Origin of the sequence: Rickettsiella endosymbiont of Rhagonycha lignosa (assembly GCF_964031165.1) — a bacterium.
In the GTDB taxonomy this organism is placed as follows: Bacteria; Pseudomonadota; Gammaproteobacteria; order Diplorickettsiales; family Diplorickettsiaceae; genus Aquirickettsiella.
In genome coordinates, this window is sequence record NZ_OZ035011.1 from 1,610,627 (window position 1) to 1,668,297 (window position 57,671).

59 protein-coding genes (1 of these 59 cut by a window edge) are annotated in these 57,671 nt (G+C 35.0%); 16 read left to right on the plus strand and 43 right to left on the minus strand.

All coding sequences use genetic code 11. The features are described 5' to 3' along the window. Positions 1 to 75 precede the first annotated feature (75 nt). From AAHI99_RS07235 to AAHI99_RS07625, 6 genes are all read left to right on the plus strand, one after another. A complete protein-coding gene (locus AAHI99_RS07235; protein ID WP_342227588.1) occupies positions 76 to 750 on the plus strand; it encodes a helix-turn-helix transcriptional regulator in 675 nt (224 codons plus the stop codon). Beyond that, complete coding sequence (locus tag AAHI99_RS07240; RefSeq protein ID WP_342227589.1) at positions 719 to 1,402, plus strand: queuosine precursor transporter; 684 nt, start codon at positions 719 to 721, stop codon at positions 1,400 to 1,402. Before AAHI99_RS07235 ends, AAHI99_RS07240 begins: the two co-directional genes overlap by 32 nt. 32 nt (positions 1,403 to 1,434) lie before the next feature. Then, on the plus strand, positions 1,435 to 2,181 hold the full coding sequence (locus AAHI99_RS07245; RefSeq protein ID WP_342227590.1) for a cupin domain-containing protein: 747 nt from the start codon (positions 1,435 to 1,437) through the stop codon (positions 2,179 to 2,181). A gap of 30 nt (positions 2,182 to 2,211) precedes the next feature. Beyond that, entirely contained in the window at positions 2,212 to 2,748 is a 537-nt protein-coding gene (locus AAHI99_RS07250; RefSeq protein ID WP_342227591.1) for a hypothetical protein, read from the plus strand. A gap of 145 nt (positions 2,749 to 2,893) precedes the next feature. Then, positions 2,894 to 4,840 carry a molecular chaperone HtpG gene (gene htpG, locus AAHI99_RS07255; RefSeq protein ID WP_342227592.1) on the plus strand — a complete coding sequence of 649 codons (1,947 nt, stop codon included), beginning with the start codon at positions 2,894 to 2,896 and terminating at the stop codon, positions 4,838 to 4,840. Between the two features lie 234 nt (positions 4,841 to 5,074). Then, positions 5,075 to 5,230: a CBU_0592 family membrane protein gene (locus tag AAHI99_RS07625; RefSeq protein WP_425288738.1), complete on the plus strand. Its 156-nt coding sequence runs from the start codon at positions 5,075 to 5,077 to the stop codon at positions 5,228 to 5,230. Positions 5,231 to 5,385: 155 nt separating this feature from the next. Here AAHI99_RS07625 and manD read toward each other — a convergent pair whose 3' ends face one another. The 6 genes from manD to AAHI99_RS07285 all read right to left on the minus strand — a co-directional run bounded on the left by manD (position 5,386) and on the right by AAHI99_RS07285 (position 11,917). Further along, positions 5,386 to 6,591, minus strand: coding sequence for a D-mannonate dehydratase ManD (manD, locus tag AAHI99_RS07260; protein WP_342227593.1), 1,206 nt, complete (start codon positions 6,589 to 6,591; stop codon positions 5,386 to 5,388). 67 nt (positions 6,592 to 6,658) lie between these two features. Further along, positions 6,659 to 7,444 (minus strand): SDR family NAD(P)-dependent oxidoreductase, encoded by a 786-nt coding sequence (locus AAHI99_RS07265; protein WP_342227594.1) that lies wholly within the window; start codon positions 7,442 to 7,444, stop codon positions 6,659 to 6,661. Between the two features lie 22 nt (positions 7,445 to 7,466). After that, positions 7,467 to 8,897, minus strand: coding sequence for a sugar porter family MFS transporter (locus AAHI99_RS07270; protein ID WP_342227595.1), 1,431 nt, complete (start codon positions 8,895 to 8,897; stop codon positions 7,467 to 7,469). A gap of 146 nt (positions 8,898 to 9,043) precedes the next feature. Then, the gene (locus AAHI99_RS07275; RefSeq protein WP_342227596.1) at positions 9,044 to 9,907 is read right to left on the minus strand and encodes an SMP-30/gluconolactonase/LRE family protein; all 864 of its coding nucleotides are present in this window, start codon (positions 9,905 to 9,907) and stop codon (positions 9,044 to 9,046) included. Positions 9,908 to 9,913: 6 nt separating this feature from the next. Then, on the minus strand, positions 9,914 to 10,966 hold the full coding sequence (locus AAHI99_RS07280; RefSeq protein ID WP_342227597.1) for an aldose epimerase family protein: 1,053 nt from the start codon (positions 10,964 to 10,966) through the stop codon (positions 9,914 to 9,916). Between the two features lie 15 nt (positions 10,967 to 10,981). After that, the gene (locus tag AAHI99_RS07285; protein WP_342227598.1) at positions 10,982 to 11,917 is read right to left on the minus strand and encodes a sugar kinase; all 936 of its coding nucleotides are present in this window, start codon (positions 11,915 to 11,917) and stop codon (positions 10,982 to 10,984) included. 225 nt (positions 11,918 to 12,142) lie between these two features. Between AAHI99_RS07285 and eda the strand changes: the two genes are divergently transcribed. After that, positions 12,143 to 12,778, plus strand: a complete 636-nt coding sequence (gene eda, locus AAHI99_RS07290) for a bifunctional 4-hydroxy-2-oxoglutarate aldolase/2-dehydro-3-deoxy-phosphogluconate aldolase (protein ID WP_342227599.1) — start codon at positions 12,143 to 12,145, stop codon at positions 12,776 to 12,778. Between the two features lie 84 nt (positions 12,779 to 12,862). Then, positions 12,863 to 14,629 (plus strand): ShlB/FhaC/HecB family hemolysin secretion/activation protein, encoded by a 1,767-nt coding sequence (locus AAHI99_RS07295; RefSeq protein ID WP_342227600.1) that lies wholly within the window; start codon positions 12,863 to 12,865, stop codon positions 14,627 to 14,629. Between the two features lie 152 nt (positions 14,630 to 14,781). Here AAHI99_RS07295 and AAHI99_RS07300 read toward each other — a convergent pair whose 3' ends face one another. Then, a complete protein-coding gene (locus AAHI99_RS07300; protein WP_342227601.1) occupies positions 14,782 to 15,255 on the minus strand; it encodes a hypothetical protein in 474 nt (157 codons plus the stop codon). Positions 15,256 to 15,546: 291 nt separating this feature from the next. Here AAHI99_RS07300 and AAHI99_RS07305 point away from each other — a divergent pair, with 291 nt between their 5' ends. Further along, complete coding sequence (locus AAHI99_RS07305; protein WP_342227602.1) at positions 15,547 to 16,278, plus strand: CADD family putative folate metabolism protein; 732 nt, start codon at positions 15,547 to 15,549, stop codon at positions 16,276 to 16,278. A gap of 72 nt (positions 16,279 to 16,350) precedes the next feature. On the opposite strand, the gene murA is transcribed toward AAHI99_RS07305, so the two are convergent. From murA to AAHI99_RS07340, 7 genes are all read right to left on the minus strand, one after another. After that, a complete protein-coding gene (gene murA / locus AAHI99_RS07310) occupies positions 16,351 to 17,625 on the minus strand; it encodes a UDP-N-acetylglucosamine 1-carboxyvinyltransferase (RefSeq protein WP_342228378.1) in 1,275 nt (424 codons plus the stop codon). A 145-nt stretch (positions 17,626 to 17,770) separates the two neighbouring features. Further along, a complete protein-coding gene (locus AAHI99_RS07315; RefSeq protein WP_342227603.1) occupies positions 17,771 to 18,085 on the minus strand; it encodes an STAS domain-containing protein in 315 nt (104 codons plus the stop codon). Between the two features lie 5 nt (positions 18,086 to 18,090). After that, positions 18,091 to 18,690, minus strand: coding sequence for an ABC transporter substrate-binding protein (locus AAHI99_RS07320; RefSeq protein WP_342227604.1), 600 nt, complete (start codon positions 18,688 to 18,690; stop codon positions 18,091 to 18,093). Beyond that, a complete protein-coding gene (gene mlaD, locus AAHI99_RS07325; protein ID WP_342227605.1) occupies positions 18,687 to 19,157 on the minus strand; it encodes an outer membrane lipid asymmetry maintenance protein MlaD in 471 nt (156 codons plus the stop codon). Before mlaD ends, AAHI99_RS07320 begins: the two co-directional genes overlap by 4 nt. Continuing rightward, on the minus strand, positions 19,158 to 19,946 hold the full coding sequence (gene mlaE, locus AAHI99_RS07330) for a lipid asymmetry maintenance ABC transporter permease subunit MlaE (RefSeq protein ID WP_342227606.1): 789 nt from the start codon (positions 19,944 to 19,946) through the stop codon (positions 19,158 to 19,160). A 3-nt stretch (positions 19,947 to 19,949) separates the two neighbouring features. Further along, positions 19,950 to 20,741: an ATP-binding cassette domain-containing protein gene (locus AAHI99_RS07335; protein WP_342227607.1), complete on the minus strand. Its 792-nt coding sequence runs from the start codon at positions 20,739 to 20,741 to the stop codon at positions 19,950 to 19,952. A gap of 1 nt (position 20,742) precedes the next feature. Further along, positions 20,743 to 21,420 (minus strand): thiol:disulfide interchange protein DsbA/DsbL, encoded by a 678-nt coding sequence (locus tag AAHI99_RS07340; RefSeq protein ID WP_342227608.1) that lies wholly within the window; start codon positions 21,418 to 21,420, stop codon positions 20,743 to 20,745. A 579-nt stretch (positions 21,421 to 21,999) separates the two neighbouring features. Between AAHI99_RS07340 and AAHI99_RS07345 the strand changes: the two genes are divergently transcribed. Continuing rightward, a complete protein-coding gene (locus AAHI99_RS07345; protein WP_342227609.1) occupies positions 22,000 to 22,215 on the plus strand; it encodes a hypothetical protein in 216 nt (71 codons plus the stop codon). Between the two features lie 113 nt (positions 22,216 to 22,328). Further along, a complete protein-coding gene (gene rpiA / locus AAHI99_RS07350; RefSeq protein ID WP_342227610.1) occupies positions 22,329 to 22,997 on the plus strand; it encodes a ribose-5-phosphate isomerase RpiA in 669 nt (222 codons plus the stop codon). Positions 22,998 to 23,001: 4 nt separating this feature from the next. Here the strand turns inward: rpiA and ahcY are convergent, their stop codons facing one another. The 6 genes from ahcY to AAHI99_RS07380 form a co-directional block, all read right to left on the minus strand. Beyond that, positions 23,002 to 24,318: an adenosylhomocysteinase gene (gene ahcY, locus AAHI99_RS07355; RefSeq protein WP_342227611.1), complete on the minus strand. Its 1,317-nt coding sequence runs from the start codon at positions 24,316 to 24,318 to the stop codon at positions 23,002 to 23,004. 167 nt (positions 24,319 to 24,485) lie between these two features. Then, on the minus strand, positions 24,486 to 25,673 hold the full coding sequence (gene metK / locus AAHI99_RS07360; RefSeq protein WP_342227612.1) for a methionine adenosyltransferase: 1,188 nt from the start codon (positions 25,671 to 25,673) through the stop codon (positions 24,486 to 24,488). Positions 25,674 to 25,809: 136 nt separating this feature from the next. Beyond that, the gene (locus AAHI99_RS07365) at positions 25,810 to 27,093 is read right to left on the minus strand and encodes an MFS transporter (RefSeq protein ID WP_342227613.1); all 1,284 of its coding nucleotides are present in this window, start codon (positions 27,091 to 27,093) and stop codon (positions 25,810 to 25,812) included. Continuing rightward, complete coding sequence (locus tag AAHI99_RS07370) at positions 27,087 to 28,406, minus strand: MFS transporter (RefSeq protein ID WP_342227614.1); 1,320 nt, start codon at positions 28,404 to 28,406, stop codon at positions 27,087 to 27,089. Before AAHI99_RS07370 ends, AAHI99_RS07365 begins: the two co-directional genes overlap by 7 nt. Positions 28,407 to 28,520: 114 nt before the next feature. Next, the gene (locus tag AAHI99_RS07375; RefSeq protein WP_342227615.1) at positions 28,521 to 30,218 is read right to left on the minus strand and encodes a hypothetical protein; all 1,698 of its coding nucleotides are present in this window, start codon (positions 30,216 to 30,218) and stop codon (positions 28,521 to 28,523) included. A gap of 145 nt (positions 30,219 to 30,363) precedes the next feature. Next, a complete protein-coding gene (locus AAHI99_RS07380; protein ID WP_342227616.1) occupies positions 30,364 to 30,942 on the minus strand; it encodes a thymidine kinase in 579 nt (192 codons plus the stop codon). Between the two features lie 66 nt (positions 30,943 to 31,008). Here AAHI99_RS07380 and AAHI99_RS07385 point away from each other — a divergent pair, with 66 nt between their 5' ends. Beyond that, positions 31,009 to 31,563, plus strand: a complete 555-nt coding sequence (locus AAHI99_RS07385; RefSeq protein ID WP_342227617.1) for a thioredoxin family protein — start codon at positions 31,009 to 31,011, stop codon at positions 31,561 to 31,563. A gap of 13 nt (positions 31,564 to 31,576) precedes the next feature. On the opposite strand, the gene AAHI99_RS07390 is transcribed toward AAHI99_RS07385, so the two are convergent. The 12 genes from AAHI99_RS07390 to AAHI99_RS07445 form a co-directional block, all read right to left on the minus strand. Next, complete coding sequence (locus tag AAHI99_RS07390) at positions 31,577 to 33,718, minus strand: hypothetical protein (protein ID WP_342227618.1); 2,142 nt, start codon at positions 33,716 to 33,718, stop codon at positions 31,577 to 31,579. A gap of 77 nt (positions 33,719 to 33,795) precedes the next feature. Beyond that, the gene (locus AAHI99_RS07395) at positions 33,796 to 35,919 is read right to left on the minus strand and encodes a hypothetical protein (RefSeq protein WP_342227619.1); all 2,124 of its coding nucleotides are present in this window, start codon (positions 35,917 to 35,919) and stop codon (positions 33,796 to 33,798) included. 49 nt (positions 35,920 to 35,968) lie between these two features. Further along, the gene (locus AAHI99_RS07400; RefSeq protein WP_342227620.1) at positions 35,969 to 36,304 is read right to left on the minus strand and encodes a TusE/DsrC/DsvC family sulfur relay protein; all 336 of its coding nucleotides are present in this window, start codon (positions 36,302 to 36,304) and stop codon (positions 35,969 to 35,971) included. Positions 36,305 to 36,559: 255 nt separating this feature from the next. Further along, complete coding sequence (locus tag AAHI99_RS07405) at positions 36,560 to 37,234, minus strand: Bax inhibitor-1/YccA family protein (RefSeq protein ID WP_342227621.1); 675 nt, start codon at positions 37,232 to 37,234, stop codon at positions 36,560 to 36,562. A gap of 92 nt (positions 37,235 to 37,326) precedes the next feature. Continuing rightward, positions 37,327 to 38,142, minus strand: coding sequence for a glutamate racemase (gene murI / locus AAHI99_RS07410; protein ID WP_342227622.1), 816 nt, complete (start codon positions 38,140 to 38,142; stop codon positions 37,327 to 37,329). Positions 38,143 to 38,151: 9 nt separating this feature from the next. Beyond that, positions 38,152 to 38,943 carry a sulfite exporter TauE/SafE family protein gene (locus AAHI99_RS07415; protein WP_342227623.1) on the minus strand — a complete coding sequence of 264 codons (792 nt, stop codon included), beginning with the start codon at positions 38,941 to 38,943 and terminating at the stop codon, positions 38,152 to 38,154. Positions 38,944 to 39,004: 61 nt separating this feature from the next. After that, the gene (locus AAHI99_RS07420; RefSeq protein ID WP_342227624.1) at positions 39,005 to 39,904 is read right to left on the minus strand and encodes a cation diffusion facilitator family transporter; all 900 of its coding nucleotides are present in this window, start codon (positions 39,902 to 39,904) and stop codon (positions 39,005 to 39,007) included. Positions 39,905 to 39,908: 4 nt separating this feature from the next. Next, entirely contained in the window at positions 39,909 to 40,532 is a 624-nt protein-coding gene (gene lolA / locus AAHI99_RS07425; protein WP_342227625.1) for an outer membrane lipoprotein chaperone LolA, read from the minus strand. A gap of 167 nt (positions 40,533 to 40,699) precedes the next feature. Beyond that, positions 40,700 to 41,572 carry a malonyl-ACP O-methyltransferase BioC gene (gene bioC, locus AAHI99_RS07430; protein WP_342227626.1) on the minus strand — a complete coding sequence of 291 codons (873 nt, stop codon included), beginning with the start codon at positions 41,570 to 41,572 and terminating at the stop codon, positions 40,700 to 40,702. Next, complete coding sequence (locus AAHI99_RS07435) at positions 41,529 to 42,728, minus strand: 8-amino-7-oxononanoate synthase (protein ID WP_342227627.1); 1,200 nt, start codon at positions 42,726 to 42,728, stop codon at positions 41,529 to 41,531. The genes bioC and AAHI99_RS07435 overlap by 44 nt, the downstream gene beginning before the upstream one ends. Further along, complete coding sequence (bioB, locus tag AAHI99_RS07440; RefSeq protein ID WP_342227628.1) at positions 42,719 to 43,699, minus strand: biotin synthase BioB; 981 nt, start codon at positions 43,697 to 43,699, stop codon at positions 42,719 to 42,721. The genes AAHI99_RS07435 and bioB overlap by 10 nt, the downstream gene beginning before the upstream one ends. Positions 43,700 to 43,772: 73 nt before the next feature. Continuing rightward, positions 43,773 to 44,696: a UbiA family prenyltransferase gene (locus AAHI99_RS07445; protein ID WP_342227629.1), complete on the minus strand. Its 924-nt coding sequence runs from the start codon at positions 44,694 to 44,696 to the stop codon at positions 43,773 to 43,775. A 112-nt stretch (positions 44,697 to 44,808) separates the two neighbouring features. On the opposite strand from AAHI99_RS07445, the gene bioA reads away from it, so the two are divergent. Continuing rightward, complete coding sequence (bioA, locus tag AAHI99_RS07450; RefSeq protein ID WP_342227630.1) at positions 44,809 to 46,131, plus strand: adenosylmethionine--8-amino-7-oxononanoate transaminase; 1,323 nt, start codon at positions 44,809 to 44,811, stop codon at positions 46,129 to 46,131. A gap of 97 nt (positions 46,132 to 46,228) precedes the next feature. Here the strand turns inward: bioA and AAHI99_RS07455 are convergent, their stop codons facing one another. The 8 genes from AAHI99_RS07455 to AAHI99_RS07490 form a co-directional block, all read right to left on the minus strand. Further along, positions 46,229 to 46,759, minus strand: coding sequence for a hypothetical protein (locus AAHI99_RS07455; protein ID WP_342227631.1), 531 nt, complete (start codon positions 46,757 to 46,759; stop codon positions 46,229 to 46,231). A 33-nt stretch (positions 46,760 to 46,792) separates the two neighbouring features. Then, the gene (gene rpoS / locus AAHI99_RS07460) at positions 46,793 to 47,785 is read right to left on the minus strand and encodes an RNA polymerase sigma factor RpoS (RefSeq protein WP_342227632.1); all 993 of its coding nucleotides are present in this window, start codon (positions 47,783 to 47,785) and stop codon (positions 46,793 to 46,795) included. A gap of 244 nt (positions 47,786 to 48,029) precedes the next feature. After that, on the minus strand, positions 48,030 to 48,614 hold the full coding sequence (locus tag AAHI99_RS07465; RefSeq protein ID WP_342227633.1) for a YqaA family protein: 585 nt from the start codon (positions 48,612 to 48,614) through the stop codon (positions 48,030 to 48,032). Positions 48,615 to 48,788: 174 nt separating this feature from the next. Next, on the minus strand, positions 48,789 to 49,553 hold the full coding sequence (surE, locus tag AAHI99_RS07470; protein WP_342227634.1) for a 5'/3'-nucleotidase SurE: 765 nt from the start codon (positions 49,551 to 49,553) through the stop codon (positions 48,789 to 48,791). 2 nt (positions 49,554 to 49,555) lie between these two features. Then, a complete protein-coding gene (locus tag AAHI99_RS07475) occupies positions 49,556 to 49,876 on the minus strand; it encodes a hypothetical protein (protein WP_339050467.1) in 321 nt (106 codons plus the stop codon). Between the two features lie 144 nt (positions 49,877 to 50,020). Beyond that, positions 50,021 to 50,608: a GspH/FimT family pseudopilin gene (locus AAHI99_RS07480; RefSeq protein WP_342227635.1), complete on the minus strand. Its 588-nt coding sequence runs from the start codon at positions 50,606 to 50,608 to the stop codon at positions 50,021 to 50,023. Then, the gene (locus AAHI99_RS07485; RefSeq protein WP_342227636.1) at positions 50,560 to 51,288 is read right to left on the minus strand and encodes a uracil-DNA glycosylase; all 729 of its coding nucleotides are present in this window, start codon (positions 51,286 to 51,288) and stop codon (positions 50,560 to 50,562) included. Before AAHI99_RS07485 ends, AAHI99_RS07480 begins: the two co-directional genes overlap by 49 nt. A gap of 4 nt (positions 51,289 to 51,292) precedes the next feature. Next, positions 51,293 to 51,592 carry a DUF333 domain-containing protein gene (locus AAHI99_RS07490; RefSeq protein ID WP_342227637.1) on the minus strand — a complete coding sequence of 100 codons (300 nt, stop codon included), beginning with the start codon at positions 51,590 to 51,592 and terminating at the stop codon, positions 51,293 to 51,295. Positions 51,593 to 51,750: 158 nt separating this feature from the next. Here AAHI99_RS07490 and lipB point away from each other — a divergent pair, with 158 nt between their 5' ends. The 3 genes from lipB to AAHI99_RS07505 all read left to right on the plus strand — a co-directional run bounded on the left by lipB (position 51,751) and on the right by AAHI99_RS07505 (position 55,464). Beyond that, entirely contained in the window at positions 51,751 to 52,377 is a 627-nt protein-coding gene (lipB, locus tag AAHI99_RS07495) for a lipoyl(octanoyl) transferase LipB (RefSeq protein WP_342227638.1), read from the plus strand. 142 nt (positions 52,378 to 52,519) lie between these two features. Beyond that, positions 52,520 to 53,470 (plus strand): lipoyl synthase, encoded by a 951-nt coding sequence (gene lipA / locus AAHI99_RS07500; RefSeq protein WP_342227639.1) that lies wholly within the window; start codon positions 52,520 to 52,522, stop codon positions 53,468 to 53,470. Further along, entirely contained in the window at positions 53,470 to 55,464 is a 1,995-nt protein-coding gene (locus AAHI99_RS07505) for a bifunctional DedA family/phosphatase PAP2 family protein (RefSeq protein WP_342227640.1), read from the plus strand. Before lipA ends, AAHI99_RS07505 begins: the two co-directional genes overlap by 1 nt. Positions 55,465 to 55,472: 8 nt before the next feature. On the opposite strand, the gene speB is transcribed toward AAHI99_RS07505, so the two are convergent. The 3 genes in view from speB to AAHI99_RS07520 are tightly spaced (at most 23 nt apart) and all read right to left on the minus strand, a layout consistent with a single transcriptional unit that may run on beyond the window. Next, positions 55,473 to 56,372 carry an agmatinase gene (gene speB / locus AAHI99_RS07510; RefSeq protein WP_342227641.1) on the minus strand — a complete coding sequence of 300 codons (900 nt, stop codon included), beginning with the start codon at positions 56,370 to 56,372 and terminating at the stop codon, positions 55,473 to 55,475. Further along, positions 56,365 to 57,411: a 1,9-bis(guanidino)-5-aza-nonane synthase gene (locus tag AAHI99_RS07515; protein ID WP_342227642.1), complete on the minus strand. Its 1,047-nt coding sequence runs from the start codon at positions 57,409 to 57,411 to the stop codon at positions 56,365 to 56,367. Before AAHI99_RS07515 ends, speB begins: the two co-directional genes overlap by 8 nt. A 23-nt stretch (positions 57,412 to 57,434) precedes the next feature. Next, positions 57,435 to 57,671: the 3' end of a type III PLP-dependent enzyme gene (locus tag AAHI99_RS07520; protein WP_342228379.1), read on the minus strand. 951 nt of this gene lie beyond the right edge of the window; 237 of the gene's 1,188 nt are visible here — the last part of the coding sequence; its start codon lies off the right edge, out of view — the gene reads right to left on this strand; its stop codon occupies positions 57,435 to 57,437.

Consider the following 57,671-nt stretch of genomic DNA (forward strand, 5'->3'; position numbering starts at 1 on the left):
CGGCATTGTTTTTAATAACGATAATGTTTCGAGCATAATAAATTGTGAAAGTGACTTTGCAGAGGTCTATTACAATTGTCTTTTAAACACACACTCAATAATACTTTAGAATATCTAATAAAAAAGTGGGGGATAAATATCAATCAACTCCACAAACACACTGGTATTCCACTCTCAACACTAAAACGCTTAAGATTAAATAAAGAAAATAATCCTACACTAGCATCCTTGGCTCCCATCGCAAACTATTTTTCTATATCACTTGATCAATTAACTGGAAGAGAAGCTCTATCTAAAAAAAATAAACAAATCGATGGTTTGACTATTCCTCTGATACACTGGAAAGATATTCTTAATATTCCTAAAAATAGAAACCATCTAGCTTTTTCGTCATTATTAATAAGAGATATAACATTAAATGAAAACAGTTTTGCCTTAGTGATTAGAGATAATAATACGAATAATTTCTTAGCGGGATCTTTGTTAGTCATTGATCCTAGTTTAAAAGGGCGCAATCGAGATTTTATAATAATATATAAAAAAGGAGAAACGAAACCGCAGCTAATGCAAAAAATTATTTATGAAAATAAAACTTATATTAAAAATTTGACTATTGAATCTGAAATTATTAAATTTTCAGATCTTTACAAAATTATAGGCGTAGTTATACAAATAAGAATGAATTGCAAAAAAAGTAGATCTTATGTTAATTTCGAGGATGAAAAAGGCCACGGCACCCAAAAATATTAATCAATATATCCTTATTTTAGGGATGATAAACATTACGATTAGTTTAGCGGCTGATGTCGTAGCATATAAATTAGTATTTCTTGGTCCTGCATTAGTGCCTGGCGCACCACTCATTTTTCCTTTAACGTATATTATTGGAGATATAGTGGCAGAAGTTTATGGTTATAATGCTGCTAAACAAATTATATGGATTACATTAGCGTGTGAATTATTTTTTTCGATTGCAATTAAATTGATTATTCATTTACCTTCTCCAAATTTTTGGCATGATCAACCATCTTATAATCAAGTAGTCGATCCTATATTAAGATTTGTTTTAGCTGGAATCTTAGCCGTGATAAGTAGCAGTTTTATTAATATATATATAATTTCAAAATGGAAAATATTAATGAAAGGTAGACACTTTTGGCTGCGCAGTTTAGGATCATCTGCTATAGGTGGATTTATTTTGGTTTTAATTACTATATTATTTGGATTTAGTGGCCATATACATTTTTCACAGTTGGGTTATATGATTATATCGGTCTACTCTATTGAAATATTATACTCATTGTTAGGTGTATGGCCTGCTTCGCTGATTACCGGTTTCTTGAAAATGGAAGAACAACTTGATGTGTATGATACCGAAACCGATTTTAATCCATTCAGATAAAATATCTCTACCTATCTATTAATGAGGAAAACATGTTATCTAAAAAAGAATTTATTGAAATACTAAAAAAAATACGCTCTATTGACATCCTGGATCCTAAAGAAAAACGATATTTAAACAATATTCTTTCTTCAGAAAATGACCTACCAGATTCGATTTCATTAGCTAAAATAGTCGAAAAATTAGCTTTAAAGGATCTTCGTGAAGTTACCGATGAAGATGGTTATTTTAAACAAATAACTGAAAATTCAAATTCTGAAAAATCAATAATATATTATGTTCTAAATGAAGAACAAATTTCGTGTTTGCATACGTTACAAGTTGACGAAAAATGGGAATGGTTAGGCGGAAGTACAATCGCTATTTATATTTTTTTAGAATCAGAATATAAAGAAATTATTTTAGGACCAGACAATCCTACTTTTATGGTAAATAAAGATACATTGTTTGGAGCTAGAAATATACTTTCATCGAATGGCTCCCCTTATAGTTTGGTTACATGTACATGCGAACCAAGTTTTCATCATACACTTTATTCAATTCCAACTTCTGATGAATTAAAAAAACTTCAAGGTAAACATGGACCAATTATTGATGAGCTTACTCCTAAAATATTAAAAAACCCTATTAATAAGACTAAATCCTCTGATGAGAATATACATAATAATCCAAAAAATAAATTTATTCGATCTGCTTTTTTATTTTGTGCCCAATGTATTGGTATAAAAAAAAATGAAGAACAAACTCCTTTAATTAATTCACCACAAAATAATAGATAATTTGATTTTAATAATTGGGAGGATATTAGCTTGGACTTTAAATATGTAGAAAATTATTTTTCAACCATTAAAGCAAAATATAAGTTGCTGCAGAAAGCTAATGCCCATCCTTTCGCATTACGTATTGTTGATGAGGAGATTAGTGCCAATGGGGAAACAATATTTACTTTGCAGTTAGTGGGAAAGAATCTTGTTTCTAAATTATATGCTAAGGATATTTCTAATGATAAAGAATTATTAAAATCTTTATCACCCATAGATTTATTAAAAATTTTAAATATTTCGAATAAAAAATTTTTACAAAAAAGTGAAAATATAATTCTTTTCCCATGCCAAGCTTATTACAAACTTATAGCTAAAAACTATAATCATAATCTTCAGCAAACTATTTTTACCTTAGAAATTACTCGTGTTAACAAGTGCATACAAAAAAAATTACCCGCACTAGACATTGTAAATAACCCTTTAATTTTAGAAAAACTTACACCACAAGAAATTTATGATTTAGGTTATACGGTGGGTTCAGAAACTATACTTAGAGAAATACTTTATTTGTCTAACCTTTAAAAAAACTTTTAAAAATATAGTTATATATAAAAACATACCTAACCCAAAAAATGCTGGTTTTTCAAGCAAATTTACTTGAAATTAAAAATTTTGCCCTCATGTTGTCCGTATTGATCTATTTATTATCATAAGAGGTATTGGATTTATGACGACCCTAGTTGAAAAACAGACATTAGGCTTTAAAACAGAAAGCGCTCAGCTATTAGACCTAATGATTGATAAAATTTATAAAAATAAAGAAATTTTTTTACGCGAACTAATCTCTAATGCTCACGATGCCATAGAAAAATTACGTTTTAAAGCTTTATCAAATCCACAAATTTATGAAGAAGACGCTGAACCTAAAATTGCTTTAGTCATTGATAAAGACAACCAGACCGTCATATTAACTGATAATGGAATCGGTATGACTTTCGATGAAGTTATTGCAAATCTCGGCACCATCGCAAAATCAGGCACCAAAGAATTTTTAGATTCGTTAACAGGGGATGCTAACAAAGACACTCAGCTTATTGGGCAATTTGGAGTTGGATTTTATGCTGCATTTATGGTAGCCGATAAAGTGACGGTTAAGACTCGTGCAGCAGGAGAACCTTCAGAAAGAGGTGTTTGCTGGGAATATAACCGAGGCTCTGAATCTAAGGATGGATACACCATTGAAAGCATATTCAAACCTGAACGAGGCACTGAGATCATATTACATTTAAAGAAAGATGAAACTGAATTTTTAGAAGATTGGCGCTTAAGGAGTATTATTACTAAATATTCGGATCATATTACTTTGCCTATTAGTATGAAGAAGAACGTAATCCCAAATGAGACTTCTTCCGATATTGAAGAAAACAAGAGTATTGAAAAAGAAACTGAAACTACTTGGGAAACGGTTAATAACGCTACTGCAATATGGACGCTTTCTAAAGACCAAATTAATGCTGAGGAATATAAAAAATTTTATAATCACCTCACTCATGACCAGAATGACCCTTTTACTTGGATTCATAACAAAATAGAAGGGAAACAGGAATATACTACATTACTCTATATACCTTTACAGGCTGGCCCATTTGAATTTTGGAATCATGAAAAACCTCGAGGCTTAAAACTCTATGTTAAACGCGTCTTTATTATGGATGACGCTGAACAATTCCTGCCTCGTTATCTACGATTCGTAAAAGGAATTATAGACAGCAATGATCTTCCATTAAATATTTCACGAGAAGTTTTACAAAATAATAAACAAATTGATAATATACGCTCGGCTATAACCAAACGAATTCTTGAAACCTTAATCTATCTTTCTAAAGAACAAACTGAAAAATATTTACAATTTTGGAAGGAATTTGGCAATATTTTAAAAGAAGGTTTAGCAGAAGACTTTGTAAATCGCGATTCATTATCTAAACTTTTAAGATTTAGCTCAACTTATTTAAATAATAACGCGCAAACGGTAAGTTTAGAAGATTACGTATCACGTATGAATCCTGAGCAAGATAAGATTTACTATATCACCGCAGAAAATTTTGCCGCAGCAAACAATAGTCCTAATTTAGAAATTTTTCGCGATAAAGGCATAGAAGTATTACTATTACATGATCGTATCGATGAATGGTTGGTTGCGCACTTAACTGAGTTTGATGGAAAAAATTTACAATCTGTTGCTAAAGATTCTGATATCTCAGGGATAGCTGAAGAAAAAAATAAAGAATTGTTACAACAAAATGAAGATGAATTTAGACCTTTATTAAAGCAAATTCAAGAGATACTCAAAGATAAAGTAAAAGAAGTTCGTATTTCGGTGCGCTTAACCAGTTCCCCTGCCTGTGTTGTCACCGAACAAAACGCATTGAGCAGTCAAATGCAGCGTATTTTACAAGCCACGGGTCAAACTGTGCCTACTAGTAAACCAATATTAGAATTAAATACTCAACATAAATTAATTCAAAATTTAAAATACATACAAGATGACTCTCTTCTGGCAGAATGGTCACATTTATTTTTAGAACAATCGATACTGGCTGAAGGTGGACAACTTGAAGACCCTGCTGGATTTGTGAAAAGATTAACTAATTTATTATTAATTAATAAAAATTAATTTGGAAATGCTAAAAGTCTCTCTTTATGAGAGACTTTTCATAACAATGGACTGAAGCAACCTAAACCATAGACACGGTATTCAAAACTATCGTAGAATCTACGTGTTTGTTCGCACATAAAAATAACAACATTTAGGTTTTTTATGACTTCTATTGTCTTGTCTAAGCATTTTTTCTTTATTACTGGATTATCACTTATTCTCGCTGCCTACATTTTTCAACAAGCTAATTGGATGAAAATAAAAGGCTTTCTTTATAATTTTATTAATCTGCTTGGAGCTGGATTGCTTGTTTATGTTACTTTTCAACCTATGCAAATAGATTTTTTCATTTTTACAACGCTATGGACTTTCATAAGCATAATAAGACTTTATAAGAGTTTTAAGTAATGAATATTAATAGAAAAATCCACATCTCTATACTCACAGCAATGGGATTTTTGACAAGGCGCCGTGAAAATGAGCAACCGAAGTGTATATAACATACATAAGGATTGCGAATTAAGCGGCAGCCCAGTCAAAAATTCAAGTGCGAAGAGTATATTTTACCAGTTAAATAAAGTACCATCTAGCTTTCGGTTAATGGGAAGATAGGCGCGTTCGTAAGGATATTTTTCTGCCAACTTCTCATTAAAATCGATGCCTAAACCGGGCTGATCACTAGGATATAAATACCCTTTATCAAAACTGTAATGATGAGGAAATACGTCGTTAGTCTTTTCGGTATGATGCATATATTCCTGTATACCAAAATTATTAATGGAAATATCGAAATGTAACGCAGCCGCCATAGTGATAGGGGATACATCTGTTGGACCATGACATCCTGTTTTCACATGATAAACTTCAGCCATTGCTGCAATTTTTTTCAAATGTGAAATTCCACCACCATGCACTACAGACATACGAATATAATCAATCAGCTGTTCAGTAAATAAAATATGCGTATCCCATATCGTGTTAAAAACCTCGCCTACCGCAAGGGGAGTTGTTGTATGCTGACGTATAATCCGAAAACCTTCTTGTAACTCTGCTGGCACCGTATCCTCTAACCAAAACAAATGATAAGGTTCTAATTCTTTGCCTAAACGAGCCGCTTCTATAGGCGTTAAGCGATGATGGGCATCATGAAGAAAATGAGGGTCGTCACCATAAGTTTTACGTAATTCTTTAAACAATTTAGGAATGTAATTAAGATATTTTTCGGTAGACCACACACATTCTTGAGGTAAACCTTTAGTTGCGGGTTCGTAATACATTTTATCTTTAGAAACGCCGTAACTATTCGGTAAGCCAGGAACACCCGTCTGAGCCCGTACCGCTAAATAACCCATATCGATATATTTTTCAACTTGTTTGATGGTATCCGTAATATCAATTCCATTGGCATGGCCATATACCATCACTCCTTGACGACTCTTCCCACCTAATAAATTATAAACCGGCGTATTTAATACTTTTCCTTTGATGTCCCATAAAGCCAAATCGATTGCTGCAATCGCAGCCATGGTGACGGGTCCGCGTCGCCAATAGGCGCCGCGATAAAAGAACTGCCAAATATCTTCGATTTGGGCGGGATCACGGCCAATCAAACAAGGAATAAGATCTTCTAAATAAGCTTTAACTGCTAATTCTCGTCCATTTAAAGTTGCATCACCGAGGCCATAGGCACCCTCATCGGTAATTATTTTTAGTGTCACAAAATTACGATCTGGGCACGTAACAAACACTTTAGCATCTTGAATTTTCATTAAATAACCTCGACGAGATCTAGCTTTATATTTTCTTATGTTAATCCCAGTAATTCAAATTTTTGGATTATTGAATTACCAAATCATTCAAACGGTTTCGTCCAATAATTGGGTATTGTTCGACTTCATACACAGCACCACTAACCGGCGCGGACTGATCTGCAAGCCAAAATACAATGTGTGATGCAACATTATCTGGTGATAACAAACGGCCACTGGGCGCATATTTTTTGGGAATCCTTTCCTGCCAATCTTCTGGTAAACCCTCTGCCATTTTTAAACAAATTTCATTGTCAGTCGGTGTCCATCCCACATTGAGTTGATTAACTCGAATAAGTTCTGAACCTAAGCTATCAGCTAAGTTACGCGTCATCGTCATTAGGGCCCCTTTTGAGGCAGAATAAATCAAAAGATCTGGCTGGCCAGTATAAGCATTCATAGAACCTATGTTTACAATTGTTCCACCGGATTTCTGTTTGCGGAAGACTTCTACGGCGGCTTTACACAAGAGTAAGGGAGCATAGAAATTAACTCGCATAATCTTTTCACAAAGTTCTAGATTAGCGGAGTCAATGTTATTTCGTGGATAAATACCCGCATTATTGACTAAACCGTCTAGTCGGCCAAATTTTTTTACTGTTTCTGTTATTAAATAAGTATAGGAATTTTCGTCCATCAAATCAGCCAATAGATAGCTACTTGACTCACCCAGATCCTGAACTAATTTTTTAGCACAATCTTCTTTACGACCATGGATCATGACTTTAGCCCCCTCAGCAATACACCGCCGAGCGGTTGCAGCCCCAATGCCATTAGTGGATCCAGTAATCAAAATAACCTTATTTTTTAACATATCTACATTCTCTAACGACATTTTATTTTGTAAGAAAAAAAGCAAAAGGCCTTTTTAAGGCTGTAAATAGTGAAGAGATGCGTAATGCAGCACCTAATTCACGACTTGGTCGACCTAAACGTAAATTATTTTCAATTTGCTCTAGAGAACAATTTTTGGTTTCTGGAACAATAAAGTAAATAAAAATCCAACCTAACACGCATAGAAATGCATATAACCAAAATGTATGACTTGTACCTATAAATTGAATTAAGGTCAAAAATGTCATTGACACCAGCATATTAAAACCCCAGCTTGCCGAAATAGCTAAACTGGCACCTACGCCTCGAATATTTAATGGAAAAATTTCCGAAATAATGAGCCACATTATTGGACCTAAGCTCATTGCAAAACTGGCAATATAAATAACCATACTTGCTACAGCTACCCAACGTAATGACGTTAATGCAGGAAAATAAAAAGCTATTCCCAAAATAAGCAAACTAATAAACATACCCAAAAGGCCATAAAGTAATAAAGGACGGCGCCCCCAACGATCAATGAGAGGTAAGGCTATAATAGTAAATAATACATTTATTATTCCGATACCTAAGGTTGCTAAAATAGCATTGCTGACATATTTAAAACCGGCCATTTGTAAAATGGTTGGTGCATAATAAATAATGGCATTGATTCCTGTGACTTGCTGAAAAAAACTTAAACCTAAACTAATAAAAAGAATAGGGCGTAACCATTTTGCTAATAAAAGACGATGTGTTCCCTTTTCAACTTCTACAGTTTGACGAATTTCGTCGAACTCATTATTGATATTTTCCCCATGACGCAAATGCTTTAAAACTGCACGGGCTTTTTGATCCCATCCCTTCAAAATCATCCATCGAGGACTTTCTGGCAAATAAATAGTTCCTAATAATAAAATAATAGCTGGAACAACGCCTAAGCCTAACATCCAGGACCATTGTCCAGTGACAGAAAAGTAATAATTAATTAAATAAGAGAAAACGATTCCTATGGTAATCGCTAATTGATTCAAGGAAACCAACATACCCCGGATACGTTTTGGAGCAATCTCTGCAAGATAAAGCGGTGCGGTAAATGAACCTATACCTACAGCCACGCCCAATATAATTCGACCTATCACTAAGGTAACTAAATTGGGTGAAAATGCAGTAACTAAAGAACCTACAATAAACGTGAGGGCGGTAAAAACCAGTACTTTACGTCGGCCAAATAAATCACTTATTCGACCGCTTACACCTGAACCTATTAAAGCACCGAATAAAACGGCGCTAACAACCATTTCAATTTGAAAATTAGTTAAGAAAAAATCTTTTTTAATGAATAAAATAGCACCGGAAATAATTCCCGTATCATAACCAAATAACAATCCTGCTAAAGCCGCAAATCCAGAAATGGTATAAATCAACCAATTTGGGTTTGATACTTTTATCATAAAAAATAATCTCTTTTATGGCATTTATTCATCCGTACTTTACCCCTGTCACAACTAAAAGCAAGTCAAACGCTTAAAAAATGTAGTTTGATCGGTCAATTGTCAGTACTTTTATTACAGATTATTTCGACGTTTGGACACATTTTTCAGCCTAAATAACTAGGCTCAGGCAATCCTTTAATATTTGTTTCTACAGCGAAAAGCATCCCTGATTGAGGAGCATCAGTTAGCTGGGCTGCGGTTAAGCCTATAGAAGCAGATGTAATATATAAAGTTGTTAAATCTGCCCCCCCAAAACAACAACTTGTAGGTCTGGGTATTGGCATAGGGATAACACTATCGATCTCACCGGTGGGAGTATAACGGGTAATTTGCCAACCATCCCAATGACAACTCCAAAGATAACCTTGGCTATCGACAGTAAGTCCATCGGGGAATCCTTCTTCTTTGGGAATTTGTGCAAATAAACGCATTTCACCCAAACTTCCATCCTTGGGATCAAATTCATATTGATAAATTTGTCGGGCAGGCGAATCACAGATATACATTAGATTATTCTCTAAATTCCAAGCAATCCCATTACTCACTGTAAACCCATTTAGCATCTGCTTTACATCTCCACGATTTAAACAATACAAAGCAGCAATCGGGTGTTGTTCGGCGATATCTTTGGTACCAGCCCAAAATCTTCCTTGTCTATCACATTTACCATCGTTAAACATGACATTTTTTATTCCTTGTAAGGGGAAAGCAATGTTCTGTGTCGTACCCGTCATTGTATCAATAGTCACAAAACGATCGCTTAAAGCGGCTATTAATCCACCTTTAGAGCACCAAGCGATTGAACCAATTTCACTAGGCATAGCAAATTTATCTAAACTTTTATCTTGATTTAAACGATATAGGGTCGCAGCGACGATATCGACCCAGTACAGGCATTTTTCTAGGGGATGCCAAAGCGGCCCTTCACCTAATACCATAATTTGTTGACATGCTACATTAACCTTCATAAATTCTTACCAAGTTAATCGATAGATGGTTTCGTGTTGATATTTATCGCCTGGTAATAAAAAAGGCGAAGGAAACTCTGGGTATTTAACCGCACCAGGAAGATTTTGTGTTTCCATGCAAAAAGCTCCATAGCGTTGCGTGTGCAAACTTGAACTAATCGGATAATCTTTCAAGCTATTGCTAGTATAGAATTGTAAACCCGGTTGTGTGGTAAACACTTCAAGTATACGTCCACTTTTGGGTTCTTTAATTTTTGCAACATATTGGGGTTGATGATTTATTACAGAAGATACTATATAACAAAGATCGTAACCGCCAATAGCAATCTCTTTAATTCGCTCACCGATTTGATGAGGCTCACGAAAATCGAATGGAGTATCTTTAACTTCTGCTATTTTTCCCGTAGGAAGTAAATCTTTATCCGTAACAACATAACAATCAGAAAAAATTTGCAATATATGATCCAATACGATCCCATTTCCTGCTCCAGCTAAATTCCAATAGGCATGGTTAGTCAAATCAACTGGCGTGGCTTGATCGGTTTCGGCTTGAAAGTTAATCTTCAATTCGTTGTTTAGCGTTAAACTATATCTCACTTTAATGTCGAGATTTCCAGGATATCCTTGATCATTATCCTGACTTAGATAAAAAAAACTGACACTTATTTGATCTTCTAGATTTGCAACTTCCGCTCGCCAAACCTTTTTATCCAAGCCTTGTTCTCCTCCATGCAAATGATGTGCAAAATTTTTATTTTTACTTAAAAAATAATCTTTTTTTAGATAATTAAAATGTGCATTAGTAATACGATTAGCAACGCGACCAATTGTCGCTCCAAAATAAAATTCATGGTTTAAATAATCATCTAGGCAATCAAATCCCAAAGTTAATTCCTGCATCTTACCTTTTGAGTTCGGAACTTTTACTGAAGTTAAAGTAGCGCCATAATTTATAACACTGATACACATTCCATTTGGATTAGATAATGTATATTGCGTTATCAGTTGGCCATCAGGTAACTTACCAAAAATAGTCGATTCACAAACAATTTCTGGCATATGAATTTCTTATCCTCAAAATAATTTTGGCATTATTGTTCGGGGAATAATAGCGCCTGGTTGAGTTATAACTTTTGCAGCGAGCTCATGGCCATATAGGCATGATTTGACCGGATCAAAACCTAATAGACGTGCCGCTAAATAAGCACTATTAAACGAATCTCCAGCCGCAGTGGTATCAATTATTTTATCCACTAAGCAGCTTGAAACTCTCTGTTGATGATTAGCTGTAGCAACTAAAGCAGCCTCGGCTCCACATTTAACGACTATTTCGGACACTCCATTTTTGAGCAATCGTTGCACACAAGCCTCTGGAGTAGCATCAGCAAATACTAATTGATCGTCAATAAAAGTAGGTAAAGCAATATTTACATATTTTAAAAAAGCTTGAATCACTTTTTTTGCTGACTCGGGACTAGGCCATAGTGAGGGTCGATAATTCGAATCAAAAATAATTTGTGCACCTGCTTGTTTAGCTTTTTGTAAAATATCTGCTAAATATTCTCGACTCGCTGCATCGAGTATCGCTAAAGTAATTCCTGAAAAATAGAGATAATCCATACCTGCTAATTGCTGAGATAAATCGATTAGATTATCTCCTTTAAATAATTCTCGCGCTGCCGATTCGGAACGATAAAAATAGAATTCTCTTTCCCCTTTATTATCGGTACGAATTAAATAAAGACCCGGTAATTTATTATTAATACGACTAATTAAATCAGTTTTAAGCCCTTCTTTTTGCCAATCCAATAACATTTGATCACTATAGACATCCTGTCCTAAGGCGGTTACATAATGAATATCTAAAGCTTGGTTTTGTAATAATCTGCGCAAATAAATCGCAAAATTTAAGGTATCTCCCGCAAATGCAAGAGATAGTGAAGTGGGGGTTTGCTGTGATAATTCCAGCATTGCTTCTCCAATCACACCAATTTGCTTAATTTTAATCATAAGCCTCTTTATTTAGGTTATGTCTCAGACCGTATAGCTTCGCTAATATACTCACAGCAATTGGGGTTTTGGCAAGGCGCCGCGAGAATGAAGCAACCGGAGTGTATTGGAATACATGAGGATTGCGAATTGAGCGGCAACACAGACAAAAATCCAAGTGCGAAGAGTATATTTGCTTGGTAAAAAAGAGGAGAGTATTATGCACTATAACTTTATAGGACATCGATGCTTACTTTAATTGATATTCTAGGCCAAAATCGTATCATACCGATTATTGTAATCGATAAAGTTGAACATGCAATTCCTCTAGCTGAAATACTGCTTAAATCTGGATTTAAGGTTTTAGAAATTACCTTGCGCACGGCTTGCGCCTTAGCCGCTATCGAGAAAATAAATATTACCTTCCCTGAAGCTATAGTCGGGGCAGGCACTATTGTCGACGTTAAGCAATTCTCACAGATAAAATCTGTAGGAGCAAAATTTGCGGTTAGTCCTGGTTTAAACAAGCACTTAGTGCTTGAAGCTGAAAAGCATAATATTCCCTACATGCCAGGTATTGCTACCGTTAGCGAAGCACTATTAGCGCATCAGCTCAAGCTAAAATATCTTAAATTTTATCCTGCTGAAAGCATGGGTGGCATCAAAACACTGCGAGCTGTTGCAGAAATTTTACCTTTACATTTTTGTCCGACCGGCGGCATTCATGCTGATAATCTTCTTAACTATCTGAACTTGGCTTATGTTTCTTGTGTCGGTGGAACTTGGATAGCACCGCGCAAGCTGATTGCTAAAGGTGCATTTGACGAAATAGCTAATTTAGCTAATCAAGCTCAGAAAATTCTAACAACAATTTCCGTTTAATAAAAAAGAAAAATTCAATAACTATTGATTAATCATTAAGGTCTACTAAACTTTTCTTAGATTTTCTTACGGATAATTAACTAAATGGATATTAGACAATTTCGAGCAGTAAAAACCCAGTTTGCAAAACTTCTTAGCTATTGTGTTTATTTTCTGTTGCTTATTTTTCCAAGCTTTGCATTAGCTGATGTCATCAGTTCACTCTCTCCAGGACAAGTACAACAACAATTACGAAATACAGTCAGTATCCAGCAAGCGGTCAGTGCAAATGGACCGGTTATCTCACCCATTGCAGCGGTGCCTATTCGTCCCGCTATTTCAGTACCGCCCAGTATGCGCAGACCTTTCGTTTTACGTTCTGTATGCATTAGCGGATCGACTGTTTACTCACAAACAAGTCTACAGGCTTTTTTCCGACCTTATCTCAATAAAAGAATCAGCTACCAAGAATTAGAAAAGATAAATCAGCAAATTACATTAAAATATTTAAAAGATGGTTATATTCTTACTCGAGCCACTTTACCAGTACAAAACTTGTCATCTGGATATGTTCATATAGAAATTTTAGAGGCTTATGTGGATCAGGTTAATGTTATTGGTAAAACCCATGGTTTAGAAAACTATCTGGATAATTATGCTCTACAATTAAAAAAATCGCGTCCATTACGATTAAAAATTTTACAGCATTACATCTTATTATTAAATCGCCTGCCTGGTGTTACAGCTACGTTAAAAAGAAGTCCTGAGTTAGCTAATTCTGGCGCACAAAATCTTACGTTTGTCATTAAACAACGTCGTTTTATTCCCAATGCCTTATTAAATAATAACCAAAACCGTTATTTAGGTGGACAAAATCTATTTTTAACAGCGAATATGTATTCCTTGTTGCAAGGAGGTGATTCAACTGTAGTAACGGCTGCAACTGCACCATTCGATCCAAAAGTTTTACAATATTATTATATATTACATAACTTCCCTATCGGGATTAATGGCAACCATCTCGATATTTATACTGATTACACCCAAATAAAACCTAGTCTCAACATTCCACCCGCTAGTGTTGCCGGTAAAGCAGGAGAGCTAGGCGCTTATTTTTATCATCCGTTTATTTTACAAACCAATGATAAATTAGAAGGACGATTAGCATTTGGTTATTATCGCAGCAAAACGTCTTCCTTTAATGGCGTAGCTAATGGTCCTGATGCTATCGTAAGACTCCCTTCATTACGCGCCAAAGCCATTTATGAACGTACTCGAACTCGATATTTTGATAGAATGGAAGCTGAACTAAGTCAAGGTATCCACATATTCGGAGCAAATACTGCACCGCCACCACCCCCAGGCATCCCTAATCCTTATGTTGGCTATACCAAATTTTATTATTATGTCACACATATACAAAAGTTAACTAAATCCTTTTCGGTGCTAATAGACTCTATGGGGCAGTATGCTTTTAATCCGTTAGCCCCAGTGGAAAAAATTCCTTATGGTGGCGGCCTACCTTACGGACAGGCTTATGATCCTGGTGAAATTATTGGCGATCAAGGACTCATGGGTGGCTTAGAATTACGTTACAATACTTTTCCAAAATCATTCAACGCTATTCAATATTTTACTCGTTATGATATTGGTAAAGTCTGGAACAAAAATGTAGCTCCAGCTTTCTTTTTAAACAACATATACAGTGATGCTTCGTTAGCTGCTGGAATAAGATTATTGTTAAGTAAAGACTTTCGTCTGCAATTAGCTGTCGCAAGACCAATGACTAATCCGGTTCAAGCACAAGTAGAAAGTGGTCATAATGGTAAAAGTTTACGTTTCTTCTTCACTTTTAGCTATACACCATTTTAATAACGGAAGAAAAATACAATTATATAGAATTTAAATTATTACGAGTTTCACATTTATTTTAGTTTAAGTACTTGTTGATATTATTTGTAAAAACCGGCAATCAAACGAAAAATTAAATAGCAAAACTCGTAAATAATTAATATTTTTAATTTTTAAAGTCTGAGTCCAGATATTATATTCCCTACGTTTACCGGTAGAGCTGGCAAGGCAGGTAAACCTGCTGGTAATGTAATACCAGGTAACGCGAATGCTCCGCCTGGTGTATTGATACCTAGTATCGTTCCATTGCTTTCCAATAACTGAACAGAATCAAGGCCCGTAAATCCTGCCGCTTCTAAATCAAGCACATCGGCAGATGAAAGTGCACGCAGATTAACACCCTCTAAACCTGGTACAATTCCAGCCACATCGATACCGCTTGGACCGAGCACATCTAATAAGTTAGTCAAAGACCCAGTAGTAGTACCCGTAGCACCAGTACCTCCGGCAGCACCCGTAGCTCCTGTAGCACCAGCTGCTCCGAGGCCACTTAATCCACCACCACTACCGCCGCCACAACCCGTTAATACAACAGAAGTCGCTAAAACCCCTGCAATTAAGTAAGCAGTTGTTTCTGATTTCTTCATATGAAAACTCCCTTTAATAGCTATTAAAGAATAAAATAATGCACTTTATCGTAGGAGTTAAAGCAAATAGTGTCAAATTAGACTAATTATGTAAATTTTTTAGGCAAATAATCAAAATTGATTTTGTTTTTAAATAAAATTTGCGTTTTTGAAAAATACACTCTATTAAGTAAACCTTTAAAGCAATATGCGCTTAAAAGTTGGTAATATTTGAGACATATTCTCGGTTTTAGATTTGAGACTAAATTCGGTATAATGTTTCACTCTAAACCAAATAAGGAGAAAGGCACTATGACTATGCAAACAGTGGATAATACGCTTAATGATATTTTGCAAATCAATTACATGCAGCAACTTGATAGACAACTGAATGAAAACCATTTACTTAAACATCCTTTTTATCAAGCTTGGTCTGCTGGTAAGTTGTCATTAGACAATCTTCGCAATTATGCTTGTCAGTATTATCACCATGTGGATGCTTTTCCTCGTTATATCAGCGCCACGCATAGCAATTGTCAAAATTCTGAGGCACGAAAAGTATTATTAGACAATTTAAACGATGAAGAAGGGATGAATGGTCTCGATAGTCATCCGGTTTTATGGTTGCAATTTAGCAAAGGACTCGGTTTATCAGAAGCTGCCGTCATTAGCAGTGCACTTTTTCCCGAAACGAAACAATTCATTGATGAATTTATGGCTCTTTCACGTTCTTCTTATGCAGAAGGCTTAGGTGCTTTATACGCTTACGAACGTCAGATTCCGCAAACAGCTGCCAGTAAAATCACTGGATTGAAACAATTTTATGATATTGTCGATGAAGCTACCTTAAAATTTTTCTTAGTCCATCTTGAAGCGGATGTAGAACATGCCGAAGCCACTAAAACACTCATAAAAAATTTACCTATGGAAGAAAAATTAGCAGCAGAAAAAGCCGCTAAAAAAATAGCTAAATCGATTTGGGATATGCTAAGTGGTATACAAGCACGAACGATGACCAATGTTTGTGAGGCTACAGTAGTTTAATATCCATCCTAGAAATTTAATTAGAAGTTTATAAGTTGCATAGCAATTTATAAATTTCTAGTTTTTTAATTATCAACTGCCATCTAATACTGACACACGGCGAATCTTTCCGCCCAACTGCGATAATTTTTCTTCGATGCACTCATAACCGCGATCTATATGATAAATTCTATTTACGGTCGTTTCACCTTCAGCCGTTAAACCTGCCAATACTAAACTTGCTGAAGCTCGTAAATCGGTAGCCATAACTTCTGCGCCCATTAATCTATCGACACCTTTACAGATAGCAACATTACCTTTTAAGGTAATGTCAGCGCCCATGCGGCGCATTTCTTGCACATGCATAAAACGATTCTCAAACACTGTTTCAGTAATAATTCCGGTTCCTTCCGCAGTAATATTAAGCGCCATAATTTGCGCTTGTGCATCAGTTGGAAAAGCAGGATAGGGTGCAGTACTTACATTAACGGCTTTGGCGCGTTTATTCCGCATATCAAGTTCGATCCAGTGATCGCCAATAGCAATTTCTGCCCCTGCTTGACGCAATGTATAAATAACCGCATCTAAAGTGTTTGCCTGAATATCTTTTAGACGGATAAAACCTCGTGTGCAAGCAACTGCAATTAAATAAGTAGCCGCTTCTATTCGATCCGGCAAAATTCGATAATAACCTCCAGTTAATTGCTCTACACCTTCGATAGTAATTGTATCTGTTCCTGCATCACTAATATTTGCCCCAATGCTATTCAAAAAATTGGCTAAATCAACAACTTCTGGCTCACGCGCCGCATTTTTGATAACCGTTTTACCTTTGGCTAAGGTCGCGGCCATCATTAAATTTTCAGTTCCGGTGACCGTTATCGTATCGAGATCGATGAATGCACCTTGTAAGCGTCCTTTAGTTTTGGCTTTAATATAGCCATTTTCTATTTCGATTTTTGCACCCATGGCTTCTAGTCCTTGAATATGTAAATTGACTGGACGTGTACCAATCGCACAACCACCAGGAAGCGAGACGATAGCTTCACCACAACGAGCGAGTAATGCACCTAGAACTAAAATGGATGCGCGCATTTTTCTTACTAATGCATAGGGGGCGTAGGAATCAATCAGTTCACGAGAACGCACTTCTAAACTCATGCGCTCACCTATAGTAAATTGTGCTCCCATACCACTTAAAAGTTCCACCATGGTGGTAACATCTTGTAGGTGAGGAACATTAAATAAAGTAATAGGTTCCTCTGATAATAAGCAGGCTGCTAAAATAGGTAAGGTTGCATTTTTCGCACCAGAAATTCTGACTTCACCTTGTAATGGGATGCCACCTCTAATAATTAGTTTATCCACCATTTATCTCTCTATCTCTATTTTTATACCTTGTATATTTATCCATGCGCAGCATTTCTTTAAATATGTAACTTTTGAGTAGAAATTCCCAAGATAGGTAAAATATTTATCTCGGGTGAGCATTTAAGCTTTTTTTGCTTTAGATCTATCCAGAGGAACGATTTATAGGCAATATTTTTTCTAAATCTGATACTCGAATAATGGCAAGCATTTGTGTAGGTAAAGCTACAAAACGAATTTTTTGATCACGTTGTTTTAGCATTCGTGTCCAAGCAATCAATAATGCCACTCCACTACTATCACTTTGAGTGACATCTTCTAAATTAAAAAGAACTAACGAAGTTTTATCATTTTTTAAGATATTTTGGCTGTGCAGCCACATACCCGGTACGGTATAGGTATTTAAAGCCCCTGATAAAACATAATGATCTTTTTTAAAGTGTAAGGATGGCTTGTTCATCTAAGTTAATCACTTTGATTATTATGTTGTGCAAGTTTACTAATAAGGCCATCGATACCACTCTGGCGTAACTCTTCAACAAATTGAGAGCGAAAACTTTCTATGATACTCACGCCATCCACACTAAAATCATAAAGCTTCCACTGACCTTGCACTCGTAGCATTCGATAATTAAGATTAATCTGAGGACCTGATTCTCGGATGATGCGACTTTTAACTTCTACATAAGATTGATTATTAAAATCTTCGCGTAATGGCAAAAAAATTATGCGTTCATTCGTGTATTGGGCCAAAGCACTTGAATAAGTACGAACAAGTAACATAACAAATTGATCCTCAAAAGCTTGTTGTTGAGCGCGCGTGGCATTTGACCAAGCACGGCCCAAGGCTTTACTCGACATACTCTCTATATCAACATGCGGCAATAAAATTTGATCAACGATACCATAAACAATCTGTGGCTTTGTTTTAAGCGTCGCTTGATTTCGTTGTAGCTCTGAAATTAACTGATTCGAGGTATTTTGTAGCACTTCTATAGGCGATGAAATCGCCCAAGCCATTGTACACATGAATAACCCAAGCAATGCGACGATAACTTTTTTCACTTTTTTCCCCCTGAATTCTTTAAGCTAAATATTAATTGGCCAATAAGATCTTCTAAAATTAATGCGGGATGCGTATCTTGTACAATAGCATTATTATTTAAAAAAGTTTGAGCAAACCCTGGTGTTAAACTAATATAATTTGCCCCTAATAAGCCTTGAGTTAAAATACTTGCAGAAGTATCTACTGGCAATTGTTTATACTTTGAATCAATTTTCATCGTCACAACAGCTTTAAATTGAACGTTATCAAGTTTTATTGCGCTTACTTCCCCAATATGAACCCCTGCTAAAGACACAGGCGAGCGTACTTTTAATCCACCTACATTATCAAAAGCTGCTGTAATGTTATATCCATTCTCGCCTATTGAGCTACTTAATCCACTTACCTTAAAAGCCAAAACTAATAAAGCAAGAATCCCAAATAACATAAAAAAACCAACCCAAATTTCTATTATTCTCTCGCGCACTTACCAACCCCCCATCATCACTGCGGTTAATACAAAATCCAAGCCTAATACAGCCAGGGAAGAATACACAACGGTACGCGTTGTTGCTCGACCAATTCCTTGAGGAGTTGGAACGGTATCATATCCTTGAAACACAGCTATCCATGTAACAACACCACCAAATACTATGCTTTTTATAATTCCATTCACAATATCATCATGAAAATTAACAGCAGATTGCATAGCACTCCAAAATGTTCCGCTATCAACGCCCAACCAAACGACACCTACTAAATACCCGCCCCACACAGCAACTGCACTAAAAATAATCATTAATAAGGGCATACTGATAAAACCACCCCAAAAACGCGGTGAAATCACACGCCATAATGGATCCACACCCATCATTTCCATACTTGCAAGTTGTTCCGTAGATTTCATCAAACCAATTTCTGCTGTCAATGCTGAACCCGCACGACCTGCAAACAATAATGCTGTAACCACTGGTCCTAATTCTCGTACCACGCTTAAAGCAACCAATTGCCCTAATTGTTGACTTGCACCAAATTTATTTAAAGTATTATAGCCTTGCAATCCCACTACCATGCCAATAAATAACCCTGATAAGACAATAATGATTAAAGATAGTACGCCAATAAAAAATAGTTGTTCGATTAACAAAGGAAAACTTTTTTTAAACCGTGGTTTTCGTATTAATAAATGCGCTAAAAAAATCCCGGAACGACCAATGCTCATTAATAGCTGTAGACCAAACTGACCCAATAATCGAAATTTTTCTAATATCAACATATATTAATGCAGTAACTCTTGGCTATACTCAATAGCGGGATAATGAAAAGGGACCACGCCATCGGGTAAGCCTTGTAAAAATTGTTGAACCTCTGGATCCTTATCTATATGTACTTTCTCTGGCGTACCGTGACCAATAATTTTTCCGCTAGCAATCACATAAATATAGTCTGCAATACTTAGTGCTTCTTTTACATCATGAGAAACTAAGATCGTTGTAATACCTAAGGCTTTGTTTAGATCTGAAATAAGTTTTACAATCACGCCAAGTGCAATGGGATCCAAACCTGTAAAAGGTTCGTCATACATAATAAGCTCTGGATCTAGAACAATCGCTCGCGCTAAAGCGACACGCCGTGCCATACCACCTGAAAGTTGATTAGGCATAAGATTTTTAGCCCCACGTAAACCTACAGATTGTAATTTCATCAATACAATATCACGAATCATAAAATCAGGTAGTTCGGTATGTTCTCTTAAAGGAAAAGCAACATTTTCAAAAACACTCAGATTGGTAAATAACGCGCCGCTTTGAAATAAAATACCCATTTTACGACGTAATTCATAAAGTTGCGCTCGAGGCAATTTATTTATTAACTTACCATTGACATGGATATTGCCGCGTTTGGGTTTTAATTGGCCACCTATTAAACGCAGTAACGTAGTCTTACCACATCCACTTGGACCCATAATGGCCGTTATTTTACCCCGCGGGATATTTAATTCGATATCGGAAAAAACAGTACGTCCGTTACGACTAAAATATAAGCCTTGGATATTGACGAAATCACTCAAGTTATTCGTCCCCTTTTCTCACTTTTTCTATTAAATAATCAGTAACCTGCAAAAAGCGTGCGGGATCTCCGCCTATCATGCTGGGATCAACTTTATATCGATTATCAATAACTAACGTAGGTGCAGCAAGAATTTTATCTTCTTGCATTAAAGTATCACTTCTCAATAATTGTGCATCAATACCTGGGGAAAAACTAGCTATACTTTCAAACTCATGTTGTTTAACCCCATGTTTTATAAAGAATTCTTCTTGAAGCTTAGGATTTGATAAATCTTGTCCTTCAACATGAATAGCTTTAAATATAACAGGCGTCAATTCTTTTTCGACTCCCAACATTTTGGCAATATAAAAAGCTCGAGCTAAACTGCGCCAACTTGGTTGAAACACTATCGGTATGCGCTCAAATTTTACATAATTTGGCTGGGTTGCAAGCCATTTGTCTAAAGTTGGTTCAAAATGATAGCAGGCAGGACAAGCATAACTAAAAAACTCAATCACTTGTACTTGGGTTTTGGGTGCTGATTTCGGAATAATCTCCGACGTAGAAATAACTTCATAATCTTTTCCGGCTTTAAAGCTCGTCGGATGAGTTTTAGGATTATTATCTATTTTTCCACATGATGATAAAATAATAGATAAGGTTAAAAACAATAGGCTACGTAATCCCAATCTAAGCATACAGCCCCTCTTTATAATAAAAAACTAAAAGCCACTAAATCTTTTCAAAACTAACATATGTCTTTATCCCGTAAAGGCTCCTTAAGATATAGCATGCAAATCCCTTTTTCTTAAGGGCCATTGGAGACAGCCACTAAACCAACCCCATAATTTTGTAGTAGGTCTCATAAAATTGGCCAAGCATAACACAGCTTAGCAAAAAACGTTAAGCGGGGAAAAGAATACTTAGAAATAAAGCTCATTTTGAAGGCTAAAAATATAAATCAATTTACCAAGTAGGTAAATAAATCATTTTTCTAGACTTTTTTAAACTTTTTTGCACATTGAATTAGCAGCTTGGCACATAGTATAGTTTTAAAGAGATAGTATTTTGTCATTTTTTAGATATACCGTACGCACAAGCTTACCCATCTTAAAAACCTATACTCAGCAATCGTGATCATCTTGCATTGCAATGGGCATTAAAGTTGAATCTAAAACGTTAATAATCAAAGACAAATATTTTCTTCATAGAATACGATAAGGATTTAAACAACATGAATAGTTCTTATTAAACTATTTTTTTTATGGAGATTCACTATGTGGAATATATCAGAACCAATACGCTACCAAATAATTGCCCAATATCGAGATAATACCATTTTGGTCAATATTCTTGGTCAGGGCCTATATTTTATGCGCACAGCCCATCAAATTTTTACTACACCAACTCTTATCAGTGGCTTCTCACAAGTAGACGCTGCTTTAATAGGTTACATAGTAGGTTCGGAATCTCATAAATCTAAATTTGGGTGAAATGTGGTTTTACTTCTAAAATGATAGCTTTTTATAAAAATCAGTTATAGAAATTGCATGCAGTTTACGCTTATGTCAAAGTAACTTACCAAAATTGGACTGGGGAGATTTTAGTGAGAACAGAAAATCAGGAGCTTTTAAAAAGCAAAGTAGCCGAAGCTGCATTAGAATATATTAAAGCGGGCTCTATTCTAGGATTAGGAAGCGGTAGTACTGTCAATTTTCTTATTATGGCGTTAGCTCACATTAAACATAAAATTGAAGGAGTGGTCGCAGCTTCTGCCGAAACTGAAAAACGTTTAAAACAATTTAATATCCCTGTATTAGATCTAAATTGCACCGGTGAATTGGCCTTTTATATAGATGGAGCTGATGAAGTCAATCCACAACTGCAACTTATAAAAGGGGGGGGTGGAGCACTTACACGTGAAAAAATTATCGCCGCTGCCAGCAGAAATTTTATTTGCATCATTGATGAAAGTAAGTATGTCGGTATGCTAGGCCAAAAAAGTCTGCCATTAGAGGTTATTCCTATGGCACGCAGCTATGTTGCTAGAGAATTAGTAAAATTAGGTGGCTTTCCTATTTATAGAGAAAATTTTATTACCGACAATGGCAACATAATATTAGATACTCAACATTGGGATTTTACAGATCCCATTAAACTTGAGCGTTTATTAAATAATATTCCAGGTGTAGTGTGTAATGGTTTATTCGCCCAGCGTCCTGCAAATATTTTACTTATGGCTAGTAAAGAGGGCATTAAAATTTTTGAAAAATAAATTTTTAATAACGATAATAATCGGATTTATAGGGTCCTTGAGGCTTTACGCCAATGTAATGGGCTTGCTCAGAAGTCAGTTCTGTTAATTTAGCTCCAACTTTCTCTAAATGTAAACGAGCCACTTGTTCGTCCAACGTTTTAGGGAGCATATAAACCTTGCCTTTTTCATAACGATTATTATATTGCCATAACTCAATCTGCGCTAAAACTTGATTGGTAAATGAATTAGACATAACAAAACTAGGATGTCCTGTAGCGCAGCCTAGATTAACTAAACGACCTTCAGCTAATAGTAATAAACGCTTTTTATTCGGAAAATTTATCTGATCAACTTGTGGCTTAATATTTAACCAATTGAATTGACGTAACCCGGCTACATCTATCTCAGAATCAAAGTGCCCTATATTACAAACGATGGCCAAATCTTTCATCTGTTGCATATGGGATAAAGTGATAACATCTTTGTTGCCGGTAGCCGTTACAAATATATCTCCGAGTCCTGCTACATCATCCATGGTTACGACGCGATAACCTTCCATGGCAGCTTGTAATGCACAAATCGGATCAATTTCCGTGATCCATACAGTCGCGCCATAGGAACGCAGACTCTGAGCACATCCCTTTCCTACATCACCATAACCACAAACTACAGCAATTTTACCGGCGATCATAACGTCAGTCGCGCGTTTTAAAGCATCGATTAACGACTCTCTACAACCATAGAGGTTATCAAATTTGGATTTTGTTACTGAATCATTAACATTTATCGCTGGAACCAATAATGTTTTTTCTTTTTGCATTTGGTAAAGTCTATGTACACCTGTTGTAGTTTCTTCAGATACTCCTTTAATATCATGTAAAAGTTTAGGATGTTTTTCATGGAGTAATAAAGTGAGATCGCCCCCATCATCCAATAATAAATTTGGCATCCAACCATCGGGCCCATTTAAAGTTTGCTCAATACACCACCAAAATTCTTCTTCAGTTTCTCCTTTCCAAGCAAAAACTGGAATATTTCGAGCAGCTATTGCTGCTGCTGCATGATCCTGCGTAGAAAAAATATTGCAAGAAGACCAGCGCACTTCTGCGCCCAAATCAAGCAGTGTTTCAATTAAAACGGCTGTTTGTATGGTCATATGTAAACAACCTGCAATACGAGCGCCTTTTAAAGGTTTTTCGTGCCCGTACTTTTTGCGTAAAGCCATTAAACCTGGCATTTCTGTCTCAGCGATAGTGATTTCTCGCCGTCCCCATTCTGCTAAATTTAAATCAGCAACTTTATAGTCAGTAATGCTAGCTTTTAATTTTTCCGCGATCATAAATACTTTCTCAATAACTTAAATAAATATTAAATACCGTTCTTATATTCCAGAGTAGGTATTTTGGCTGGAATACCGCCTAGTGAAGCAAACTAGATGTATTAAAATACATAGAAGATTGCGAGCAGCAACACAGACAAAAATTCCAATTACTTGGAAACAATAATTTATAATTCTGTTACTTGTTTGATTTCATGGGTTAATAAGTCTGCGCGTAATAATTCCGTCTTATCAATTTTCTCCCACGGGAAATCTTCATTTTCACGGCCAAAATGACCATAGGTTGCGGTGGGCTTATAAATAGGTCTTAATAAATTAAGCATTTCAATTAAACCTCTTGGTCTTAAATCAAAATGCTGTTGAATTAACTCAATGATTCGTTTATCAGGTAATTTAGCCGTACCAAATGTATTAATATTTATAGATGTGGGTTCCGCAATACCGATAGCATAAGAAATCTGTATTTCACAACGATCAGCCAACCCTGCAGCAACAATATTTTTGGCAACATAACGTGCAGCATAAGCTGCCGAACGATCAACTTTGCTAGGATCCTTCCCGGAAAAACAGCCCCCGCCATGGCGCGCCATACCGCCATACGTATCCACAATTATTTTACGTCCTGTCAATCCTGTATCACCTAAAGGTCCGCCAATTACAAAACGACCGGTAGGATTTATATAATATTTTGTAGTTTTTGTTAACCACGCTGTTGGAAAAATAGGCTTTATAATTTCTTCCATTACGGCTTCTTTCAGATCGTCATAAGCAATATCAGGGGCATGTTGAGTAGAAAGCACGATAGCTTCCACGCCGATAGGTTTACCCTTTTGATAACGTAAACTTACCTGGCTTTTAGCATCAGGCCGCAACCAATTTAGACTGTTATTTTTACGTAGCTTTGCCTGACGTTCCATCAAACGATGTGCATAAGTAATAGCTGCAGGCATAAGTACATCGGTTTCATTACTTGCATAACCAAACATTAAACCCTGATCGCCTGCACCCTGCTCCAATTTATTGAGCTTATCCACTCCCTGAGCAATATCAGGTGATTGTTTCCCAATAGCTGTCATAACAGCGCAGGATTCCCAGTCGAAACCCATTGAAGAGCTATTGTAGCCAATCTCCTTTACGGTTTCTCTGACAATTTGTTCCACATCAACCCAAGCTGTTGTTGTTACCTCGCCAGCTACTAGCACCATACCTGTCTTAACTAGCGCTTCGCAGGCAACTCGAGCATTTTTGTCTTGAAGTAAAATTGCGTCTAAAACTGCGTCAGAAATTTGATCGGCAATCTTATCAGGGTGTCCTTCTGACACTGATTCTGAAGTAAAAGTTGTGTAACTATCCATTTTTTATTCTCAAACTTAAAAAAGAGAAGTGTGATTAAAAACCGAGCTTTAAAGCTAAAAAGAAGTATATACTAGCGAATCTTTTTTAAAATAGCCAATTAAGATATTGACTGAATCAATTTAGAACAACTTCTAATTAAGCACGTGGTTCTCGCATTAAAAATGTAGTGATAAAAGCAATACAAAATCCGATGGGTATAATGAGTAAAGCGCGATGATAATCACTGGGGGAATAAATTCTAAGTTGATTTGATACCGTTCCTTGAAAATTTGCATCCATCAACCAACCAAATAAAGGTTGAAAAATCGCGTAGCCTCCAATTGCCATAAAAGATACGACACTAACTGAAGTGGCAGTTAGACTTTTCGGATTACTGGCAGCAACTAAAGGATAACTCAATACCTGACTACTGGTAAAAAAACCTAAAGCAAAAAATAGCAAAGCGATAGTTAAAATAGAAAATCCTGGTACACAGATAATTGTAATAACTATTAACTGAGAAATTATGACTCCTAACATCATAAGCGGGATACGCTTTTGAATTTTATCAGATGCCCATCCTACAACAGGACCACCAATGATCGTCCCTATAAAAAGCAAGCTTGGCGCAAATGAAGCTTCTGTTGCAGAAAAATGATCCGCTTGCTGCAAAAATAAACTCCCCCAAATAGCACCTAAAAGCGCAATTGGTAGATTGAGCAAGGAGACATACAACCCACATAAACTATTTTGTGGATTTAAATAGGCGAGTCGCCAACTTTTAAAAAGTCCCAATTTAGAAAGCTCATGATGCGATTTTTTTTGTTCTTGATGTAAATTAGCTGGGTAATCTTGAACAAAACTTAAAATTACTAAGAAAATAATAACACCTAAACTTGCATCAAAAAATAAAGCATGGCGCCAACCTACTAATTCCACCAATAAAGTCAAAGGCGTTTGCGCTACCATCCCCCCCATCATGGCCATCGTAACGATTAAACCACTAACTAGAGCCATATTTTTTGCGGGAAACCAACGCGATGCGAGTCGAATACTGCTTAGAAAACAAAAAGCGCTACCGATACCGCTCATGAACCGAAATATAGATGCCCATACAAATGAACTTGTCATTGCAAAAGCAACAATACCAATAATGCAAAGAAACAAAGAAGAAAGAATAATTTTACGTGTCGAAAATCGGTCTAACAAAGCCCCCGCAATCGGTAAAAATAATAAATTGGCATAAAAGTAATAAGCCGATAACTTACCCAGTCCAGTTGCATTAAGAGAAAAGGCATGCATCAAATCAGCACTGATAGCATTGAACATATTCATTTGAATAAATTCATAGAAAAAAAACAGTGCCGCTGAAAAACAAACTATCCATGGCAGTTTTTTATCCATTATTGAAACATTCTCATGAACAGCTGAAGTCAGCATAGATTATTCTCTCGAATAAAAGGTTGGCAAAAGGTCTCACGTAAGCAACACGCAGCAAGTAAACTCACTAAAAAGGCTATCGGCATAATAGCCATACCATAACGATAATTACCGGGTGAATAGAAAGGCGCGCCTTGTAAGAAGGTTTGATCCCAATGTAAATCGATTAACCACCCAAATAAAGGTTGGAATACGGCACCGCCACCCATAATTAGAATTGAAGCTAAACTCGTAGAAGTGCCTGTCAGATGTCTAGGATTGCTTTCTGCAATCAACGGATAGCTAATAATTTGTGTACTAGTAAAAAAGCCTAATAATAAAAATAAAATAAGCAAGGTATAATAATGTAATACGGGTGTAAACATAATAATTAGCAAAACCAGTAAAGAAAACATAGCACCAATAATCATCAACAATCTTCGCCTACCAATAAAGTCAGAGAACCAACCTAGCAAAGGTGAGCCTATGATAGTCCCTAAAAAGATCATGGTTGCAACTAATGAAGCTCGGGTTTTCTCAAGGTGATGCACTTGTGTTAAATACAAAGTCCCCCATAATGCACCCAACAAAATAATTGGTAAATTTAAAAGACAGGTATAAATCCCTGCTAAAGTATTCTGTTTATTCTGTAAGGATAAACTAATACTTTTGATTACAGAAATAGGCTTACCGGCTTTATTTTCCGCCATTTTCTGCGATAGCTGATGCTTCGGATAGTCATAAACGAAGAAGTAAACCAATAGAGTAATAAATATCCCTAGTCCGGCATTCATCATTACAGCAGTGCGCCATCCTAATGCATGTACAACCAGAGCGAAAGGGGTTTGCGCCACTATTCCACCGGCCATAGCAATAGTAATAATAATACCAATCACCAACGCTAATCGCTGGGAAGAAAACCATCGCGTCGCTAGCTTAATACAGCTCAAAAAGCAAAAGGCGTTACCTATACCGGCTATAAAATGACTAAAAGCTGCTATTTCAAAAGATCTGCTTAAAGAAAACAAAATAGTAGAAAGAACAACCATAACCATCGCACTGAGTATAATAATACGGATTGAAAAGCGATCGACTAAGATTCCAGCAAATAATAAAAAAATAACATCTGCATAAAAGTAGGTTGCAGATAAAAAACCTAATTGACTCGCATTTATTGAAAAATCATGCATTAACTCTTGGCTAATCGAGTTAAACATACCCATCTGGATAAATTCGTAAAAGAAGAAGAGTGCGGCCGAAAGACAAACCAGCCAGGGTTGAATCTTAGAAAAACTGAGAGAGTCACAAATTCGCTTTAAGGTAGTTATGGCCATTAATGCCTCAAATAGAGAATAGACTTATAAACTTCTGTCTTTTATTTTTAGGGACTATTTGGGAAGCGTAGTGTATAGCAAGGCCAGTGTATTGTCCAAGTTAAATCAAACCTCCTATACTACTGTTATGTCGAATGCACTGACTGAACTATCATTTGAGAGCTTATCATCATTATGGGCTTCTACTTGTATTTGAGAAGCTTTAAAAGAAGGTTCAAAAAAAGTAGCTTTTAATGAAGATAAAGATTTCTCAGTTGCCATTACTCTTGCTTGAGTTAATAGACAATCATCCTCTTGAATACGATTACTGGCATAAGAATTCATGAAAGCAGCAATACTAGCGATACGGGAGACACATGAATCAGTAAATACCAAAGCCGCGTTACCCAGGGCATTGATAATCAATGCCAAAAACTCCACTATCTGCCCTAAATAATATTTTGTATCTTTTGTTAAGTTAGAATTAGAGTTCCTTTCATTAAATAAACTATTACACCAAGCGAGTGCGGTTTTCAAGGTAAAGGGTAAATCCCCTAAAATTGCGGCAATTGTTATGGCATCCGCAGCAACCCAACCTAATAATCCAGCCAAGGTGGTTGTCCCAGTAAAATCAAGATAAATCAACCCAAAAAAGGCAACAGCCATAACCAATACCTTAAAAATATAAACAAAAAACTGAGTAACCGTTATATTTTGCCATTTTTCTTGAATATTCCTTTTGAAATCTTCCCATGAAAACTGCGACTTTAAAACGCCATAAAAGGTTCTTAGCATAACGATGGTTAAGCCAATTAATAACGCAGCGGCTAATACCCCCAAAAAAGCAACAGTCAAATGTGGGCATGTTGCGGCCAATGCTGGACAAATAAGCGCTATCATTTTTGTACCTTCAAGGTAGGTAATTGCGGCTGCTGCAATTCCCACGGATAAAGAAAGAAACCCAGCAGGTAAAATTAAAAACTTCTTACTTCTAGATAATTGTAGATGATTATCTTTTTTGCAAAGATCTTGAAAAAATTGTGGGATATGCTGTGAGAAAAGCTGAAAATTGGCTCGGGTTCCTGCTAGGAAAATTAGCAAGCTTAGAGGAATCACAAATCCCAAAGGCAAACTAAATCCTACTGATAAGATGAAAATAGCAGCACCCGTACTCAATCCACAAGCTAATGATGCAATCAATCCTATACCAAAACCGCATCCATAAAGCAGTTTGTCAGACCAGAAAGAAAAAGTAGAAATTAATTCAGCGGCCTCTAAAAATACATTTTCAATTTCAAATGGGTAGTTAAATTTTTTATATTTTAAAAATTTATCAATAACTATTATTAAAGATTTCTTTTTAATAGCTGAATCAATATCTTCATCATGATAGATTTTTTTTAAGCAATTGAGTAAATGTTCGATCAATCTTTTTTCTTCATTATCTTCAGCAACTTGGCTAAATCTCTGTAAGTTTTGCACAACTACATTATATAAACCCCGGTGTATATACTTTCTAGTAGGCTTAGGTATCTTATTTTTAAACTTCATTAATTGACGTATTTTTTTTCTTTTGACCTCATCAATTTCATACCAATTTTCCATGAAATCAGACCAGGCTAAAATAAAACATAAACATTCAAATAAATTTTGTAACTCGTTTTTAGAGTCAAACTTGTTTACATCAAAATTATTATTTTTAACAAGCTGTAATTTCTTATTAGTTTTTTCACTTTGGATATTTTTGCCAAAAATTAGCTGGGCTGCTAAACCTGATGAATATAAATTTTTAACATACCCATCAGAATAGGTGATTGAAGCTTTATTTGGCATATAATACACTTCTTAATAAAAACTGTTACTAGAAATACCTTGTATCATAGATTCATATTAAACATTTAAAATTAAGAAAATATTAAAAGAGCTAAAAATATTCTAGTTTATAGGTTCTATGCGCGAAAGACAGATCTTATAAAGATTAGCTAGCTGCTAACTCAAAGTGTTTTCTGCAAACCGAAATATAGCGTTCATTCCCGCCAATTTCTATTTGCTTACCCGTAGTTATTTTATGGTTCTCGGCATCAAATCTGATATTCATAATTGCTTTGCGACCACAATAACAGACAGTTTTTATCTCGTTGATCTCATCTGCCCATATCAATAAATAAAGGCTTCCTTCAAAAGGCTCAGCTCGAAAATCACTCCTCAATCCATAACATAAAACAGGGATATTTAAACGATCAACAACTTTCGTCAATTGTAATACTTGTTTTTTTGTCAAAAATTGCGCTTCATCAACTAAAACACATTTTAATTCTTGCTTTTGTCTTAAATAAGCCTCCACATGCTCAAGCAAATCATCTTTTAACGTGAATAAATTCGCCTCTGCGTTTAGGCCAATCCTTGAACTTATGCACCCCAATTTATGCCGATCATCGATAGTTGGCGCAAACAATAAAGTTTGCATGCCTCGTTCTTGATAATTATAGCTTGCTTGCAGTAAAGCAGTGCTTTTACCTGCGTTCATAGCAGAATAATAAAAATAAAGCTTAGCCATAATTGAAAATATAATGAATAAAGGTTTAGGTTATAATACCCTAATATTGAAAATGGGAGAATCTTTATGGCATTGACACCCTCAAACATGATTGATTTAGGAACCAACGCTCCAGATTTTAAATTATTGGATACTGTTACTGGCGAACCCTATAGCTTAAAAGATATCAAAGATTCCAAAGCCACGGTCATTATGTTTATTTGCAATCACTGTCCGTATGTAAAGCATGTCATACTTGAACTCGTCAAACTCGCAAAAGATTACCAATCTAAAGGTATAGCTTTTATAGCTATTAATGCTAATGATGCCATAGCTTATCCAGAAGATGCTCCTAAAAAAATGACTCAATTGGCTAAACAATTAGGGTTTAGTTTCCCCTATCTCTATGATGAAACACAGTCAATAGCCAAAGCCTATCAAGCAGCTTGCACACCTGATTTTTTTATTTTCGATAAAGATCTCTTATGTGTATACCGAGGTCAATTAGATGGATCCCGGCCGGGAAATAAAATTCCAGTAACAGGTAAGGATATTCGTTCAGCTTTAGACAATATCCTTCAAGGTAAACCTGTAAATCCACAACAACTACCGAGTATGGGATGTAATATTAAATGGAAATAGATTTAATTTTAACTTATTTCATCCCTTTTAGAGGAAAATGTAATTTACTAATATCATTTTTATTTAACTGAAATATCTCATTATTTTCCGAAACTTTTTCAATCTCTCTTTTGCAAACGTACTTTAGTTCATGAAATTCATTGATGCAACTTGAAGCTTGATCAGATAAAATCAAAACATTATCTAATAATTGTTTAATTTCTTCATGTTTTTTTAATCTATCAACTATAGATTGGCGAGAGTCAAGGACATTTAACGAATTAAGATTAATTGAATGACCCTGTATTTTATTTTTAAAAGAATTAATATCATTTTTGATGGCATACAATTTATCTATATTTTCTGCGTTAGGCTCTTGCTTTTCCTCGATTTTTTTGAATTTTTCTTCCAATAATTTTAAATATAATTTTTCTGATAAACGCTCTTTAAATCCTTTCTCGAATACATGACCTGGGCTTATACCCCTAAAGATAAAATGCCACCATTTTAATTTAGTAACTTCAACCCTAATAAATTTGAGCGTAAGTCCTTCTTGTATATTTGAAAGAAATTTTTTAACAAATTGATCCTTAAAGTTTTCATTAAAAAAATAATAATTTCCTGAGAAATAATTAAATAACTGTTTTAATATATTTTTACTTTTTTCCAAACAATTATTTCTAATTAATGTAGAATCGGCATTTTCATGAAAAAATGCACTTATATCTTCTGAAAGTAACTTCAAAATTTGTTTAGCATTATTATTTGCAATAAATTCATCTAAAAAATCATGCTTTGAAAATACAATTTCTTTTTTATTTTTAGCTTGTATGTCTAATAAAGAATAATTATTACCTAATAGTAATGTTTTTTTCTCAAATAGAATTAATGCTTCTTCTAAAAAATTGGCGATTCTTTCTCTACTAAAATTTTCCTTAATATGTCTATAATAACTATCTAAAATACCAATGTAATTCGAAGCAATCCCTAAATTTTCAGAGAAATCATCTATTTTTTTAAACGTTTCTCGTATCTTATCTATAGAATTAAGTAAATATTCAGAAAAATTAATTAATTCTTTAAATTTTTCATAATCGATTGTTTTAAGGAATGCAACTAAAAAATCATCTTTACCTGTTTCAAATAAAGAAGATTCTATACTCAATGATTTTGAACCAAACGCTTTCTTATAAAGCTCAATTTCTTCTTGAATGCCCACTATTGTTGGAATTAATAATTTGCTAATTTTTTGGCGCTTCTTGTGCTTTTTATCATTTTCTATCTTTTGTTCAATATTACGTTGCCTTGCATCCTTTTCTTCTTTACTAGCAAAAAAATCAAATTCATATATTTTAACTTTTCTTTTTAATTTATTTAAATAAGATTCTTGATTGAGTTCAATTCTTCCTAAACGTTCTAACTCTTCACTCAACAATTGTTCTTGTAATAATTTCTTTTTAAATTTTGCAGGAAGTTCAATTTCTAAATTAATATTATTTAACCTGTTAATTTCCTTAAGATACAAATAAGGAGAACTAATATCGTAACCAATTCCTTCTTCATCAAACGCTATCACTCGAGTTTTAATTCTTTTTTTATATATAGCTGGATTATTTGTAAATGTCTCTGGAGAAGCATCTTCAAAAAAAGGAAATTGATTTGATAACCATGCTTCTTTCCCCAATTCAACCGCAGATGGAGTACTCAATTTAGTTTTAAAAGTGCTAGAAAGGTTCGATAGAGATTCTTGACAGGTTGACATTAATTTTTTGGATATATCTCTAAAAAAACTTAAAGAATCGTCAGATTTAGGGATAAATCTTTTTAATGATTCTGGGAGACTAGTATCGTTGGTTTTAGTATATGTTTTCAGTTGACATGCAATTTCCTGTATTTCCCCCTCAGATAAATTACTCCATTCATTTATTATATGACACAAACAATTCTCTATAAAACTTGTTTTCTCTTCATTACATTTATTTTGAAAAAATTGATAAATTGTATCGATTATAATTGCAAATTTGATATTACACAGAAATTCATTTTTGTTACGTACAATCCATATCCTTATTAGATCAAAATTTTTTGAAAATCCAGGCTCATTTTTATTAATTATGTCTTCACATTGTTTTTCAGTTTTTTTGATGATGACGTCTAGATTATTCTCAATTGTCATTTAATTTCTCAATATTTTTTTTATTATAATTAATTATATGTAATTTATCTTAAATTTACTCCCTAAAATATTAAAAGTTAATTTACTAAAATTGGCGTCGGAATGGATTGACTCGATACATCCGCTGCAGATCGAGATAAATCTAAAACCGGAAAAAAACTTCCTAGATTTCGGTTGGCTGATGTCTTAGCACCTTTTATTTTTTCATTTAAGCAATTATTATTTTTTAATTCTTTTATTTCTGGTTGTTTAAAACAAACAACTATATATTTTTTAAAATTATTTAGAATATTAACTATAGGTTCGTTTTCATTTAATGAAAACGCTTCCAATAATTCTATTATTTTAAAAAGCTTGTCATCTCTATTCTGTTGGTTGATTTTTATTTTTTCGGTTTGGGTAATAATTTCAAACAAACATAGTTGTTTCACCCAAATATCGGAAAAAAATTTTTTATTTTTCCAAGGCCAGCGTACAATCCCGAAATCAAACAACAATGACCAAAAACTTTGTTTTGAGATAAGATCATTAATTTCGTTGAAAGATGGAGTATCATTTAACTTAGCTTTAATTTTTTTTATTGACAAATCAGTATGAAAGCACCCACGATAAAATATTTTATTAGCTAAATTAGGTTGGTTGACTTCAAGCTGCGCAAACCAACAATACTCTTTTATGGAAGCAAAAGTTTCTTCGAACTTAACAGAAATTTTTTGAATGTTTTTTTTGGATTCTTCAATAAATGATGGATTCAATTTATCTCTCGATATTAGACATTCACGAGGATTAGATTGATTGTTATTTGCATTATTAAAAGAATCCGCATCACTTTTGACATTAAGATTAATTTTTGATTCCGATGGACTCATTCTTTCCAGCGGGGCTTTAGCTTGTATTAAAGAATTATTTAGATCTTTTTCATCGATTTCTTCGCGCTTCTGAGTACTTAAATTTTCAGAATCTTTTTTGATAAAACTAGTTACTCTGTTCGAGCTACTTTCTGCAAATTCTTCTAAATTTGCTACTGCGTTTGCTGTTATAATTTTTCCTTTTTCTATAATTGTATTTGCAGTATTACTAATTTTTAAAACCTTTTCATTGACTTGCTTAAAAAAGGAATGATCATTAGTGGTAATTTTTTTTTCAAATGTTTGATTATATTCAAATCTAGCCTCAATAAATTTAGTCTGCAATTTTTTATTTTTAATCGAAATTGGGAAGTAATTTGAAATATTAAATTCTAATGTTTTGTCAATTATGGAATTTGGCTGATTATTTTCCAAATCAACTTTTACTGGTTCGTTGATTATCTGTTCAAATATTTTTTCTCTAAAATCTTTTTCAAATTCCGCTAAATATTCACTCATTTTTTTGTTGTTAAGTAGTTTGTTGAATCTAAATCCTTTTATTGTTAATTTGGGCTCAGGAAAGCGTTGCAAAGCCTGATAAACTAACCCGATAAGTTGGTTAAAATCGATAGCGTCCATTTGTAAGTCTTTAAGGCATTTAGTTATGAATAAAAAACAAAACTGTGTCAATGGTGAATTGTTATAATCTACAATTTTTATAAGTCGATCTAACAAATCTTGAAAAATTAATTTCTTATTTAATTCACGAATTATTCCATAAAACATTTTTTTTATAGTTAAAATGTCTGTTTTGTTAGCATTGTTAGCTTCCAAGTTGATTACATATTTTAAATCTTCTTCATTAGGATGATTGCTTGATTCATTAATAAACAATTTTAGTAAATCTAAAACGTCCGTAAATTTCTTATTAGAGTGTGGATACTCTATTATTTTTTCTAACAATAGTATGATTAAATCGAAATATTTCAATTTAAGCTTAATATTTTTGCTTAAAATTTCGGAAATAAAATTTTTTGTTTCATTACAGATATCTTCAGTTATTTCATCTGTATCGTTAGCATATAGAATGGCTAAATTGAGTCTTAAGGTTTCAAGCTTATGCCCCAGGAGAAAAAAATCTCCAGGTAAAATAAGTCCATCGGGTAAAGCTTTTTCTATCTTCTGGAAAGTTTTTATTTTATTTTTAAATCGTTGTGTAGCTTTCTCGATGAGAGCTGGAGGAAGGTTAATGTTCAGTTTGCAATCATATTCAAAATACTTCAACAAATAGTCACGCAACTTTTCATTTTTTATTGAATCTTTGATCAAATTCTGAAGTTCTTCGTGATTCATGTCTCCGCCTTTAATTATTTATATTTTTTTACTGTTTAACTTGCATAGATTACATGCAACGCGTAGGTCTAGGCAATCCCGCTAACTTACTTGCTTGCTTAAGTATACCTTTTGGAAATAAATTATTGAGATAGATGCTACTGGCTTTTTCTGAGCCTAATTGCACAGCTAGTTGATTAACCAAAATTCTGATTGGCGGAGTTTTATGATATTGCTGATAGAAATTGCGCAAAAAATAGATTACATGCCAATGATCTTTGATAAGCATTAACGCCTCATCTTTTGCTATCTTAGTGGCTACTTGTTCATGCCAATCGGCCGCATGAACAAGATATCCGAATTGATCGGTTAAAATTTTCTCGCCGTTAACTACTAAACCTGTCATTTCCCCACCTGCTGCCAAAACATTGCAACGAAATATTTTCTTAAAAGCTGAGATGAAGCTAATTTTTAAGCAGAACTTTGTTTTCTGCTTAAGAATCCTTTAGAGGATAGTTGAGAAGCTTTTTCTGTTCCAGTCTAATAGAACAAGGATTAAGCTATTCGTAGGCCAAAATCCAGCTATTATAGATAGTATCTTAAAAAAATTTATTTTTTGCAGCGATCTCTTGTTTTAAAATGAGATCGCTATTGAAATAAATTAATCTCGATTACCGCTGAATGCACCGAGTAAGTTTAATAAACTTAAAAAGATATTATAAAGTGATACGTAAAGCGTAACGGTCGCCATAATGTAGTTAGTTTCACCGCCATGGATGATCTGACTCGTTTGCAGCAAAATAATGCCCGATGATAATAAAATAAATACCGCGGACAAGGTGAGCATTAATACGGGTATATGAAAGAATAATGTACCGATACTTGCCAGGAAAGCAACAATCATACCTACCATCAAAAAACTTGTCATAAAACTAAAATCTTTTTTAGTGGTTAACGCGTAAGCAGATAAAGCAAAAAAGATAAGTCCAGTAGCCCCTAAAGACATCATGATTAATTCATGCCCATTGGTGAATCCATGAATATAGTGATTTAAAATAGGACCGAGCGTATATCCCATAAATCCCGTTAAACCAAACACAGATAACAAGCCCCAAGAGCTGTTTCGAGTATAATTGGTTAGGAATAATAGTCCAAAATATCCTATAAGAGTTACAAAGGGATTTAAGGGCAAGGCATTGGTTAACATTGCAATCCCAGCTGTTATTGCGCTAAAAATCAGTGTTAGCCCTAGCAGGATATAGGTTTGGCGTAATACCGTATTGGTGGCTAAAACGGATTCTAAGCCTGGATTAAAACGTATTTGACTAGAAGTCATATCACTTCCCTCGTAAGTCTATGAATTTACCTATTCTACCATAAGCAATTTTACGCTAAAAGATGATGAGGGCTAAATTTCATAGCTATCCTTCATTCCCACAGGGGGTATCGCTCTAAGATAATTGGCATTTTAAAGAAAAGATAGGCTAGAGCAGAAAATGCGGAAGTGTAATCTGAGACATAAAATTTCTTTTTTATAGCGTTAGATGAAAGGGCGAGCAGCTTGTTTCCTTTAAGAATATTTTTTACCACTTCAGCAACAATATCCGTGGAATCGATAATAACGGTAGCATCCTTATAAAATTGCTTAATATGCTGTTTAATTAAAGGATAGTGTGTACATCCCAAGACCAAAGCATCAAGGTTATGAAGAGATGACTCATTCAAATAAGACTTAATCGCGTCAGTCATAATAGTTTGGTCAATAAAACCTTCCTCAATCAATGGTACGAGTAAAGGGGTAGCCAGCGTATTTAATTGAATATTAATACCCAATTCATCTAATTTTTTTCTATAGATATTTGAATTAACAGTTTGCTTTGTGCCAATTAAACCTATTGTTTTGTCGATATAATTTTTAGCTAAATATTCGATCATAGGATCAATCACATCGACCACAATTGCTTTGCGACCTACATATTCTTTAACTAGCTCATAAGCAACAGCCGAAGCTGAATTACAAGCAATTAATATAAGCTTGCAATTCTGCTTAAGCAACATATCACAAATCTTTATGGAATAGGCTTGAATAGCTGCAGCAGACTTATCCCCCCAAGGCGCATGGGCGGTATCGCCAAAATAGACGATAGATTCATTAGGTAACAATTTAGTTACAGCATGGGCGACAGTTAAGCCGCCAATACCACTATCAAATATGCCGATTGGTTGTGAATGATTTGAAGACATATCAATACTTTAATGGATTAAAAAGGTAATGCCCAATACAAAAAGAAATAAAGCAAAAAATCTGCGCAAAATATTCCCTGCAATGCGTTTTCCTAGTCCGGTACCTAGTGGAACAAAAAGCACACTTCCTATCGATATCCCTAATACCGCAGGCCAATAAACAAATCCCACACTTCCGGATGGAAGATTATGGGCATGCAAACCAGTTAAAGTAAAAGTTATAGCTCCTAAGACCGCAAGTAATAATACACAGGCAGAAGAAGTCGCAATCGCATGATGTGTAGATAAGCCCAAACGTAAAAAAACTGGAACGGAAATAGCTCCTCCACCAAGACCTAATATTCCTGAAATAATTCCAATAAAGAAACCTATAGACCACTTCTTGAAAGTATTTAAGACAATGATTTCTTTTTTTATAGTTGGACTTCTATGAAAATATAATTTGAATGCAACTGAAAAAAGAAATACGCTAAATAATAGTTTCAATGTTTGTGTAGATAATAATAATGCTAATAAAGCTCCTGTTATTATACCAACAACCATTCCTGGAACTAATTGTTGAAATAAAAGCCAATTAATAGAAAAACTACGCTGTTGATGATAAACAGCAATAAGTGAAGTAAAAATAATAGACGTCAATGCTGTACTCGTTGCCATATGCATTACCAAATGTTCAGGAATATTTGCATGTGAAAAAATGGCAAGCAATCCGGGAACTAAAACAGTTCCACCACCTATCCCTAATAGTCCAGCTAAAAATCCAGCTAATAAGCCTATCGTTATATATAATATAAAAAACATTTAATGGCCAAAAATAGGTAGTAAAATTTACGTATAAAATGAAGCCAGTGCGTTATTAAAGTTAGCAAATTAAAGACTGCGAGCAAGGATACTTTTTTTGTCCTTGTTCAACTTGCAAAGTAATGTGTTGGATATGAAATTCCTTAGCCAAATATTGATTGATTTTTAAATATTCTTCATCAGATAGACTACTTTCTGGCATGATCAAATGCGCAGTTAAAGCGGTTTCTTGTGTACTTAAGCCCCAAATATGCAAATCATGGACTTCTTGTACACCGGGCAGCTCTTTTAAATAAGTATATACTGCTTTCTGATTTACTCCATAAGGGACCGCACCTAAAATTAGTTCAACAGAACGTTGTAGTAAATTCCAACTACCCCAGGCGATAATACCAACGATTAACAATCCTACTATCGGATCTATCCATAACCTACCAGTAAAATAGATAGCAACGCCCGCTAATACAACACCTAAAGCAATAAGTGCATCATAAGCTAAATGTAAAAATGCTCCTTTAATATTAAGATCAGTAGCACTTTGTCGCATAAATAATAAAGCCGTTCCTCCGTTGATCAATATCCCTATGAAAGCAACTATCATCACGATAATTTCATTAATTTCTTTTGGGTTGTTAAGTCTATTAATGGACTCATAAACGATTAAAGCGGATGTTAAAACAAGTAATAAAGCATTAGCCAATGCAGCCAAAATAGTTATTTTTTTATAGCCATAACTATAGCGTTGCGTCGCTCGTCTTTTAACTAAAACACTAGCCCCCCAAGACATCAATAAACCGAGTACATCTCCAAAATTGTGCACAGCATCGGATAATAAACTTACAGAATGGGCAATAAAACCATAAATTACTTCTGTTAATAAAAAACTTGAATTTAACAAGATAGCAATAGCAAAGCTTATATTTAAACTAACAAAAGTATTATGGTGATGAACATGTGCCATACGCTCAACCTTTAACAATTTCGATATTTTGATCTTTCGGCATAACAAACTGAAATGTTTTTGCAGATAAACGAGGATTTAATTCAACTTGAGAAAAATTAATTACAGTTTGTTGATCTAATTTATCGGTTAAACGCATCTCATGTAAGCGATCTTTTTGAAAAATCAAAGTAATCGATTGGAATAATGCATTTTTATTTTTAGGAAATAAAGTAAAACCCTGGATATCCATTAATGGGTGAATAACGAAAAGTTGCGTCAAATTTTTAGGGGATTCACTCAATAATGCCGCTGGAGAATCTGTATCGGCTGTTTTTTGTTTTTGGATTGTTATTTGTTGCAAATCAATATCATAAAACAAAATACGTTGACCATCTGCAATTAGTAACTGTTTGTTGGGTTGCATAACCTCCCATCGAAAACAGCCCGGTCGTTGTATCGTCATCTTGCCACTTATTTGCTGTAAAATCTGACCTCTAGAATTCATGACCGTCTGAGTAAAATTAGCTCGAGAGGTCTGTAGATTATTTAATAATTGGCTTAGTTTGGCTTCAGCTAGTACTTGGCTATTAGTAAATAAAAGTAAAGCCCCCAAAAAAATGAACCGATATTGATTTAAAAATTTCATAAGTAAATACTATAAAAAAAATAAATAGAGAAGTTGACTAAGATCTTAAATTATTCAAATATTATATATCTATTTTGCTACTAGAAGCGAATTGGCAAAAAGCTTTTTTTCGGTATAACAGCCCCTCTTAAGAATCATGCTTACAACAAAAACGATTAAAAAATAATTTATCCCCGAATGATACTGCTTAAAGGTATTTTAATTTCATCAAATTCATTCTGTTTTTGGGATTGTTTTTCAGCAGCCCAAGCGTGTCCATAAATAATTTCCCATGTCGCGGGTAATTTCCCTTCTTTGCTACGAAATCCTTCATAAGCATCAATCAATTTTTTTAAGGTCCCTTTTGAAGTTAAACCTCGATGACGATTCTTCGCAATATTTTGTACACCTAATTTTTTTAATTCCTTCATCAAATCTAAGGCCTTTGCATACAATAAAGTAAAATATTCAACATCCATCACTGGATCGACAAAAGGCGATTGGTGTAAGTTATCACCTACATCATGCATATCAACGAATAGGTGTACATGCGGTTGCTCATCAATAGTACTCCAACAATATCTCAATTCTTGCAAAGTATCCGGCCCCACCATGGAGAAAAGTAGCAACCCTTTAGGTTTTAATATACGTCGAATTTCTTTGAGGCTCTTGATAAAATCATTGCTCCAATGCAACATCAAATTGGAGTAAACTAATTCGAAACTATGATCACTAAAGGGTAAATTCTCGGCATTTCCATTTACCCAATGGATATCTGTAAGTTGATATTTTTTTTCTTTAACCTGCGCTTGTGCCAGCATTCCATTCGATTTATCTAAGCCTATAATTTTAGCCGTCGGGTATATTTTTTTCAAAAAAGCTTCGAAATAACCTGTTCCACACCCAAGATCTAATATAGTTTGCGGTTGACAGCGAATTCCTTGTAAACGTTCTAATAAAGATTTTCCTACCTGTTGTTGTAAGACAGCAACGGGATCATAAGTGCTTGCCGCTTTATTAAAACGCTGGGCAATCTGTGTTTGATCTAATTGGATTATCATTTATTTTTATCAATTTTAGGCCCAAGGCTATTTGTTCTAGCAATCTATCAATTTCATTCTCTGAATGTAATACGCTTAAGCTAATTCGTAGTCGAGAGGTATTTTCAGGAACTGTCGGGGGTCGAATAGCATTAACCAGAAAGCCATTTTGCAATAAATAGGTTGAAAGCGCTATGGTTTGCTCAGTATTCTTTATTAAAACCGGTTGAATAGGGGTCTGGGAAGGCAATATCGGTAATCCCAACTGTTGCGCCCTCTGTTTAAAATATGTAATTAAACTCCATAATTTTTCTCTACGCCAGCTTTCTGCTTGTAATAATAATAAACTCGTATAAGCCGCTTTAGCTAAAGCTGGGGGTAAGGCAGTGGTATACATATAAGGGCGCGCGAATTGAATCAGATTCTCGATGATAACTTCATTCGAAGCCACAAAGCCGCCAAAACATCCAAAAGCTTTACCAAAACCCCCAGATAGAATATCTGGCTTACATCTAAAAAGTTCACAAATACCTATTCCATTTTTTCCTAATACACCTATGCCATGCGCATCATCCACTAACAGAGTGGATGAAAATTTTTGGGCGATTTCGATTAGTGATGGCAATAAAGCCATATCGCCATCCATACTAAATACACCATCAGTCACGATAAATTTTTGTCTAGAAGTAGATTGCATTAAATGCTTTTCTAAAATAGTAAGCTTATTATGTGGATAACGTTTAAATAGGGCTGTATTTAATTTTACGCCATCAATTAAAGAAGCATGGCTTAATTTGTCAGCAAATACTGCCGTGTTTCTTTGTAATAAACTCCCTAAAATACCCAAATTAGCCATATATCCAGTAGAAAATACCAAAACTTTAGGGAAATTAAGGAATTCAGCTAAGGCAAGTTCGAGCTCTTGGTGAAATCGATTATAAGCTCCAAGAAAATGAGATGAACCACTACCCACACCATAATCATCCACAGCCTGCTTAAAAGATTTTATAACCGCGGGGTGTTGAGATAAGCCTAAATAATCATTGGAAGAAAAACAACAAAAATTCTTATCATTAAAACGACGCTGCATTCCGAGCAAACTTTGCAAGACTTTACGTTCTCTATATAGACCTTTTTGTTTATGTGAACTTAATACTTTCTCAAAAGTTAATGACATGCATGTAATTCTGTATCAAATAATACGGGTTCTAAACCCAATTTTTTTAACAGTGCGTTATCCTGGTCAGGAGAAATATTATCTGTCGTTAATAATTTCTCACCGTAATGTAGAGAATTAGCACCTGCAAAAAAACATAATGCTTGCGCTTCTTCGCTCAAGCTATCGCGCCCAGCAGACAAACGAATCATACTAATAGGTAACATAATACGTGCAACTGCAACGACACGAATAAATTCAAAAGAATCTACTGGTGGTTTATTTGCCAAAGGTGTACCAGGGACCGGAATTAATTTATTCAACGTTACACTTTTAGGATGCTCAGGTAGGTTAGCCAGTTGTCGTAAAAGTCCCGCTCGATCCTCATGCGCTTCCCCCATGCCGATAATTCCACCACAGCAAACTTTTATACCTGCCGCTCGAACACATGCTAAAGTTTCTAGCCGTTCTTGATAAGTTCGGGTGGTAATAATAGTTTTGTAATATTCTGGCGATGTATCTAGATTATGGTTGTAATAATCTAAACCGGCATTAGATAATTGCAAAGCTTGTTCTTTGCTGAGCATGCCTAAGGTTGCACAAGCCTCCAAATTTAAGGCTTTGATTGCCGATACCATTTCTAATATATTAATAAACTCTTTTTTCGGAGGACTACGCCATGCAGCTGCAATACAAAATCGACCTGCACCATTTTCTTTGGCTTTTTTAGCTGCGGTTTTTACTTCATCTACAGTCATTAATGGTTCTTTTTTTAGTCCTGTATTGTAATGACCGCTTTGAGGACAATACGAACAATCCTCAGGACATAAACCAGTTTTTACATTAAGTAAACTACTAATCTGGACTGCATTAGCTTGAAAAGATTGGCGATGAGCCGAATGTGCGCGATAAATTAAATCATTAAAAGGATACTGGAACAGCACATGAATTTGCTCGAGGGTCCAATCATGACGGATTTCAGGACTTAACATAATAATTTCTTAAAATCACAAAATTGCCAACATAAAATGAATACCTGGCATTGTCAACTTCCTGAATAAAAGTTTAAAAGCTATAAAATGAAAGCTTGAACTCTGTTGCCAGAACACTAATAATTACTATCAATGCTAAAAAAGCCCAACTGCACCTATTCTTAATGGTAAATATCACTGGATCATCGTCAATTTTTCCTTCCTGAGCAAACTGCCACATGTGATTAAGCCAAATAAATAGACAAGGGCAAACTAACCATAATAACAATGGAGTTCTATAAAATAGATGTGCTTTTACAGAATAAATATAAAAAATAAAGACCAAAACAGATATATAACCACTAATATATCCTAACAAGGCTAGTTTTATTTTATCTTTTATTTTATAAGCGCGCCCTAAAATTGATAGCTTATTCCTTGTTTGTAAGGTAGTAAGTTCAGCATAGCGCTTAAGTAGTGCCAAGCTAAAAAACAAAGATAAAACGAAAAAAATCAACCAAAATGAAAATCCATTTTCAATCAAAGCCATTCCTGCAAATACACGTATTGAATATAAAAAGGCGAGTAAAATAGCATCTAGCCATTTTATTTGTTTAATAAAAAATGTATATAGTAGCGTTAAACAATAATAAGCTATTGCAATTATTAAGAAATTTAGTGGTAATAATACTGCCAAACTTAAAGCCATTATCGCTAATAATGGAGCAAGTATATATCCGGTTTTACGGGATAATTCCCCAGAAGCAAAAGGTCTTTTTTGTTTTTTAAGGTGTTGTTTATCGTTTTCTAAATCAACTAGATCATTGATTAAATACGCGCTTGATGCTAATAAACAAAAAATAAAAAATCCTAAAAAAGAATTTTTTATTGCACTAGTATTAAAATATTGATGTCCTACAAAAAGCGGAATAAATAATAATATATTTTTTATGGCATGATAAGGCCGAACCGCTTTGAAACAGGCTTTTATCTTTATTTTATTTTTTTTATTTAACACAATCTTTACTCGAAACTTTTTTTATTCTTCAGATTTAGCCATGTTTTTAACAAGAAATATTCGCATTTTCAGTCATTTCTATGTTTAACTTGCTTCTTTTTTACCCTATTTTATGGATCATATCAATCGTAACCGACAACATATTTGGCATCCTTGCTCACAAATGAAGGATTACGAAGCTTTTCCGCCTTTGATGATAAAAAAAGCCTATGGTTCTTACATAGAGCTGACGGATGGAAGAAGAATAATTGATGCCATTTCTAGCTGGTGGTGTAAATCATTAGGTCATAATCATCCGCGCTTAAAAGCTGCCCTCCAAGCTCAATTAGAATGCTTTGAGCATGTGATATTTGCCAATAGTACGTATGAAATCATCATTCAACTTTCTGAAAAATTAGGCAATCTTTGCCCAGGCCTAAATAAGATATTTTATGCCAGTGAAGGGTCTTCCGCGGTAGAAATTGCTTTAAAAATGAGCTTACATGCTCAGCAATTACTGAGCCAAAACCAACGTACTCAATTTACGTCTCTTCAAAATGGCTATCATGGTGAAACCTTTATGGCCCTAGGGCTTAGTGATTTAGGACTTTATCGAAAAGCCTATGAAGCACACTTAATAAAACCTAACTTTATTCAAAATATCCCTTATGTGCATTCTAGTTCCGATCCTCTTTGGAACAATTGTTCAGCTATTTGGCCCGACATAGAAAAACAACTGGAAAAGCAAGAAGCAAATTTAGCAGCCATTATTATTGAGCCTATAGTCCAAGGAGCAGGAGGCATGAAAATTTATAGCCAAGATTTTCTTCGACGTTTGCGCAAATGGACACAAACTCATGGTATATATTTGATTGCTGATGAAATTATGACGGGATTGGGCAGAACAGGGCAAGCATTAGCCTGTGAACATGCAAAAATAAAACCCGATTTTATTTGCTTAAGTAAAGGTTTAACCTCAGGATGGTTACCAATGAGCGCGGTATTAACACATTCTGAAATTTATAATTTATTTTATGATGATTACTCATCTGGAAAAAGTTTTTTACATTCTCATACTTTCAGTGGTAACGCTTTAGCTGCAGCAGTGGCATTGGAGTGTCTAAATATTCTAAAAGTTGAAGAAATATTTCAACAAGTTCGAGAAAAAGAAATTATTTTAAAAAAATTAATGCACGAAGTTCATGATAAAACAGAAAGATTAACTAACATTAGAGGCATTGGAGCTATCATTGCAGCTGATTTACAATTATCAGAAACAGAAAAAAACCAACGTATGGGTTACCAGATTTTTCAGAAAGCACTTCAACTCGGGGCGTGGTTGCGTCCTTTAGGTAATACTATCTATTGGTTACCACCGCTCAATACACCATTATTTGTTTTAGAAGAACTAAAAGACATTAGTATATTAGCTATAAAACAAACCTTAAGCAGCTAATTTTATTATTTTTTTCGCAATAAAGAAATTGACACTCTATAAAAAAGGAAACTATTAAACAAAAGGCCAGGATAAGATTTAAAGAAAAATTAAACCGCTAGTTATGATTGACAGTCAGTATATCTAAACGATTTGCCATTGTGCGTTTTTCTCGACTACGCCAGCCATACCAAACGATCAATACGCCGACAATTTTGGCTAATGACAAAACTAACACTGCTAGCCAATTTAATTGATGAATAATCCATAAAAAAACACTACTATCTATAGGTGCGCTTAGGCTTGCAGACCAAAGTATGCGTTGAGAAAAAGGCCGTTTAGTAAAAGTATAAACTGACCAATCAACAAACTCCGCAATTAAAAAAGCACTCATACTTGCGATCGCCAAATCTTTACCCGCTAAAATATAGCTGATTAAACTACCGATAAACATCGCAAAAATAACCTTATGTTCTAATTCACGTTGAGCGAAATCACGTAAAACATATACAATCCCCACCGTCCAATCCATGGGGGAAATTTCTGTACTAAATATTTGCATTAATGGTATATAAGCAAATAAGGTATTCAATAAAACTATTAAAATAATATAAGTGATACTATATTTATAATTAAATAACCATTTCATACTTTTAAAAATATTTTATTTTTATTTAAAAAATCAATCATACAGCAAATTGGAAAAAAACCCTTGTTTTTCCATAATTTTTCGTAAAGTTTTCAGACCTTCAACCTGAATTTGCCTGACCCGCTCGCGGGTTAGGCCAATTACTTCACCAACTTCTTCTAAGGTCATACGATCACAACCTAATAAACCATAACGACGAGCAATAACTTCACGTTGATTCGTCGATAGTTGTTTTAGCCAACCTTCTAATCGTTTTCTTAGATTTTCACCTTCCAAGATATGTTCAGGATCATTTTCACGATTATCGGATAAGGTTTCAAGTAAAGGTTTATCCGCTTCACTACTAGCTGGAGCATCAACAGAAGTGATATGTTCATTTAAACCGAGCATACGCTCTACTTCTTCGAAAGGTCTATCTAACCACTTAGCAATTTCATCTGAAGTAGGTTTATGATCTAATTTCTGTGTTAATTCTCTTGCTGCTTGTAAATAAACATTCAATTCTTTAACCACATGGATTGGAAGACGAACAGTACGCGCTTGATTCATAATAGCTCGTTCAATGGCTTGACGCACCCACCATGTAGCATACGTAGAAAAACGAAAACCGCGCTCTGGATCAAATTTTTCTACTGCATGCATTAAACCTAAATTACCTTCTTCTATCAGATCCAAAAATTGTAATCCGCGATTATTATAATGTCTGGCTATTTTTACCACTAAACGTAAATTACTTTCTATCATTCGTTTACGAGCATCTTGATCCCCTTTTGCAATGAGGCGCGCATAGTAAACTTCTTCTTCAGCCGTCAATAAAGGAGAGAAACCTATTTCATTTAAATATAATTGGGTTGCGCCAAGTGTCTCATCACGTCGCACATATTTATGGGGTGTTGTTTCTGACTCACCAATTTCACGATTTACTAAAAATTTCTCTGGTTTATTTTCGAATACTTGTTCAGACACTACTGAATTTGGCTGTTTTCCACCTCCTCGTTTTTTAAATGCACTTCCTTTGTTACCCATATTAACTCTCCCTGAATTAATTAACCTAGATAGAAAGATATATATTAAATAACCATTTTTTTTGTTACTAACATAATTAACAAAGTTTAAAAATTCTTAGATCTGATTAAATTTTGATTGTTTTGTCGAATATCTATGCATCGGGGCTAATACACTCAAATTAGCATCCCAACTCATTATTCTTGTTGAAATCTAGCCAAATAGGAAATTTATATCTCTATTTTGCATACTCAAATATTATTCCTTAACCCCAAATTTTAAGAGAAGCAAAAACAGCGACCGCTAGTAATAGAACAAACCAAGAAAATCGATCGATGTAATGTCGTAATAATTTATCAATATGAACGCCACCCCAACGCATTAAAAAAGCGACTAAAAAAAACCTTCCGCCACGACCTACCAATGATCCCAAGATAAAGGGTAATAGCGCAACATGCAAGGCCCCAGCCACTATGGTAAATAACTTATAAGGAATAGGTGTAAATCCCGCCAAAAAAAGTATCCAAAAATTCCATTGATTAAATCCATGCTCAATTTGTTGGTAAGTATTCTCATACCCGAATTGCTGAATATAAGGATGTACCCAATCAAACGCTATATTCCCTATCCAATAGCCAAATAATCCACCTAAAACAGAAGCTATTGTTGTCAAAAATGCATAACGCCACGCACACTCAGGCTTAGCTAGGGACATAGGGGCTAACATAACATCAGGTGGGATAGGAAAAAACGAAGACTCTGCAAAACTTAAAACAAATAAATAATACGGAGCATGTGCATGCTTAGCCAAAGCAAGCATTTTGTCGTAAAGTTTAGAAAAATACTTCATTGCATATCATACTTTAGATAAAAAATTCAATAAATTCTTGACATTCTTTACACTTGAATTTTGTCTGTGTTGCCGTTCAACTCGCAATCCTCATATATCTTAAATACACTCCGGTTGCTTCATTTTCTCGGCGCCTTACCTTAAATCCAATAGCTGTAAGTATATCAAGATAATTTAAAGTTTCGGATCCATTTTAACAATCCAATCTTCAATCTGGTCTCGAGCAGCATGATGGGTTAAATCAAGCTGTAAAGGTGTAATACTAACTTGTGATTGGCTCATAGCATAAAAATCTGTACCTACTCCTGCATCATCTTCCTTTCCGGAACTACCAATCCAGTAAATGGTATGCCCTCTCGGATCTTTACTAGGCATCATTCTGTCAGCATTATGGCGGGTTCCTAACCGTGTTACTTCATATCCTTTTAAGTCTTCAAAAGCGACGTCCGGGATATTTACATTTAAAATAGTCTTAGCTGGAATTGGTTTTTCATATAAAAGGGTTACCAACCTCTTCGCAACTTCTGCTGCTGTAGAATAATACATCGGCTCATTTCCAGCGATTGAAAAAGCAATCGCTGGAATTCCTAGAAAACGTCCTTCCATTGCGGCCGCCACAGTTCCTGAGTAGAAAACATCCTCACCTAAATTAGAGCCCGCATTAATACCTGATACGACCATATCAGGAAGTTTGTCTTGACTTAACAGACCTGTTAAGGCGAGATGAACGCAGTCTGTTGGAGTCCCTTGCACACTAATAATATTATCCTCAAAGTATCTTAATCTTAAAGGATGCTGCAAAGTTAACGAATTACTGGCCCCGCTGCGATCCCTATCTGGAGCTACAATAGTAACTTCTGCGATTTGGGCTAAAGCTTTAGCTAAAATCGACAAGCCCGGAGCATGTACACCATCGTCATTACTGATAAGAATTTTCATTTTTAAGATACTCTTGAAACTAAAAGGGCGCTTTCAGAAAATTTGGTAAGTATAGGCAATACAATTAAAATAACACCGAAAATCAATAAAGTAATTGGGCGACTCAGAGGAACTTGGGAGGGATTATTTCGATAGTTTTTATACTGAATGAGGGAACCGAATAGTAAAGCTATCCCAATAGCCAAACTCATATTATAAAGTGCACCCGTCAACAGAGACATAGGCAATAAAAGTTTATCTGATAAGTCACCTAGTGATCCTGGAATTTGGGCATAGGCATCTATTGAAGCTATATTTAGGATAAAAAGAATATTTTTTTTCATAAAAATTTTTTAATTGCTTAGAACGCTAGTAGCTGCATATTGCTAGTATGAAGATACGAATTTTTTGAATTCATTGCAAGCGCAATATATTCAGACGCCAAGTTATAAAAAGCTAAATATGTAAATCTCAAAGAATGGATTTATTTAGCCATTACATTTCAGGTTTTTAGTGTTTTCCCTATCTATTCTTACCCTTCCTGTTTGACTTATTTTAATTAATCTAGCTATTTTCTGTGAGAATGCACTAACGCAAACGATAAAACTGCCATTTTGGCTAGAGCCATTTGGATACATCTGTAAATAATTGTCTGAGCGAAATCCATGCCATTCTAAAAAATCCCAATAACTCAAAGCAGGATAAACATATAATAAACTTCCATTTTCAATTGAAGAAGAACTTTTATTTATTAAAACGATCCAACCATCCTTCCAACGCCCTGAACAGTTTTTCCCATCTTTACTCTTACATATTGTTATCACATTCTGATGCCTAATTGCTTCACTCCGAGCATAATCTAGAGTGGAACGGACTCGTTCAGTTAAAATAAATAAACGGAGTTCAAGAGCTAAATGTTTATAGACTGGAAATGCTAGAGTTAACAAAATACTGCTTAATGCAATGGTAAATAATAACTCAACCAGGCTAAAACCCAATTCATACAAACTATTTTTACAGGACCTAATTAACGGTTTTGTTCGATACTTTCTAGGTCCAATTGTTTTTTTACACATTGCATATCTTGCCAAGCTTTCCGTTTTTCGCGTGGAGAACGAAGTAAATAAGCGGGATGGTAAGTAACTAACAAGGGAATTTTTTTTTCCCCAAAATGAAACAAATTTCCGCGTAAATTCGCCATTGATGCGTCTGTTGATAATAAATAATGTGCAGCAATTCGACCAACTGCTAAAATTAATTTTGGCTTAATTAAACTAATTTGCCGCAGTAAATAAGGTGTGCACGCCTTTACTTCTTCCAAAGAGGGATCACGATTATTGGGTGGGCGTGATTTTAAAATATTTGCAATATAGTAATCCCCTCGTTCAAAACCGATCGAAGACAACATATTTGTCAATAATTGCCCCCCCCGACCTACAAAAGGTTCTCCTTGTTTATCCTCATTCGCTCCTGGGGCTTCTCCAATGACCAATAAATCGGCATCAGAATTTCCCACTCCAAATACAGGATTACTACGTGTTTTATAAAGATTACAGGATTTGCAGTTATTTACTGCCAACCTTAATGCTTGCCAATCCAGTGCCGAGATTTTTTGTTCGCGAGTCATTTCCGATTTTCTGGGCATACTATTGTCCTTAACTGTTTCCTTAGAAAGTTTATTGCCATTCTCACGCAAGATCCAAAGAGGAATTTCCATTTTTTTAAAATAATGTAGATGTTTTTCTTTATCTAACATCTGTTTAAGCTTTACATAAATAAATAATTAAATTTTTGTTCGGTAATTGTGTAAGACAATATTTTGTTCCCCATCGTTTTTCAGGTAAATAAAATTGACTCGGTTTACAAACTCCTCTAAGGTAACTCCATTCTTCGCAATAACTTCGATCATGAAATACGCAAACGCCCGTTACACCCGATGATTCATTCATCATTTCCAACCGACCGCTGTGATGAACACAATAAATAGAAGCTGGGTTAGGCATCGAAAAAGCTGCGACATTCATTAATAAGAAGGGAAATATAATTAACCATTTTTTCATAACTAATCCTAATTCATGAGAGCATGAACTATTCTAGCAGAAATTGAGTTACTAAATCTGTTATTTAACCGTAATAGCTAACGTTAAATACGGAATTTTATTACTTTTAGCCTTCAGCTATTCAACAACTTAAATAGATCCAGTATACTTTCTGTGTTATGTTAGATCAGCAACTCATCGTACGACCTTTACAGCAGGGCGACTATAATACAATAGCCCAAGCCATGCGTGTTTTTACCGAAGCGCGGAATCCTGAAACTCCAGATGAAATTTGGTTCATTGAACACGCCCCCGTTTACACCCTAGGTCAAGCAGGTAAACTGGAACATATCCTTAATCCCGGGAATATTCCCATCGAAAAAACCGATCGGGGTGGGCAAGTAACCTATCATGGTCCTGGTCAGTTGGTTATTTACCCACTTCTAAACCTTCGCCGTCTTAATCTAGGTGTGCGTGAGTTAGTTTCTCTTCTAGAAAACACAATCATTAATTTATTAGCAACGTACGCTATAAATGCTGAAGCAAAAAAAGAAGCTCCGGGTGTTTATGTCAACTCTGCTAAAATTGCTTCTATTGGCCTACGCATTCGACGGGGTTATTGTTATCATGGCCTAGCGTTCAATATAGCCATGGATCTTAATCCTTTTGCAGGAATTAATCCCTGTGGCATGAGTCGGCTTACGATCACTCAACTTTCAGATTTAGGGGGACCCACTGATCTTAATAGAGTAACAGCTGACTTTATCAAGCAGTTTCAACAAGAAATTGGGATTTATCAATGTTAAATTTCATTAAAATTAATTATTTATCATGGATTTTTCAATAGTTTTACTTAAAAATAATTTCAACAAATATCATACTAGACTAACGTATACCTCAATAACAGTATGCTAAAATTACTTCTTTTATTATAAAATTTTTAAAATTATGGAATTAAAAACACCGGATCCTAGACAAAAACAACGCGGAGCTGAAAAAATGGCTCGCATTCCAATAAAAATTGAGCCTACTATCCCATTACGTAAACCGGATTGGATTCGCATCAAATTACCGACAACAGCTGCTGTAGATCAACTTAAAACCATGTTACGGGAAAATCGCCTTCACACGGTATGTGAAGAAGCTTCTTGTCCAAATTTAAGCGAATGTTTTAGTCATGGCACGGCTACCTTTATGATTATGGGAGACAAATGTACTCGTCGATGTACATTTTGTGATGTTGGTCATGGACGGCCTGATCCACTCGATCCAGATGAACCAAAAAATCTAGCAAAGACAGTAAAACAAATGGGACTTCGCTATGTTGTTATTACTTCTGTCGATCGAGATGATCTACGTGATGGAGGAGCAGCTCACTTTACTGCATGTTTACAAGCCTTACGTCAAAGTTGTCCTAACTTGACCATAGAGGTGCTTGTGCCCGATTTTCGAGGCCGTATGAATATTGCTTTAGATGCAATCACACCTGAATTACCTGATGTGTTTAATCATAATATCGAAACAGTACCACGTTTATATAAACAAGCTCGCCCAGGTTCAGATTATAATTGGTCACTACAATTATTATTCGAATTTAAGAATCGCTTCCCAGACATACCTACCAAATCAGGACTTATGTTAGGGCTAGGAGAAACCTTGGAAGAGGTTAGAGAAGTCATGCAAGATCTACGTAAACATCAGGTGGATATGATCACCATCGGTCAATATCTCGCACCTAGTCGTCATCATTTTCCTGTTGCACGTTATGTGACTCCCCAAGAATTCCAAGATCTTGGCCATTTAGCAAAAAAAATGGGATTTATTCGTGTAGCGAGTGGACCGCTAGTCCGCTCTTCATATCATGCCGATAAACAAGCGGCTGGAGAAAATGTAGCCTAATGACGCTTCCCGATCTCAAACCTTTTTTTGATTGGCTACAAATTCATCCCTATTTAGCAGGTTTAATTACTTATTTTATTGCCTTTCTCGAATGCCTGGTGATGATAGGATTATTAGTGCCAGGGGCTGTTTTCATGACGACAATCGGTACCTTAATTGGAATAGGAGTTTTATCATTTACACCTATTGTTTTATGGGCAATTGCAGGGGCTATCACCGGTGATGTACTTAGTTTTTGGATAGGTAGGCATTACCACCATCACAGTAAAGATTTTTGGCTATTTCGTCGTTATCCCAAACTTTTACGAAAAGGCGAAGCTTTTTTTAATAAGCATGGTGGAAAAAGTATTTTCTTTGGTCGTTTTTTTGGACCTATTCGCGCTATTTTACCTTTTATCGCAGGCATGGTACGAATGCCTAGCCGCCAATTTTTAATTGCAGATATCATTTCTGCTATTGCCTGGGCGCCGGTCTATATGTTACCTGGTATTCTTTTGGGTCAAGCTTCCCAACAATTACCACCTGAAGTAGCCAGTAAATTAATTATATTTGTTGTGTTGCTTTTATTGTTTGTTTGGCTAGTTTATGCTTTTATAAAATCTTGTTACGCATGGTTTAGTCGTTTATTAGATAAACAGGTTGCATATCTTTGGTGCTTCACACGTAACCATCCCAAGCTTAAAACCATCACTTCTCTTTTAACAGATCATCGACATCCTCAATCACATGCTCATTTAGCGCTTGCATTAATTTGCATTTTTTGCGCTATGGGATTTTTATTTATAGCCTTTAGTGTTGCACATCAAGGTTTTGCAACGTATTTAAATGAACCCATTTATCATTTAATGCGTAGCTTACGTCAACAAAACTTAGACATGGTTTTTGTAGCTATGGCTGAGTTGAGCCCAAAAATACTCGCTGTATTTTGGATGATTATGTTAGGGTTTTTTTTAATAAAAAGAAATTTTTGGTTAAGCTTACATTGGGGACTAGCAGGGATATTAAGCTATGGTTTGGGTGATATGTTTAAACATATTTTACATATAACTCGTCCCCATGGATTAATCCAATCACCTCTTGGAGCATCTTTCCCTAGCGGACATACCGTTAGTGGCATTTCAATTTTGGGATTTTTCTCTGTATTAATTGCTATAGAAAAACCTAAATCTCAACGAATGTTAATTTATGGATTTACCAGCTTCATTATTCTCTTAGTTATGTTTTCACGTATTTACTTAACTGCTCACTGGTTTAGCGATATTTTGGCCGGCGCTATGCTAGGAATTAGTATTCTCGCTGGACTAATACTTTCGTATAGTAGAAAAATAGAACATACAACTATTTCATCAACCAACATTGCTGCTTTAGGTATTTTAATTTTATTGCTATGTTGGGGCGCTAATCTCAACTATGGATATAAAAAATTATTCTCAAATTCTCAACTTTTTTTTCCAGAACAAACTATCAGTTTTAATACCTGGTGGAATAATGCTAAATCCGTAAAGCCGATTTATCGTATAGGTCATTTTGGTCAAAAAATTGAAGCGTTAAATATACAATGGGCAGGAAAACTCTCTGATATTCAAAATCATTTAGAAAAACATGCTTGGCATACACTTCCAAAAACGAAAATTTATACAACACTGTATCAGTTGAGTTTACATAATCATGATCCAAACCTACCTTTGTTTGTTTCCTCAAATGCAGGTGAAGCACCTGCCTTAACCATGACTAAATATTTTCCATCGACACATAATTTATTAGTTTTAAATCTTTGGAGTTCTCATAAAAGCCTAAGCAATGGTTTTCCAGTTTGGTTAGGTCTAGTTCATTATCATAAAACCTGGCATTTGCAATTTCAGCCGTTAAAAACGCAGACTATTCTGCAACAGCTTACGCCGGCTGATCAGCTATTAATACAAGATCTCAAACCCTTTATGGTAAAAAAAGTAAACTATCCTACTTTTCAAGTTAATGTGCTTTTTATTAAATAGTTAAATAATTATTTAATAAAAGAAAGAATTTTATAAGCTAGTTTTGCGACTAAAAAATCACAGCTATGTAGATAAGAGATAGGAGCAAGTTCATTGATATCAGCTCCTACGATAGTACCAATTTTGCTTGCTGCTGTAATAATTTCTAAAGCATCTTCCCAAAATAGCCCGCCTGGTTCTGGTGTTCCCGTCGCAGGCATAACACTTGAATCAAAAGCATCTACATCGAATGTCAAATAAATTGGGCGATCTTTTAGATGAGAAACTATTTTTTTAACATCCCAGTTTTTTTTATCCTTTCCCCAATAGATATGAATTCTATGCCGATTTTTTTCTAAGAAGGGAATTTCTTCTCTGGAAATATTGCGTATCCCCACTGAAACAACTTCCAAGTTATCATCATCTAAGCAACGTCTTATTGCGGAAGCATGTGAGTAGTGTTCATCTAGATATCCATCGCGAAGATCAGCATGCGCATCAAAATGCAACATAATAAGATCGTCGTATTGTTTCAAAAAAGGACGAATAGCACCTATAGTAATAGAATGTTCACCGCCAAAAACAAATGGAAATTTTTTATCATCTAATACTTGTTTAACTATATTTTCTAGTTGTTGTAAAGCATCAGGAATCGCTAGCTCAATCTTTGGTTCATCCAATGTTACTATACCTATTTCGCGGAAAGGTTCGCCCCATAAATGTTCATCAAACAATTCGACTTCATGCGATGCACGAACAATAGCTGCTGGCCCTTTCGCCGTGCCTCCACCATAGGTAACAGAATTTTCAAGACCAAAAGGAATGATCACTACTTTAGCATCTTTATATGGAACTGCATCGTTTGGATCTAATCCTAAAAAACCTTTTTTGGAGGGCATACATTGCATATCAAAATCTTTCTTATTCATCAAACAACTCTGCGTAGCGGCGCCGATGGCGCATTTTCCAATAACCACGATGATAAGCATCACTGGCTAACAAGGGTAATACCGAACCGGCTTCAGCAAACACCATTTGTTCATAGGCGGTATCAACCTTACCCCAGGAACAGGCTTCTTTTAAGGTTGAACTAGAACAAGCCCCATCACGAACATCTGCAACAGTGATTTGAATTGCATACTTATGCATATCGACGGGTTTTCCGAGAATTTCAGCACACACGACCGTATCCTGGACAAAATTCTTCGGCACACCACCGCCAATCATCAACAATCCCGTCGTAGCGGCCTTGATTTTGACATCGGTAAGTTCACGAAAATCTCGAATCGAATCAATGGTTAGATGTTGTTTCGGATTTTTAACCTGATGCAGTACTAGACCAAAACCGGCTGAAGAATCGGTAAAAGCAGGGCAGAAGATGGGCACAGCATGTTCATAGGCTAATTGGACTAAAGAATCTTGTTTTTTTGCATGTCCATTCGCTAAATAAGCACCCATTGCATGAATAAACTCTCGTGAACTATAGGCTTGTGGTTTAAGGCTATTCGCAATCTCTAAAATAACATGATCACAACGTTGGAGTTGCTCTTCATCAATATAAGTATCATAGATCCGATCAATCTGTAAATCGCGTAATTTTCCATCATCAAATGATGAACTTCCTTGATAATGTCGAAAACCTAAAGCTTCAAAAAAATCCATATCGACTATGCTTGCTCCAGTAGCCACTATGGCATCCACCATATTATATTTTATTAAATCTGCATATAGCTTCATGCAGCCACCTGCTGAAGTCGAGCCTGCAATTGATAAAATTATGCTACAACGTTCATCCTGAAGCATAGCGTTAAAAATCTGCGTCGCACGCGCCAAATCACGCGACGTAAAGGACATTACAGCCATTGCGTCTATAATAGGGCGTGCATCAAAAAAAGTAATATCAATATGCTCTACAAATTTATTCAATAGCTTTTCTTTTAGTGAATTTTTACAAACTTCTGTATCCATTAGTTTTCCTTAAAAATAATTTATTATTTAGCTACCAATTCTCGGGATTTCCGCGAATGAATTACGGAAGACATGCTCATTATAGGTTTATCTGAAACCTCAATAACTCCTTCTTCTTGTTTAAAACCATTAAATCCAGTTGAAAGAGTTCGACCATAAGCCCCCACTTGACCAATCTCTATATAATTTCCTTCTTTTATATCGCTTGGCAAATAAAAGGGTCCCTCCATGTAATCTAAAGAATCACAGGTAGGGCCATA

Excerpts from the sequence above, each read along its gene's own strand:
- AAHI99_RS07240 (WP_342227589.1), top strand. The coding sequence starts at position 719 with ATGAAAAAGGCCACGGCACCCAAAAATATTAATCAATATATCCTTATT.
- AAHI99_RS07245 (WP_342227590.1), top strand. The coding sequence starts at position 1,435 with ATGTTATCTAAAAAAGAATTTATTGAAATACTAAAAAAAATACGCTCT.
- htpG (WP_342227592.1), top strand. The coding sequence starts at position 2,894 with ATGACGACCCTAGTTGAAAAACAGACATTAGGCTTTAAAACAGAAAGC.
- AAHI99_RS07625 (WP_425288738.1), top strand. The coding sequence starts at position 5,075 with ATGAAAATAAAAGGCTTTCTTTATAATTTTATTAATCTGCTTGGAGCT.
- manD (WP_342227593.1), bottom strand. The coding sequence starts at position 6,591 with ATGAAAATTCAAGATGCTAAAGTGTTTGTTACGTGCCCAGATCGTAAT.
- AAHI99_RS07265 (WP_342227594.1), bottom strand. The coding sequence starts at position 7,444 with ATGTTAAAAAATAAGGTTATTTTGATTACTGGATCCACTAATGGCATT.
- AAHI99_RS07270 (WP_342227595.1), bottom strand. The coding sequence starts at position 8,897 with ATGATAAAAGTATCAAACCCAAATTGGTTGATTTATACCATTTCTGGA.
- AAHI99_RS07275 (WP_342227596.1), bottom strand. The coding sequence starts at position 9,907 with ATGAAGGTTAATGTAGCATGTCAACAAATTATGGTATTAGGTGAAGGG.
- AAHI99_RS07280 (WP_342227597.1), bottom strand. The coding sequence starts at position 10,966 with ATGCCAGAAATTGTTTGTGAATCGACTATTTTTGGTAAGTTACCTGAT.
- AAHI99_RS07285 (WP_342227598.1), bottom strand. The coding sequence starts at position 11,917 with ATGATTAAAATTAAGCAAATTGGTGTGATTGGAGAAGCAATGCTGGAA.
- eda (WP_342227599.1), top strand. The coding sequence starts at position 12,143 with ATGCTTACTTTAATTGATATTCTAGGCCAAAATCGTATCATACCGATT.
- AAHI99_RS07295 (WP_342227600.1), top strand. The coding sequence starts at position 12,863 with ATGGATATTAGACAATTTCGAGCAGTAAAAACCCAGTTTGCAAAACTT.
- AAHI99_RS07300 (WP_342227601.1), bottom strand. The coding sequence starts at position 15,255 with ATGAAGAAATCAGAAACAACTGCTTACTTAATTGCAGGGGTTTTAGCG.
- AAHI99_RS07305 (WP_342227602.1), top strand. The coding sequence starts at position 15,547 with ATGACTATGCAAACAGTGGATAATACGCTTAATGATATTTTGCAAATC.
- AAHI99_RS07315 (WP_342227603.1), bottom strand. The coding sequence starts at position 18,085 with ATGAACAAGCCATCCTTACACTTTAAAAAAGATCATTATGTTTTATCA.
- mlaE (WP_342227606.1), bottom strand. The coding sequence starts at position 19,946 with ATGTTGATATTAGAAAAATTTCGATTATTGGGTCAGTTTGGTCTACAG.
- AAHI99_RS07340 (WP_342227608.1), bottom strand. The coding sequence starts at position 21,420 with ATGCTTAGATTGGGATTACGTAGCCTATTGTTTTTAACCTTATCTATT.
- AAHI99_RS07345 (WP_342227609.1), top strand. The coding sequence starts at position 22,000 with ATGTGGAATATATCAGAACCAATACGCTACCAAATAATTGCCCAATAT.
- ahcY (WP_342227611.1), bottom strand. The coding sequence starts at position 24,318 with ATGATCGCGGAAAAATTAAAAGCTAGCATTACTGACTATAAAGTTGCT.
- metK (WP_342227612.1), bottom strand. The coding sequence starts at position 25,673 with ATGGATAGTTACACAACTTTTACTTCAGAATCAGTGTCAGAAGGACAC.
- AAHI99_RS07365 (WP_342227613.1), bottom strand. The coding sequence starts at position 27,093 with ATGCTGACTTCAGCTGTTCATGAGAATGTTTCAATAATGGATAAAAAA.
- AAHI99_RS07370 (WP_342227614.1), bottom strand. The coding sequence starts at position 28,406 with ATGGCCATAACTACCTTAAAGCGAATTTGTGACTCTCTCAGTTTTTCT.
- AAHI99_RS07375 (WP_342227615.1), bottom strand. The coding sequence starts at position 30,218 with ATGCCAAATAAAGCTTCAATCACCTATTCTGATGGGTATGTTAAAAAT.
- AAHI99_RS07380 (WP_342227616.1), bottom strand. The coding sequence starts at position 30,942 with ATGGCTAAGCTTTATTTTTATTATTCTGCTATGAACGCAGGTAAAAGC.
- AAHI99_RS07385 (WP_342227617.1), top strand. The coding sequence starts at position 31,009 with ATGGCATTGACACCCTCAAACATGATTGATTTAGGAACCAACGCTCCA.
- AAHI99_RS07390 (WP_342227618.1), bottom strand. The coding sequence starts at position 33,718 with ATGACAATTGAGAATAATCTAGACGTCATCATCAAAAAAACTGAAAAA.
- AAHI99_RS07395 (WP_342227619.1), bottom strand. The coding sequence starts at position 35,919 with ATGAATCACGAAGAACTTCAGAATTTGATCAAAGATTCAATAAAAAAT.
- AAHI99_RS07400 (WP_342227620.1), bottom strand. The coding sequence starts at position 36,304 with ATGACAGGTTTAGTAGTTAACGGCGAGAAAATTTTAACCGATCAATTC.
- AAHI99_RS07405 (WP_342227621.1), bottom strand. The coding sequence starts at position 37,234 with ATGACTTCTAGTCAAATACGTTTTAATCCAGGCTTAGAATCCGTTTTA.
- murI (WP_342227622.1), bottom strand. The coding sequence starts at position 38,142 with ATGTCTTCAAATCATTCACAACCAATCGGCATATTTGATAGTGGTATT.
- AAHI99_RS07415 (WP_342227623.1), bottom strand. The coding sequence starts at position 38,943 with ATGTTTTTTATATTATATATAACGATAGGCTTATTAGCTGGATTTTTA.
- AAHI99_RS07420 (WP_342227624.1), bottom strand. The coding sequence starts at position 39,904 with ATGGCACATGTTCATCACCATAATACTTTTGTTAGTTTAAATATAAGC.
- lolA (WP_342227625.1), bottom strand. The coding sequence starts at position 40,532 with ATGAAATTTTTAAATCAATATCGGTTCATTTTTTTGGGGGCTTTACTT.
- bioC (WP_342227626.1), bottom strand. The coding sequence starts at position 41,572 with ATGATAATCCAATTAGATCAAACACAGATTGCCCAGCGTTTTAATAAA.
- AAHI99_RS07435 (WP_342227627.1), bottom strand. The coding sequence starts at position 42,728 with ATGTCATTAACTTTTGAGAAAGTATTAAGTTCACATAAACAAAAAGGT.
- bioB (WP_342227628.1), bottom strand. The coding sequence starts at position 43,699 with ATGTTAAGTCCTGAAATCCGTCATGATTGGACCCTCGAGCAAATTCAT.
- bioA (WP_342227630.1), top strand. The coding sequence starts at position 44,809 with ATGGATCATATCAATCGTAACCGACAACATATTTGGCATCCTTGCTCA.
- AAHI99_RS07455 (WP_342227631.1), bottom strand. The coding sequence starts at position 46,759 with ATGAAATGGTTATTTAATTATAAATATAGTATCACTTATATTATTTTA.
- rpoS (WP_342227632.1), bottom strand. The coding sequence starts at position 47,785 with ATGGGTAACAAAGGAAGTGCATTTAAAAAACGAGGAGGTGGAAAACAG.
- AAHI99_RS07465 (WP_342227633.1), bottom strand. The coding sequence starts at position 48,614 with ATGAAGTATTTTTCTAAACTTTACGACAAAATGCTTGCTTTGGCTAAG.
- surE (WP_342227634.1), bottom strand. The coding sequence starts at position 49,553 with ATGAAAATTCTTATCAGTAATGACGATGGTGTACATGCTCCGGGCTTG.
- AAHI99_RS07475 (WP_339050467.1), bottom strand. The coding sequence starts at position 49,876 with ATGAAAAAAAATATTCTTTTTATCCTAAATATAGCTTCAATAGATGCC.
- AAHI99_RS07480 (WP_342227635.1), bottom strand. The coding sequence starts at position 50,608 with ATGTGTAAAAAAACAATTGGACCTAGAAAGTATCGAACAAAACCGTTA.
- AAHI99_RS07485 (WP_342227636.1), bottom strand. The coding sequence starts at position 51,288 with ATGTTAGATAAAGAAAAACATCTACATTATTTTAAAAAAATGGAAATT.
- AAHI99_RS07490 (WP_342227637.1), bottom strand. The coding sequence starts at position 51,592 with ATGAAAAAATGGTTAATTATATTTCCCTTCTTATTAATGAATGTCGCA.
- lipB (WP_342227638.1), top strand. The coding sequence starts at position 51,751 with ATGTTAGATCAGCAACTCATCGTACGACCTTTACAGCAGGGCGACTAT.
- lipA (WP_342227639.1), top strand. The coding sequence starts at position 52,520 with ATGGAATTAAAAACACCGGATCCTAGACAAAAACAACGCGGAGCTGAA.
- AAHI99_RS07505 (WP_342227640.1), top strand. The coding sequence starts at position 53,470 with ATGACGCTTCCCGATCTCAAACCTTTTTTTGATTGGCTACAAATTCAT.
- speB (WP_342227641.1), bottom strand. The coding sequence starts at position 56,372 with ATGAATAAGAAAGATTTTGATATGCAATGTATGCCCTCCAAAAAAGGT.
- AAHI99_RS07515 (WP_342227642.1), bottom strand. The coding sequence starts at position 57,411 with ATGGATACAGAAGTTTGTAAAAATTCACTAAAAGAAAAGCTATTGAAT.